The organism is Methylorubrum populi, assembly GCA_036946625.1.
Taxonomy (GTDB): domain Bacteria; phylum Pseudomonadota; class Alphaproteobacteria; order Rhizobiales; family Beijerinckiaceae; genus Methylobacterium; species Methylobacterium populi_C.
Genome location: JAQIIU010000002.1, coordinates 1,344,843 through 1,399,825 on the forward strand (window position 1 = coordinate 1,344,843; position 54,983 = coordinate 1,399,825).

The following is a 54,983-nucleotide window of genomic DNA, read 5'->3' on the forward strand; positions in this document are numbered from 1 at the left end:
ACAGGCCTCAGCAAGAGGATTCGGCCGCATAAATCCTTTCTTGAACGCACCCTCGACGTACGGCATTCTGCCATACTTATCAGAGGATCATGCCGTGGCCGAAAATTCCCTGCGGAGTGCGCGACTCGAAACCCGCATCGCGCCCGAGACCCTGACCCTCGCCAAGCGCGCTGCGGAGATCGAGGGCCGTTCGCTGAGCGACTTCGTGGCTTCCGCCGTCAAGAGCGCAGCGCGGCGTACCATTGAGGAGGCGCACGTCCTGCAACTGACATTCGAGGGACAGCAGCGTTTCGCCGATGCCCTGATCAAGCCGGCAGAGCCGGGCGACGGATTGCTGCGGGCGGTCAGGCGGCATCGCGATCTGATCGGCGAGCCGTGATACCGCCCTATCGGGTGGAACCGCTTGGAACCGGGCACGACCGCCAGACCTTCGCAAGCGGCGTCGAAGCGCTCGACCGCTACATCCGCGATCTGGCGAGCCAGGACATGCGGCGGATGGTCAGCAAGTGCCACGTCGCCTGTCTGGCCGGTTCGATGGAGATTGCCGGCTACTATACCCTTGCGGCGGCCGAAATCCCGGTGAACGCTCTTCCCGAGACGACGGCCCGCAAGCTGCCGCGCTATCCGACGGTCCCCGTGGTGCGGATGGGTCGACTCGCCGTGGATCGCCGTCATCGCGGTGTCGGTCTCGGGGCGGCGCTGATCGTCAACGCCGTGTCCCAGGTGCTGCGCGCCGAGATCGCCGCCTTCGCCCTCGTGGTCGATGCCAAGGATGAGGGGGCCGCCGTCTTCTACGAGGGCCGCGGCTTCAGCAGGATCGCGGATCGCGTTCTGGTGCTGCCCCTGGCAACGGCACGCAAGGCGCTTCCGTCCGGCTGAGGCACCGGCTCTACCCCTCCCAAACCTGCCCCGGCCGCAATGCCAGGAACCGCTCCGGCGGCACTTCGGCCGCGGCGAGCGCCTCGGCCAGCGCCTCGGCGGGGCGCTCGATGCCCTCGTCGGTGAGCTTGAAGGTGCCCCAGTGGTGGCCGAGCGCCTGATCCGCACCGAGCCGTGCCAAGGCCTCCACCGCATCGGCCGGGTTCATGTGCTGCGGCTGCATGAACCAGCGCGGCTCGTAGGCGCCGATCGGCAGGGTGGCCAGCCGCGGCGGGCCGAACCGGGCGCGGATCTCGCGGAAGACCGCGCCGTCGCCGAGGCCCGTGTCGCCGACATGGTAGTGCACGCCGCGCGGCGTGGTGAGCAGGAAGGCGCACCAGAGCGCCATGCGCCGGTCGTTGAGGCCACGGGCGGACCAGTGATTGGCCGGCGTCAGATGCGCGGTGATGCCGGCGCCGAGATCGACCGACTCGCCCCAGTCCCGGCTCTCGACATGCATCGTCTCGTCGTAGCCGCGCAGGATCGCGTCGTTGCCGAGCGGCGCCACGATCAGCGGCTGGTGGTCCTGCCACAGCCGGGCGAGCGCCGGCCCGTCGAGATGGTCGTAGTGGTTGTGGGTGATCAGCACCGCGTCGATCGGCGGAAGGTCGGCGTAGGCGATGCCCGGCGGGTTGACCCGCTTCGGACCGGCGAAGCGGAACGGGCTCGCGCGCTTGGCGAAGACCGGATCGACCAGGATGTTGCGGCCGGCCACCTGGAACAGGTAGCTCGCATGGCCGATCAGGACGACGCGCAGGCCCTCGACCCGCTCCGGCGGCTTGTCCGGCGCGAACGGGCTCGGAAAGCTGGCCGGCCACGCTTCGCGCTTGGCGGTCATCCGCCAGCGGGCAACGTCGGAAAGATCCTTGTCCGGCGGCTGGTTGGGGGCGTGGAAGCGCAGGCCGTCGAAATGGTCGCTCTCGGGCCCGCGGTAATAGGGGTTCCTGCCCCGGCGATGCGCGGCATAGCCGACGCCGCCCAGGGTCATCACCGTGGCCGCGCTGGCGACCGTGAGCAGGCGACGCTTCTTCATACGGCCAAGATGGCCCGCCCGCTCGGCCGTTCAAGCGCGGCGCGCGGCCTCAGGTGAGGGTCGGATCGCCGCCCGCCACCGGAACGAGCGCCGGCGGTGGCGACGATCACGGTGCCGTCGATGCGGCCGTGCCGTGCTCGGCAGGCCATCCCTTCACATCACAAGCTCAGGAGCGCCAGCGCAATTCCTGGCGGGTGAGCGGGTTGGCGAAGGGCCGGCCCGCGCGCGCGGCCTCCAGCGCCTCACGCTTGAGGCGGAAATACCATTGCGAAGGCAGGTCGCCCTGGCCGAGCAGCACCATGGTCGGCTTGCGGTCGAGACCGGTCTGGGCGTGCTGGAGCACCTGCTGGTCCTGGGTCAGGAACTGGCGCATCAGCGGCCGGGCGATCGGCTTCAGCAGGTTGAGCGCCGGCATGCTCCAGTAGAGCGCGTTGGTCAGCATCGTGCGGTCGGCCGCAAGAGGCGTGGCGAAGGTGTAGTTCGCCACCCGCTTCGCGCCGGCCCTGATCCGCTCCAGCCGTACGCCCGGCAGGCGAAACTCGATCTCGACCTCCGGCGCCCCACCGAGCAGACGGTAGACCGGCGAGCTCTTCGTGGTCGCGTGGCTCGTCATGACGAAGCCATGCGGCACCGGCTGGAAGGTCTTCACCTTCTCCCGCAGTTCCTTGGAGGGCCGGAACCACCACGTGTCGTGGACGAAGGCGACGTGGCCGGGATCGACGAGGCTCAGCGTGGTGAGGTCGAACGAGGCCTCGACCTCCAGTTCGAGCACGAGGCTCCCCGCCGGCTCGAAGTCGAGGGCGGGCACCGCCGGCACCGCCTCGGGGCCGGGGGGGCCGAGATGCGGATTGACCCAGAGGAACCCGGCGCTCTCGACGACGGGGAAGCGCTGGATCGTGATGCGCGAGAAGTCCGAGGCGTCGTGCTCGGAGAGCGTCGGCACGTCGCGGCAGCCCCCGTCCGTGCCGAAGCGCCAGCCGTGGAACGGACACGTCAGCGTGTCGCCGTCGAACCGGCCCCTGGAGAGCGCCATGCCGCGATGGGGGCAGCGGTCGCGCAGGGCGAACAGGGCGCCGTCCCTGGCCCGGCCGAGCACCACCTGCTCGCCGTTCAGCGCGACCGCCCGCATCTTCCCTCCCGCGATCGCGGCGGCCGGGCCGACGCAGTACCACGCGTCGGGCAGCGGCTCGCGCATGGCGCGCGGGTCGAGGGCGTCGTCGGCGCTGGGAGCGCGCGGGGCGGCGGCAGAGGACATCTTCTAAACGGCGACCGATGCTGACGGGCGCCTTCTTTAAGCGCCTCGCGCTCCGCCTGCCAGCATTCCCGCCTCCCATCCGTTGTGCACCGCGGCGAGACAACGCAGGCGCCGGGCTTTCCCTCGGCGGAAACCCTCCCTACCTTGGGCTCACCCGCAACGAACGAAAGGAGGTGATCCAGTGTCTCATTGTCACTCTGCACCAAGCCGGCCGACTGGATCGAGCTTCAATCCTTTCAACGGCTTAGTGGCAATGCTCTAAGAACGTTCTAGGAACGTGAGACACCGGCTTGGGGTCTCAAAGTCTCACGCGAGACTTTGGTTTTCCGGGCCGGTGTTTTGCTGTGAAATTGATCCTTGAAGATCGCGTAGTAGCAGGAGGCATTATGGCCCTCGACGCCCTTCAGCAGGCGAAAGCCGAAGTCGCGGCACACAAGTTCATCAATGAGGCCTTATTGGCAATTATATTGAGGCTGCATAGCGGTGAGCCGATTGCTCAGGTGGTGCAAGGTTACGTTGACGAGCGATTGACCGACTCTACGGTTACCGGCCCGGACGCCGTTGAGTTCAAGAGGGCTATTAAGCACGCCGCTATCGACATTATCGCCCGCGGCTCAAACGCTTCTAAGACCTGAGGCAAACGTTCGGTGAGCGGATCGCTTCGAACCAATGGTGGCTTTCCGCAATCACAGCCATCGTCTCACGGATTAAGGCGCAGACCCACTCCTTGCCTTTGGTTGATAGATCGTCCCATTCGGGGGCTGCGAAGATACGTGGGACCGGGCTGCTGTCGTTGATGCTCTCGGCCATGACGTAGAACGCTGCAAGCGGAAGCGCTCTGATCTGTTCGGCCGTCTGGCGCTCGCCGCTCATAGCGCCGCCCCCTAGCTGCTTCAGGTATGTCACCAGCTTGCGGATGGCCGCGCTCGCCTGCTCCGGCGTGTGCGCCTGACGCATTCGCGAGGTCAAGGCAGGTTTCGTCGGACCGACCGGTTCGACAATGGAAGGGCCGCCCCGTCGGGCGGCCCTTCGCATGTCCGGCGACGGTGTATCGATCAGCGCTGCTGCGCCTGGAACAGCGGGGCGGCGAGCGCCTCGCAGCGGGCGCGCCAGAGGTCGCGCTCGGCCCGCAGATCCTCCATCTTGCCGACCTCCTCGGCGATGTGGCCGCGCAGCTCGCGGATCTCCTGCGCCAGGATGATCTGGAGCTCGTCGCGCCGTTCGGCCTCCAGCCGGAGCCGGGCCTTCAGCATCATGTTCTCGGCCATGATCTCGGCGACGTCCTCGTCCGCCGTCTCGGACGGATTCGCGGCCGTGACGAGGCGAGGTGCCCAGCCGGCGCCGCGCGCTTCGGGCCGCACCTCGGCATCGCGCGCGTTCGGAGCGGGTTCCGCCTCCGCCCGTGCGGCGGAAGCTTCGGTCACGGCGGCCCGCATCGCCGCGAGCCAGTCCCGCAGCGGCGCGGTGCCGGCGGGCGCCCAGAGGCCGGGCTCGGGGGACGGGGCCTGTCGCGCGGGTTCCGACATCGGGGGCAGTCCTCGTGCACCTCCAGCGGTGCGTCGGCGGTCATCAGAGCCGATCATGCTTAATGAAGGGTAAAGCTTAACCCCTCGGTGACCGTTCTTTCCGGGGACACGCGGAAGCGGTCCGGGATTGACTCGGGCCGGCACAGAGCCTATCCGCCCGGTTCCATTTCGACGAACGATCGTCACGATGAGCCGCCGACCGGTCCGAGAGACCGGAGGTCAACGTCCGACAGCGCGTCCGCGCCCTCGGGCGCGACCGTCGTTGCCGAACCTTCGCCGAAGCGCAACCCGAGTCCCGCCATGGCGCCCGCGAACGACCCTGCCCTGCGCATCGAGGATGCGGTCAACGATCTCTGCCCCTGGTCGGGCAGGCCGATCGCGGCCGAGGCGCTGACCCTGTACAACGGCGCGACGGTCGGCTTCTGCGATCCCGCGGCCAGAGACAAGTTCGCCCGCGCGGTGGCGGCCTTCGAGGACGCGCTGCGGGCGCGCCGCGTGGCCAATGCCGGCCTCCATCAGTAAGGACCTCTGAACCCGCATGTTCGAAGGCCTTTCCGACCGCCTTTCCGGCATCCTCTCCGGGCTGACGCGCCGCGGCGCGCTCACGGAAGCCGACGTCACCGCCGCCATGCGCGAGGTGCGCCGCGCCCTGCTGGAGGCGGACGTCGCGCTCGAAGTGGTGCGCTCGTTCACCGACAAGGTGCGCGAGAAGGCGGTGGGCGCCGTCGTGCTCAAGTCGGTGACGCCCGGCCAGATGGTCGTGAAGATCGTCAACGACGAGCTGATCGCGATGCTCGGCACCGAGGCGAGCGTCGTCGACCTGAACGCCCCCGCCCCCGTCGCCATCCTGATGGTCGGCCTCCAGGGCTCGGGCAAGACCACCACCACCGCCAAGATCGCCCGGCGCCTGGCGAGCCGCGAGAAGCGCCGGGTGCTGCTGGCCTCCCTCGACACGCGCCGCCCCGCGGCGATGGAGCAGCTCGCGGTTCTGGCGAAGCAAGTCGAGGTCGAGAGCCTGCCGATCGTCGCCGGCCAGTCGGCGGTGCAGATCGCCCGGCGCGCGATGGAGGCCGCCCGGCTCGGCGGCTTCGACGTGGTGATGCTGGACACCGCCGGCCGCACCACGCTCGACGAGGGCCTGATGACCGAGGCCGCCGAGGTGAAGGCGGCGACCGACCCGCACGAAGTGCTGCTGGTGGCCGACGCGCTCACCGGCCAGGACGCGGTCAACACCGCGCGCGCCTTCGACCAGCGGCTCGGCGTCACCGGCATCGTGCTGACCCGCATGGACGGCGATTCCCGCGGCGGCGCGGCGCTGTCGATGCGGGCCGTCACCGGCAAGCCGATCAAGCTCGTCGGCGTCGGCGAGAAGGTCGAGGCCCTCGAAGAGTTCCACCCGCAGCGGGTGGCCAACCGCATCCTCGGCATGGGCGACATCGTCTCGCTCGTGGAGAAGGCGGCCGAGACCATCGACCACGAGCAGGCCCTGCGCACCGCCGAGAAGATGCGGAAGGGCAGGTTCGACCTCGAAGACTTGTCCATGCAGCTCGCCCAGATGGAGAAGATGGGCGGCATCGGCGGCCTGATGGGGATGCTGCCCGGCATGAGGCAGATCAAGAAGCAGGTCGAGGGGGCCAACCTCGACGAGAAGATGTTCAGGCGCCAGCGCGCCATCATCTCCTCGATGACGCCGGGGGAGCGCAAGAACCCCGACCTCCTCAAGAACAGCCGCAAGAAGCGCATCGCGGCCGGGGCCGGCGTGAAGGTCGAGGAGATCAACAAGCTCCTCAAGATGCACCGGACCATGGCCGACATGATGAAGGCGATGGGCTCGGGGAAACGCGGCGGGATCGGCCAGGCGCTCGGCAGCATGTTCGGCCTCGGCGGCGGCATGCCCGGCGGGTTGCCGGGCGGCATGACGCTGCCGCCGGGCATGCCCGAGCCGACGCCGGAGCAGATCGCGCAGATCGAGAAGCAGTTCGGCGGCAAGCTGCCGCCGATGCCGGCGGGCTTGAGCGGCGGGAAGATGCCGAGCCTTCCGGGGCTGGGCGGGCCGAAGCTGCCGGGCCTCGGCGGCTTCCTGCCGGGCAAGAAGAAATGACGATCCTGTCCGCACAAGGGGTCGATCCCGAGCTGGCGGGCCTGCGCGAGAGCATCGACAACTTCGATGCCGCGCTCATCCATCTGCTCGCCGAACGCTTCCGCTGCACCCAGCGGGTCGGCGAGTTGAAGGCCCGCAAGGGCCTGCCTCCCTCCGATCCGGACCGGGAGGCGCGTCAGGTCAAGCGCCTGAGGAATCTCGCGGTCGAGGCCAAGCTCGACCCCGATTTCGCCGAGAAGTTCCTCGCCTTCGTGGTGAGGGAGGTCATTCGGCACCACCGTACGATCGCCGAGAACGTCGATCGCAGCGCCGATCTCAAGCAAGACACCGAAAGGAACGACTGATGTCCCTCAAGATCCGTCTCACCCGCGGCGGCGCGAAGAAGCGCCCCTACTACCGCATCGTCGTCGCCGACGCCCGCGCCCCGCGCGACGGCCGCTTCATCGACAAGGTCGGCGCCTACGACCCGATGAAGGCCAAGGACGATCCGGCCCGCATCGTGCTCGACAACGAGAAGATCCAGTCCTGGCTCGCCAAGGGCGCGCAGCCGACCGACCGTGTCCTGCGCTTCCTCGATGCCGCCGGCCTCGCCAAGCGTCCGGCCCGCAACAACCCGCAGAAGGCCGAGCCCGGCGAGAAGGCCAAGGAGCGCGCCGCCAAGCGCGCCGAGAAGGCTGCCGCCCCGGCCGAGGAGGCCGCGGCGTAAGCCTGCTCAACCCTTCCCCCTCCGCGGGGGGAGGGCGTTTTCGCCGCTCGAGACAGGCATCCTGCATGGCCCGCCGCCCCGGTTCCTCGTCGCGCGGACCCGCGCGGCCCGATCGTCTCGTACCGCAGGCGGTCACCTCGGCCCGCAAGCCGCAGGCGCCGAAATCCCCGATACCCGCCTCCCCCGACCCGAGCCTCGTCCTGCTCGGCGAATTCGGCCGCCCGCACGGGCTGCACGGCGAGGTTCGGCTGAAATCCTATACCGGCGAGCCCCTGGCGATCGCAGGCTACGGTCCCTTGCGCGCCTCCGACGGCCGCACCCTGGAATTCGAGGATGTCCGTCCCGCCCCCGGCGGCGCGCCCGACCTCCTGATCGTGCGGGTGAAGGGTGTGGACGACCGCACCGGCTCCGAGGCGCTCAACCGCGTCACCCTGGCGATCCCCCGCGAGCGCCTCGGCGAGGCGGAGGACGAGGACGAGTTCTTCCTCACGGACCTGATCGGCCTGACCGTCGAGGACGCGCGCGGCACGGTGATCGGCAGCGTCGTCGCGGTGCCGAACTACGGCGGCGGCGACCTGCTCGAAATCCGCCCGGCGGCCGGCGGCCCGACCGCGCTCCTGCCCTTCACCAGGGCCTTCGTGCCGACCCTCGACATCGCCGGCGGAAAGGTGGTCGCCGACCCGCCGCAGGATCTGTTCGCCCCGCCGGGGCCGAAGCCCGCCGACGATCCGGGCTAGCAATTTCAGAGTATCATCCCAGAAAGCAGACTACGTCTTTGAGAAGGAGCAAAGATAATCAAATATACGTCGAGCCTCACTGATTATGTTATTCGAAATAAATTCCAGAACATTGCGCAAAATCACTGTATTATAATCTGAACAGACCATAATTTGATGTCGGCGCAGGAGGTGTCGCAGCAACCATGCGGCAATATTGACTTTGTTTCGGCAGTAGTATCAAATGGGGGTGAGCTGGAGTATTTTATACTGCCATGAACCCACTTCAGATTCTGAAAAATGCCCAAAATGAAGTTCCGTCCTTGCGATTTGCAAGCGGACTTGTCGGTATCGCAGCCGCAGGAACGATCATTGTTTCGTTGATGTCGAAGAATGGAGACCCGTATATACTAGCCGGATCCGTTCTTGTCGGGATGGCTGTGCTATTCATTTTTAGCGTAGCGGTAACCAGCGGCGTTATTGGCGGGGGCTACGCAGCGTCCGCACTCATATGGTCAATAAATTTGTTCTTCATTACATTTTTATTTTTCACAGTATTCGCCTTTTCATCAGGCCTCCCGTGCAACTGGGCAAAATTCATTCGCGTAGACGCCGCCCAGCAATGTAATGGCTACAGAAGATATTCGAGCGGCGATCAAGACCCTGTGCGGAACGAAAGATCTCAAGAGGTTAGCGCATTCACATACGATGCCCAGGTAGGTTCGGGCCAAAGCGCACAAAGATGGCAGCGCCTGAGCGACGATCAATGGATTGAAACATATCCAAGCAGCAATCCACAGAGTCCGAATTATTTTAAGAGGATCAAGAGAATCAGTTATAGCGGCTGCGATGGCGTGGTTCTTTCGAAAATAGGCGACAATGAATTTCAGATTCTTATTCCCGACAAAGATTGTCCCAACAAAGGGATAAAATTTCGGACATCACCAGATCAAAAATGGATTGGCCTACCATCAATGTATAATATAATCTAGAAATTAGACTTAGTATAAATTATGGCAACATCATCTGAATGTATAATACCGTTTCCGCTTGATCGCTTCGGGTTTCGCCTCCCTCCGCCCTCGCGAGCGGCCGCGAAGCGATCCAGGGCGCCACAGGTCCGGAAAGGGCGCGCCCTGGATCGCCACGGCTTCGCCTCGCGATGACGCAGGAGAGGCCGAACTCATCAACCGGATGGCGTATGATATAAATTTTTGCTAGTCTCTACATATTCTTATTACATAAAGTACGTGCATGCGGGCTTGGGCGAACTTGTTCACCGTTTCTCCCGCATCACCTCATCCCGGCAGGGACGGATCGCATCCGGCGCGGGCACTTCGAATACCGCAAGGTAGCCGACCGTCGCCAGTTCGCAGCGCAGGAGCTTCGGCGTCGTGCCGTGGCGCGAGGGCCGGCAGGCACGACAGAAGGAGCGCGGCGGCGAAGCGGGTCATGCCGACGGTCAACGCCTGCAAGCGGCGGAACGTGCCGGCCCATACGGCACCCACTCGATCGCTTCGACGTCTCCTTCGTCCTTGCGAGGCTCGGCGCAAGCCATCCAGGGCGCTGCCGTATCCGGAAAGGTCGCGCCGCCGGATCGCTTCGCTGACGCTCGCGATGACGGCGTGCAGCGAGAACCGAATCACGCGAACCTTCGCGGGCACGCCCCGTTCTATGGAGACAGGTCCGAACCAGGCGCGAAGGCAGCCCCATGCGCAACCCCATCTTCTCCCTCTCCGCCGCCCTGGCACTCTCGCTCCTCACGGCCGGCCTCGCCCGTGCGCAGGGCATGCCCGGCGCGACGGTCGGGCTCCCCATGGGCTCGCCCGATCCGTTCGGCCTCTCGACGGTGAATCGGCCCGCGGGAACCGCCGAGCCCTTCGCCGACCCGAGCATGGACCGGGGCGAGCGCCGCATCGTCCGGCAGCCGCAGCGGCGCCTCAAGGGCCACCGCCACGCCACGCCGAAGCGCCGGGTTCCGACCGCGCGCCGCTGATCGCCGCTTTCGAAAGGCGGCAGCCACCGTTCGGGACGATGCTGCGGCGGGCTGCCCCATCTCCGTTGACCCGCCCGGCCGGCACCGCCATCAAGCGGCATGAGCGAGCCCGTTGCGACCGGTACGGCGGCCCCCTGGCGGGCCACCGTCCTGACCCTCTACCCGGAGATGTTCCCCGGGGCCCTCGGCCACTCCCTGTCGGGCGACGCGCTCGCCCGCGGACGCTGGAGCCTGGAGGCGCGGCAGATCCGGGAGCACGGCTTGGGCCGCCACCGCAACGTCGACGACACGCCCGCCGGCGGCGGGGCCGGCATGGTGCTGCGCTGCGACGTGCTCGGCGCCGCGATCGATGCCGCGGCCCCCCCGGACGACGCCCGCCCCCGTCTCCTCATGTCCCCGCGTGGACAATCGCTGACGCAGACCCGCGTGCGGGCGCTGGCCGAAGGCCCCGGCGCGATCATCGTCTGCGGGCGCTTCGAGGGCGTGGACGAGCGGGTGATCGCGGCCCGCGACCTCGAAGAGGTCTCGATCGGCGACTACGTGCTCTCGGGCGGCGAGATCGCGGCCCTGGTGCTGATCGACGCCTGCGTGCGCCTGCTGCCCGGCGTGATGGGCCAGCACGCCTCCGGGGTCGAGGAGAGCTTCGAGGGCGGCCTGCTCGAATACCCGCACTACACCCGGCCGCGGGAATGGGAGGGGCGGACGATCCCCGACGTGCTGATGGGCGGCAACCACGGCGCCATCGCCCGCTGGCGGGCCGAGCGGAGCCTCGCGCTGACGCGGGCGCGCCGGCCGGACCTGCTGGAGCGCGACGAACCTTAGATGGATCTTCTCCGGGACTGTTCTTGCGAGGACTGATACCAAGCGGCGCTGATCCCGACCGATGGTCGGGATCAGCGCATCCGGCGGATGGCCGCCGCCCCGCAGTCGCGGGGGCAGCCGACGATGAGTGATCCTCATCGCCGGCTGGTATGAAACATCGTTCTGTCACCTGCGGCACACACCGGGGCGAATCCTGAAAAAGCCGCTTGCATCGCGGCCCGCAATCGGTCATTCACCGCGGCGGGACACCTCCCCCCAACGGGAGGCGCTCATCTGGAAGGATGGCTGACATGACGGCTCAAAAGCCCGCCGCGCGCCCGCGCGTGCCCAATTTCTCGTCCGGCCCCACGACCAAGCGTCCCGGCTGGACCCTCGATGCCCTCTCCGGCGCGGCACTCGGCCGCTCGCACCGCTCGGCCGCCGGCAAGGCGAAGCTCGCCGAGGCCATCGAATTGACCCGCAAGGTCCTGCGCGTTCCCGCCGATTACCGCATCGGCATCGTCCCCGGCTCCGATACCGGTGCCGTCGAGATGGCGATGTGGTCGATGCTCGGCCCGAAGGCCGTCGAGGTCATGGCCTGGGATTCCTTCGGCGCCGAGTGGGTCACCGACGCCCTGAAGGAACTCAAGATCGATCCGATCGTCCGCACCACCGAGCACGGCATCCTGCCGGCGCTGGACGCGATCGACACGAAGAACAACGACGTCGTCTTCACCTGGAACGGCACCACCGCCGGCGTGAAGATCCCGCACAGCGGCTGGATCGCCGACGACCGCGAGGGCGTCACGATCTGCGACGCGACCTCGGCCGCCTTCGCGATGCCGCTGCCGTGGGACAAGCTCGATGTCGTCACCTATTCCTGGCAGAAGGTGATGGGCGGCGAGGCCGCGCACGGCATGCTGATCCTCTCGCCGCGCGCGGTCGCACGCATCGAGAGCCACGCGCCGGCCTGGCCGATCCCGAAGGTCTTCCGCATGACCAAGGGCGGCAAGCTGATCGAGGGCATCTTCAAGGGCGAGACCATCAACACGCCCTCGATGCTCGCGGTCGAGGACTACCTCGACACCCTGAAATGGGCCGAGTCGATCGGCGGCCTCGACGCGCTCCACGCGCGGGCGGACGCCAACGCCAAGGTGGTCCACGACTGGGTGGCGCGCACCCCCTGGATCGGCCACCTCGCGGTGGATCCGGCGACCTACTCGAACACGGGCGTCTGCCTCGTGATCACCGACCCGGACGTGCTCGCCAAGGGCGACGCCGTGGTCAAGAAGGTCGCCGCCGGCATCGTCAGCCGCCTGGAGGGTGAAGGCGTGGCCTTCGACTTCGGCGCCTACCGCGACGCACCGGCCGGCCTGCGCATCTGGTGCGGGGCCACCGTCGAGGCCTCCGACCTCGCGGCGCTCACCCCCTGGCTCGACTGGGCCTTCGCCCAGGAAAAGGCGGCGCTCGCCGCCGCGGCGGCCTGAGGGTCCGAGACGTCACGATGGCCGGTCGCGCGACCGGCCATTTGCTCAATCAACGCGCTCCAGCGATCCGCCGGTGATGTCCCGCGCGACGCGGCGACCGGCCATGCCCCGCTCAGGGGCAGCGATCCTGCGCGCCCGCACGATGCGAGGTGCTTTCCATGCCCAAGCCCGCTTTGACCAAGCCCAGGGTCCTCATCTCCGACGCCCTGTCCGACGCCGCCGTCCAGATCTTCCGCGATCGCGGCATCGAGGTCGATTTCCAGCCCAGCCTCGGCAAGGACAAGGAGGCGCTGGCCGCCGTCATCGGCAGCTATGACGGGCTCGCCATCCGCTCCGCCACCAAGGCGACGGCCAAGCTGCTGGCGCAAGCCGCCCGACTCAAGGTGATCGGTCGCGCCGGCATCGGCGTCGACAACGTCGACGTGCCGGCCGCCACCGCCAAGGGCGTGATCGTGATGAACACGCCGTTCGGCAACTCGATCACCACCGCCGAGCACGCCATCGCCCTGATCTTCGCGCTCGCCCGCCAGATCCCCGCGGCGGACGCCTCGACGCAGGCCGGCAAGTGGGAGAAGAACCGCTTCATGGGCGTCGAGCTGACGGCCAAGACGCTCGGCGTGATCGGCTGCGGCAATATCGGCGCCGTGGTCGCCGACCGGGCGATCGGGCTGAAGCTGAAGGTCGTCGCCTACGATCCCTTCCTGACGCCGGAGCGCGCCGTCGAGATCGGCGTCGAGAAGGTCGAGCTCGACGAGTTGCTGGCACGCGCCGACATCATCACCCTGCACGTGCCGCTCACCGACAAGACCCGCAACATCCTGTCGGAGGAAAACCTCGCCAAGACCAAGCGCGGCGTGCGCATCGTCAACTGCGCCCGCGGCGGGCTCGTGGACGAGAGCGCCTTACGCGCCGCCCTCGATTCCGGCCACGTGGCGGGCGCGGCCTTCGACGTGTTCGTGACCGAACCGGCGACCGAGAACCCGCTGTTCGGCCACCCGAACGTCATCTGCACGCCGCATCTCGGCGCCTCGACCTCGGAGGCGCAGGAGAACGTGGCGCTCCAAGTCGCCGAGCAGATGGCCGACTACCTGCGCAGCGGCGCCATCACCAACGCGATCAACTTCCCCTCGATCTCGGCGGAAGAGGCGCCCCGCCTCAAGCCCTTCGTCGCGCTGTGCGAAAAACTCGGCTCGTTCCTGGGCCAGCTCACGGAAGCGCCGATCAAGGGCATCCGCATCACCTACGAGGGCGCGGTGGCCGGGATGAACACCCGGGCGCTGACCTCCGCGGCGGTGACCGGCGTGCTGCGCCCGATCCTGCAGGACGTGAACATGGTCTCGGCCCCGGTCATCGCGCGGGATCGCGGGATCGTCATGGACGAGATCAAGCGCGAGGGCGGGGCGAGCGACTACGAGTCGGTGGTGCGGATCACCGTCGATGCCGAGGACATGCCGCGCGACGCCGCCGGCACCGTGTTCCACGACGGCAAGCCGCGCGTCATCGAGATCCGCGGGATCGACATCGACGCGGCGTTCGCGCCGCACATGCTCTACGTGCGCAACCACGACAAGCCCGGCTTCGTCGGCCGCTTCGGCTCGGTGCTGGGTGAAGCGGGCGTCAACGTCGCGACCTTCGCGCTCGGCCGCGAGACGGAGGGCGGCAACGCCATCGCCTTCGTGGCGGTGGACGGCGAGGTGTCCCCCGAGGTGCTGAGGGCGATCGAGGCGATCCCGCAGGTGAAGCGTGTGCGCCCCGTGCGCTTCTGAGGCCGATCCCGGCCGCCCCGTGGACGGCGACGACGCGGAGGCTTCCGCGCCGTCGCCCCTCCCCTCCGACCGCGAGGATCGCAAGATGGGTTGCAAGGTCACCGTCCGCTGCGCCTGGGACGAGGCTGCCGGCGTCTTCTTCGTCCACGACTCGCCGGTGCCCGGCCTCGCCACCGAGGCACCGACCATGCCGGCCCTGCTGTGCAAGCTGCCGGGCATGATCCGCGACCTGCTCGACTTGGACGACGGCGCCTACATCGACATCTACGTCGAGCGGGTGAAGCGGTAACGCGCCCGTGCCCGGCCTGCGGGGCCGGGATCGCTCACGCCAGGGTGTCGAGCTTCCCGTAATGCTCGGCGAGCAGGTAGTAGAAGGTCAGCCGCGATTTCGAGCGGGTCGCCTTCATGGTCTCGCAGACGCCCTTGATGGCGGCGTCGAGGTCGCCGCCGTTGAGGCCGAGCTTCTTCTCCAGGAAGTTCTTGCGCACGGTTTCCAGCTCCGCCTTGTCGGAGCAGGCGACGTAGCGGGTATCGGACTGCGACAGGACGAGCCGGTAGGTCTTGGCGAGGCCCGCGACGGCAGCCTCGTTGACCGGCTTCTTGGCGTATTTCTTCACATCCTCCAGATGATCGGACATCGCGGCATCCTCCGGCAAGACCGCGCGGCGAGTTCTTCTGCGCGCGGTATCCGGCAGAGTGACCGAATTCCCGCCGCTGTCATGCCTTTCCGGTCGCAATCCATGCTCGCATCCACACTATTCGCGCACCGCCGCGCTCACGATGACCGATTTGTGATGGGCATCGGCCGTCGTCGCCCGGCATTGACAAAACCCCCGCCCGCATCGTGGGCTGGAACCGGCGGGGCCTTCGTGCGACACGGGGCTCCATGAAGATCGACGGACGCCCCTACCGCACCATCTTCCCCGAGGCCGACGGGCGCTCCGTCACGGTCATCGACCAGACACGGCTTCCCTTCGCCTTCGCGCTGAAGCGGCTGGCGAGCCTCGACGATGCGGCGGTGGCGATCCGCACCATGGTGGTGCGCGGCGCGCCGCTGATCGGCGTCACCGCGGCCTACGGCCTCGCGCTGGCGCTGCGCGCGGATGCGAGCGAGGCCGGGATCGAACGGGCCGCGGCGACGCTCGCCGCCACGCGGCCGACCGCGATCAACCTGCGCTGGGCGCTCGACCGGATGGCCGCCGTGCTGCGCCGCGTCCCGGAAGCCGAGCGCGCGGCGCTGGCCTTCGAGGAAGCGGCGCGGATCGCCGACGAGGACGTGGCGAGCTGCCGCGCCATCGGCGAGCACGGGGCGAGGATCCTGTCCGACATCGCCGCGCGGAAGCCGGGTCCCGTCAACGTCCTGACCCACTGCAACGCCGGCTGGCTCGCCACCGTCGACTGGGGCACGGCGCTGGCGCCGATCTACGTGGCCCACGATGCCGGGGTGCCGGTCCACGTCTTCGTGGACGAGACCCGGCCGCGCAACCAGGGCGCGGCGCTCACCGCCTTCGAACTGAACGCCCACGGCGTGCCGCACACGGTGATCGCCGACAACGCGGGCGGTCACCTGATGCAGCACGGCCAGGTCGATCTCTGCATCGTCGGCTCCGACCGCACCACGGCGGCGGGCGACGTGTGCAACAAGATCGGCACCTACCTGAAGGCGCTCGCGGCCTGCGACAACCGCATCCCGTTCTACGCGGCCCTGCCCTTCTCGACCATCGACTGGACGCTGTCGGACGGGGTGCGCGACATCCCGATCGAGGAGCGCGACGCCCGCGAGGTGACGCATCTCACCGGCCGCACCGACGAGGGCGGCTTCGCCACCGTCGCCGTGGTCTCGCCCGGAAGCCCGGTGGCCAACCCCGCCTTCGACGTGACGCCCGCCCGCCTCGTCACCGGCCTGATCACCGAGCGCGGCGTCTGCGCCGCGACCGAGGAGGGATTGGCGGGGCTCTATCCGGAGCGGCGTCGCGCGGCGTAGGCCGCGAGTCGGGTCCAGCGCGTCCTGCGGAGTCGGCTGCCCGGATCGCTTCGCCCGACGGTTCGCAATGGCGGTGCGGTTCCGGCCTCCGTCATCGCGAGGCTCGGCGCAAGCAATCCAGAGCGCGACGAGAGCCGAACGAATCCCCGGCGTCGCACCGAGCCTCTCCCCCCTTCAGGAAACCGCTCAATCCTTCAGCGGGTCGTGGCCCCAGTTCATCAGGGAGAGGCGCCAGGGCGAATCCTTCGTCCTGGCCTTGTCCTCGGGGCCACCCTGCTTGAGGTGGCGGTGCACGTAGCCGACCACCTTCTTCATGTGGGCGTAGTCGTCGTCGCTGAGATCGGCCTTCTTCTTGTGCAGGATCTCGACGATGCGGCGGCCTTGCCTGTGGCCGGTGGCCTCGCCGCCCTCCTTCTTCTGGCCGACCGATCGGCTCTCGTCGGATTCCAGGAATTTTTCGAGGGCCGAGGCGGTCATGTTCACCGCGCCCTCGAAGTCCTTCCAGATCGCCTCGTGATCGTCCTTCCCGGCCATGGCGTCCGTCGTCCTCCCGACATCCTCGGGGACGCAAACCCCGGCCCTCCCCGGCCGTTCCGCTCGGACACCGCCTGCGCGCTTGCGACGCGCGGCGCTCAGGCGCCGCCAGCGGATCACCAGCAGGATCGAGACCGTCAGGAGCCCGGCGCAGAAGCCGGCCCAGATGCCGCGCCCGCCCATTCCCGCGCCCCAGGCGAGCGCCGCCCCGAGCGGCACGCCGATGCCCCAGTAGCCGGTGAGGGCGATCAGCATCGGCACCTTGGTGTCCTGCAGGCCGCGCAGGGCTCCGAGCGCCACCGACTGCACGCCGTCCGAGATCGCGAACAGGGCCGAGAAGATCAGGAAGCCGGCCGCGACCGGAAAGACGTCGGCCGCACCGGGTGCCCCCGCATCGAGGAACAGGCCGATCAGGGGACGCGGCGCGAGCAGTTGAAGCAGCGCGCAGGCCACCATGAAGCCGAAGCCGAGCCAGAGCGCCACGGCGCCCGCGCGGCGCAGGCCGGCCCGGTCGGCGGCCCCGAAGGCGCGCCCGACCCGCACGGTCGCCGCCTGTCCGATGCCGTTGGGCACCATGAAGCAGGTCGCCGCGATCTGGAGCGTGACCGCGTGCGCGGCGAGCGGCACCGTGCCGAAGATGCCCATCGCCACGGTCGCCGCCTCGAACAGGCCGGCCTCGGCGATGCCGGCGACGCCCATCGGCAGGCCGATCCGCATCACGCGCCCCAGCCGCTCGGGGTCCAAGCGCCAGAGGCGGGCGAACATCCAGTGGCGGTGAAGGCCGGGGTCGAGCCGGATCACCGTGAGAAGCGCGGCGAGCGCCAGGAACTCGGTGAGCACGGTGCCGAGCGCCACGCCGACGATGCCGAGGTCGAGCGGCCCGAAGGCGAGGAAGGCGCCGAGCCCGAGATTGAGGGGAAGCGCGGCGAGGCTCACCGCGAGCGGCGGTCCCGGCCGCTGGAGCGCGGCGAGCGCGCCCTTGAGCACCATGAAGGCGAGGGCCGGGAACATCCACCATTGCAGCACCCGCATGTAGGCGCCGGCCTCTTGGGCGACCGCCGGCTCCTGATGCAGCAGCCCGAGCAGACGTTCCGTGAACCACAGGCCCGGCATCAGCGCGAGCGTCACGAGGAAGCCGACCCAGAGCCCGGCCCGCACGGTGCGCCGCACCTCGCCGCTCTCGGCTCCGTCGGCCGCGCGGCCGACGGCCTCGGCGACCAGCGGCGCCACCGAGGAGGTGAGGCCGATGCCGCCGATGAACAGGAGCAGGTAGAGGCTGGTGGCGAGCGCACCGGCCGCGATCGGTTCGGCGCCGAGTTGGCCGAGCAGCACCGCATCGGACGCCACCAGCCCGTGCTGGGCGAGATTGATGAGGACGAGCGGCGCCGACAGCTTCAGCGTCGCCCGCAACTCTTCCCGCCAGGGCGAGGCGGGCGGCCGCTCGAACCCGGTCGCCGCGAGGCTCGGTGAAGGCGTCACGACACCCCTCTCTTCCGCTTACGAGGCCGGGGCCGACGCCCGATCCCCCAGGAAACCGCCGGACTGGCGCCGCCACAGGTCGGCGTAGAGCCCGCCCCGGCGGATCAGTTCGGCGTGGGTGCCCTCCTCCTCGATCCGGCCGCGATCGATCACGATCAGCCGGTCGAGGGCGGCGATGGTCGAGAGCCGGTGGGCGATGGCGAGCACGGTCTTGCCGCCCATCAGCGTGTCGAGCGCCTCCTGGATCGCCGCCTCGACCTGGCTGTCGAGGGCGCTCGTCGCCTCGTCGAGGATCAGGATCGGCGCGTCCTTGAGGATGACGCGGGCGATGGCGATGCGCTGGCGCTGCCCGCCCGAGAGCTTCACCCCGCGCTCGCCGACATGGGCGTCGTAGCCGCGCCGGCCCTTGTGGTCCACGAGGTCGAGGATGAAGTCGTGGGCGTGCGCCGATCGCGCCGCCCGCTCGATCTCCGCGACGCTCGCCTCCGGGCGGCCGTAGGCGATGTTGTCGCGGATCGAGCGGTGCAGCAGCGAGGTGTCCTGGCTGACCATGGCGACGGCGCCGCGCAGGGAATCCTGGCTCACCCCGGCGATGTCCTGGCCGTCGACGAGGATGCGCCCGCCCTCGACGTCGTGCAGGCGCAGGAGCAGCGACGTGATCGTGCTCTTGCCGGCGCCGCTGACGCCGACGAGCCCGACCTTCTCGCCCGGCCGGATGCGGAAGGACAGGTTCTCGATGATGCTGGCATCGCCCCGCCCGTAGTGGAAATCGACGTTCTCGAAGCGGATGTCGCCGCCGGCGACGTGGAGCGTCCTCGCATCGGGCGCGTCGGCGAGGCCGTGCGGGCGGGCGATGGTCTGCATGCTCTCCTGGATCACGCCGACATTCTCGAACACGCCGCGCACGGTCTGCATCACCCAGCCCGACATCGCCATCAGCCGCAGGATCAGCGCGAGCCCGGCCGAGGCCTCGCCGGTCGTCATCCCGCCGCGCTGCCACAGGGCGAAGCAGACGTACGCGGTCGTGAACAGGAGCAGGCTGTTGAGCCCGCCGAGCAGGCTCGTCGTCAGCGTGGTGAGCCGGAACTGATGGAGATAGGCCTTCGTATGCGTGTCGACCGCGTCGCGCACGGCGGCGCGCTCCTCGCGGTCGCGGGCGAACAGCTTCACGGTGAGGATGTTGGTGTAGCTGTCGACCACCCGCCCGATCAGGGTCGAGCGGGTCTCGGCGGTCAGATGCGAGCGCTTGCGGGCGCGCGGCACGAACCACGCCGTCAGCCCGGCATAGGCCGCGACCCAGACCACCACGGGCAAGGCGAGCCACGCGGAGATCGAGGAGAACAGGCCGATCGCGGTGACCGCGTAGATCGCCACGTAGAGCAGCGTGTCGATGAACACGACCGCGAGTTCGCGCACCGCCGGCCCCACCTGCACGGTGCGGTTGGCGAGCCGCCCGGCGAAATCCGCCTGGAAGTACGAGAGCGAGTGGCCGAGCGTGTAGAGATGCGTGCGCCAGCGGATCTGGTTGGTCGATTGCGGCACGACGAGCTGGTTCGAGGCGACCTCGTGCAGCCAGATCGCGAAGGGGCGCACCACGAGGAGGAGCAGCGCCGCGAGCGTCAGCGGCACGGCGTTGTCGGAGACGACGCTCGCCCGGTCGGGCCCGTTCATCAGGTCGATGAACCAGCGCATCAGCAGGTAGAGCGAGGCCTCGATCCCGCCCGCCACCACGGCGATGACGAGCAGGACGAGGAGCGCGAAGCGGATCGGCCGCAGATAGAAGCCCGCGAAACCCAGCACGGTGTTCGGCGGCATGCGCCGGTCGTCGAAGGGGGCGAACGGATCGATGCGGCGCTCGAGCCAATCGAGGAACATTTTTTCCGAGACACCGCGTGAGGGACGAGCGGCTGAGGTAAGCCTTCTTGACGCCGAGCCAACCCCGCGCCCATGCCGCAGGCAAGACTCCGCCCCGCCGCCGAAGCCCCGCCCGCGATGCTGCGCCTCGCCCTCTACCAGCCCGACATTCCGCAGAATGCGGGCACGATGCTGCGCATGGCCGCCTGCCTCGGCGTCGCGGTCGAGATCATCGAGCCGGCGGGCTTCGACGTCTCCGACCGCCACCTGCGCCGCTCGGGCCTCGACTATCTCGACCACGTCGCGATCACCCGGCACCGCTCCTGGGACGCGTTCCAGGCATGGCGGCGCGAGACCGGCACCCGGCTCGTGCTCGCCACCACCGCCGGGTCGGCGCCCTATACGGGGCACGCGTTCCGCGACGGCGACTGCCTGCTGATGGGCCGCGAATCGGCCGGCGTGCCGGAGGCGGTCCACGCGGCGGCCGATTCGCGCGTCGTCGTGCCGATCCGGCCGGGCCTGCGCTCGCTCAACGTCGCGGTCTGCGCCGCGATGATCCTGGGCGAGGCGATCCGGCAGGTCGGGTCATCTTCGGGCGGCGGATCGCGCGACGACAACGGTGCGTGATCGAACCGTCAGCGCGACGGTGACCTCCGTATCGGGGCCATCCGGCCTCGCGTCGGCCGGATCGCTGCCGGACATCCATCATCGCATCCAAGGCGTGCACATCCCTTGAAAACACCGATTTGGTGTTTTAAGCTCGATTCGTGTCCAGATCAGGAACGCTCCCGTCCCGCCTGACCTACCGGCTCCTGCCCGAGCCGGCGGATCTCGCTGCGGTCCACACCCTGCTCGCAGCCTATCGGCGGATGCTCGTCCTCCTCGGGGAGATCCGCCGCGAGCACGGCCTGCGGGCCAACGTCGTCGCCCTGATCGAGCACGGCTACCAGCGCGTGCGCGACGAGACCGGGCTGCCGGCCCGACTCGTCACCCTCGGCATCCGCGATTTCGCGCAGCAGGCGAGCGGCCTCGACCCCGGAACGGTCACGTCGATGCCGCTCGACGACAAGCTGTTCAGCGTGAAGAGCGCCTCGGAGATCGCGCTCTCCACGCTCTGCGGCCGGCGCACCATGCCCTATCGCGTCGAGGGCTATGACGGCCCCTGGCGCGAACTCTCCAGCGCCCGCCTCACGGTCGCGGGCGACGCGCTCACCATCCAGGTGGGCGTCTCCGTCATCGCCCCGAAGGAGGAGACCCGCATGCCCGAGACCATCCTGACCCGCGTCGGCCGGATCATCGGCGGATTGTCCAACGCCGCCCTCGACGCGGTGGAGGACCGCAACGGCCTCGCCGTGGCCGAGCAGGCCCTGCGCGAGATCGATGCGGTGATCCACGAGGCCCGGCTCGATCTCGGCCGGATCAAGGCCGAGGCGCACCGCCTCGGTGTCCGCCGCGGCCAGCTCGACGGCGAATCGACCGCGCTCCCGGAAAAGCTGTCGCTGGCGCTGTCGAGCGGGCGCGAGGATCTGGCGCGGGCCGGCATCGCCCGGCAGCTCGACCTGGAGAGTCAGATCGAAGCGATCGATTCGAGTCTCGCGGACGTGGCCGAGCGCCACGCGGCGGCCTCGAAGGCGTTGCAGGCGGCCCAAGCCGCCCGGCGCGACGCCGAGCACCGCATCGCGCTGCTTCGCAACCCCGCGCCCCAGGCGGCCGACCCGCTCGACGGCTACGGCCGCGAGGAGGCCACGCGCACCCCGCCAGCTCGAACAGTCGCTGCGGGCGATCGACCGGGTCACCGGCACGGCTTCGGCCGCCGCCGACCCCTCGGTCGAGGAACTGGACCGCCTGCACCGCGACGACGCCATCGAGCGGCGGCTCGCCGCGCTGAAGCAGGGCCGACCTTCGTGAGCGCGCTGGTCAGCCCCCTCGCCGGCCCCGCGCTGTTCCCCTTCACCCTGGCGGCGGCGGTGATGGCCGGCCTCGTCGTGGTCGAGGCCCTGTCCCTCTTCGTCGGACAGTCCCTCTCCGGGCTGGTCGATGGCGCCCTCGGCCACGACGCAGGCCAGCCGGGCGGCGGCGGCGACCTCGCGACCGCGGCGGATGCGAACGGGCCGCTCTCCCCCCGCCGCCCTGATGTCGTGGATCAATCTCGGCCGCGTGCCCTTCCTGATCCTGCTGATCCTGGCGCTCGCCGCCTTCGCGCTGGCGGGCTTCGTCCTGCAAGGCCTCGCCTCCGCCCTCCTCGCTCCCCTGCCGGCACCGGTCGCCGTCCCGCTCGCCGGCGCGGCGACGCTGCCGGCGCTCCGGGTCTCGACCAAGGCCATCGCCGGCCTGATCCCGCGCGACGAGAGCTACGTCGTCACCGCCGACGACCTGATCGGGGCGACCGCCGAGGTCACGCTCGGTCCCCTCGACCAGGGACTGCCCGGGCAGGTCCGAGCCCTCGACCGCCACGGCAACGCCCATTTCCTGCGCGCCCGCGCCGCCCCCGGGGCGCCTCCCATGGAATCCGGCACCCGCGTCCTCATCGTCGACCGGGCCGACGCCGTCTACGTCGCGGTGCCCGCCGCGCCGGATCTCTGACTTCCCCCAGCCGAAAGGATCGCTCACGATGGACATGGTCGGTTCCGGTCTCGTCAACCTGCTGGTGATCGCCGGCATCATCGTCGTCGCGCTGCTCGGCATCGGCTTCGTGTTCAGCCGGCTCTACCGGCGCACGACCCGCGACACCGCCTTCGTCCGCACCGGCCTCGGCGGACGCAAGGTCGTGGTCGACGGCGGCGCGGTGCTGCTGCCGGTGTTCCACTCCATCGCCATGGTGAACCTCAACACCCTGCGGCTGGAGGTGAAGCGCTCGGGCAACGAGTCGCTCATCACCAAGGACCGGCTGCGGGCCGACATCACGGTCGAGTTCTACGTCCGGGTCGAGCCCAAGGAGGAGTCGATCGCGCTCGCCGCCCAGACGCTCGGCGACCGCACCAACGACGCCATGCTGCTGCGCGAACTGATCGAGGCGAAGTTCGTCGATGCCCTGCGCGCGGTCGCCGCCGGCATGACCCTGCCCGACCTTCAGGAGAAGCGCGCCGCCTTCGTGAAGGGGGTGCAGGAGGCGGTCTCGGGCGACCTGCGCCACAACGGCCTCGAACTCGAATCCGCCTCGCTGACCCGGCTCGACCAGACCTCGATCGAGCATTTCAACCCGGACAACTCGTTCGACGCGGAAGGGCTGGCCCGGCTGAAGGAGATCACCGAGCAGCGCCGCAAGGAGCGCAACGCCACCGAGCGCGACGCCGAGGTGGCCGTGGCCGAGAAGGACCGCGAGACCGCGCTCAAGCAGCTCGAGATCCAGCGCACCACCCGCGAGGCGGAGCTGGCCCAGGAGCGCGACATCGCCAACAAGACCGCCGAGACCCGCGCCGAGACGGCCCAGGCCGAGCAGCGCGCCCAGCAGAGCGAGGAGACCGCCCGGATCGAGCGCGAGCAGGCGGTGCGCCTGCGCGAGGCGGAAGCGCGCAAGAACTCGGAGGGCGCCCGGATCGAGGCCGACCTCGCCATCGCCCAGCGCAACGCGGAGGCCGAGCGCGAGCGCCAGCTCGTGCTGCAGGACAACGCCATCAGGATCGCCGAGCGCTCGCAGAAGGAATCCGAAGCCCGCGCCGCCGCCAAGGCCGCCGAGGCCCTGGCGGTCGCCGCGGAGGAGCGCGTCGCCACCGCCAAGGCCAAGGAGATCGCCGAGCGCGAGCGCGAGGTCACGGTCATCGCCGCCAAGCGCGAGGCCGAGAAGGATGCCACCGGCATCACGGTCACGGCCGAGGCCGAGCGGCGCGCGGCGGAGGACCGGGCCAACGCGATCACCACCCTCGCCGAGGCCGAGGCGACCGCCGCCGCCTCGAAGGCGGAGGCCATCGCCCAGCTCGGCCGGGCGGAGGCCGAGCGCGAGCGGGTGATGAACGAGGCCCGCAACGCCCTCTCGGCGGAGGCGCGCGCCTACGAGACCGGCCTGAAGCGCCTCGGCATCATCCCGGATGCCCTGCGCGAGAGCATGCGGGCGGTGGAGAAGATCGACTCGATCCGCATCTTCGACGCGGGCGGCATGATGGGAGGCGGCGCGGGCGGCGCTTCCGCAAGCTTCGGCGACAGCCTGTCGGGCCACCTGCTGCGCTACCAGTACAACAGCCCGATCCTCGGGGCGATCCTCGACGAGGCGGGTTTTTCCGACGGAAAGGGCAGCCTCGGCGCGCTGGTCGGCGGTCTGAGGAACGGCACGGCGGCCAAGCCCGTCGCGGACGGGCATGCCGGCGCGGATGCGTGACCGAAAAGAAACGCAGGCTTCGAAATGACCCGAGCGGTGAGAGCCTGTTCGACTGCGATGATCCCATCTCGACCCTCAGGATCAGGGTGGGGATGGGAGTCATGGCTTTCCTCTCGCCTGGCCGCGGCCTGACGAAGACACGTCGGCCGGTCAAACAGGCCCTGAGAGCTATGCCTTTTAAGGTTCGTTTATATTAACTATATCCTTGCAATGAGCGAAGCATTGCAAGGATCCGATCCAGTCTGGTCTGCCGTCATTGAACGGTTCGAGAACTATGCGCCGACGAGCCTGATGGCCCGCACGGCCTTGGAACACGCGCTGCCGGCCGGCTGGATCGACGAGGTGTTCGAGCAGCATCGCCAGCGGCAATACACGCGGGAGTTGCTGTTCTCCACTGTCGTCAGGCTGACGATGCTCGTCGCTCTCGGCCTGCGCTCGTCGTTGCACGCCGCTGCGCGCGAAGCCGAAGACCTGACCGTCTCGCTGCCCGCCCTCTACGACAAGGTCAACCGCACCGAGCCCGACCTGCTGCGCGCCCTCGTGCGCGGCAGCGCGACCCGACTGGCCCCGGTGATGACCGCGGCGGGCACCGGCCATCCGAGCCTGCCGGGCTACGCACTGCGCGTGCTGGACGGCAACCATCTGCCCGGCAGCGACAAGCGCCTGAAGCCTCTGCGCGCGCATCGCGGCGCCGCCCTGCCGGGGCAGACCCTGGTCGTCTACGATCCCGATACCGGCCTGGCCGTCGATCTGGTGGCGGCCGAAGATGCTTATGCCGACGAACGGGCGCTGGCCCGGGCCCTCCTGGACGCTGCCGCGCCCGGTCAGGTCTGGGTCGCCGATCGGCACTTCTGTGTCCGGACCTGGCTGCAGGGTCTGGTTGAGGCAGGCAGCCACTTCGTGGTGCGTCGGCACGGCAACCATCCCCGCCTGGGCGCGCAGGGGGATTGGCAGGCGTGCGGCTCCTGCGAGACCGGCACACTGTGTGAGCAGAGCATTACGCTGGAGGGGAGCGGCGATGCGTGGCGGCGCATCGCGCTGAGCTTGACGGCGCCAACGACGGAGGGAGACCGGACGATCTGGCTGTGGAGCAACCTGCCGGCGAGCGTCAGTGCGGCGCAGATCGCGCAGGTGTATCGGCGACGCTGGCGGATCGAGGGTCTGTTCCTGCAGATGGAACGGGTGCTGCACAGCGAGGCCGGTCGCCTGGGTCGTCCGCGGGCGGCCCTGCTGGGGTTTGCCGCTGCCGTTCTGGCCCACAACGTGCTGAGCCTGCTGAGCGCGTGCATCGAGCAGGTGCACGGGCCCGAGCCGCGGGTCTCGGTGTTCCACCTGAGCCGTCAGATCGGTGCCGGCTACGAGGGGCTGATGGTGGCGCTCGGACACGGCTCTGTGTTGACGGGCCAGGAGGATGCGGCGAGCGTCGCGGCCCGCTTGCTCGCCTTGGCGGAGCGGGTCGACCCAGGGCGGATTGCAACCAGCCCGCGTGGTCCCAAGCGCAAGGTCGACAAGCCCTATGTAGCGGCGGCTACGGCCCGAAAACACGTCGCCACCGCCAGGGTCCTCGAAAAGGCCAAGCTAATGGCTAAGAAAACACCTTAAAAGGCATGGCTCTCACAGCTCGTCATCCAACCCGCAGCACTCGGCCAGGAAGAGCAGCGAACGGACCTCGGCAGGCTTCACGAAGTCGAACGGAATCCGCCGCCCACCGTCTTCGAGGGAGCGGATCTCCTCGTATCCTCGAGACGAGCGCGGCAACAGGTGCTTCGGCAGCGGGGCCGTCTTGCGCGACCAGGACACCTGCGGCCACGAGAGCATCGTCTTTTCAGACAAGCAGGCTCTGACAGGGTTCAGAACGGGATGTCGTCGTCGAGGTCGTAGTTCGGCTTGGCGCCGCCGCCCGAGGAGGGCCGGCGGTCGCCGCCGCCGGAGCGGCTCGAACCGTAATCGTCGCGCCCGCCGCGATCCCCCCCCCGGCTGATCTGGCCGCCGCCCTCGTCGTCACCCGCGAAGTCGCCGCCGCCCCCGCCGCGGCCGTCGAGGATCGTCATCTCGCCGCGGAAGCGCTGGAGCACCACCTCGGTGGTGTACTTCTCGACACCCGACTGGTCGGTCCATTTGCGGGTCTGGAGCTGGCCCTCGACGTAGACCTTGGAGCCCTTGCGCAGATACTGCTCGGCCACGCGGGCGAGGTTGTCGTTGTAGATCACGACCGAGTGCCACTCGGTCTTCTCCTTGCGCTCACCCGACGCCTTGTCCTTCCAGGACTCCGACGTGGCGATGCGCAGGTTCACCACGGGATCACCCGAGGACAGGCGCCGGGTCTCGGGATCGCGCCCGAGATTGCCGACGAGGATCACCTTGTTGACGCTGCCCGCCATCTCATCTCTCCATCCGGTCCGATCTCACAGGGCATTTCTCGTCACGCCCGCGATGGCCGCGACTCTGAGCGTCCTGCCCCGGCGGGGCAAGCGGGTCGCAGGGCTTGTACCCGCTTCCCACCGCGCTGCCGCCGTTCGTCATGTTCTATCTTTGTTCGAAAGATCGGGCAAGCTTTGCGACGCCTGTCCCAGGGCTGCGGATACGGGTTCACGCAAGCAAGCCTTTCGGATGCCGATCCGCCCCCTCGGTCGTCATTCCGGAGCGCTGAACGAGCGAACCCGGTCCCGGCCACCTGCTACGACACCTTGACGACGAGCTTACCGAAATTGGCGCCGCGCAGCATCCCGGCGAAGGCGACCGGCGCGTTCTCCAGGCCCTCGACCACGTCCTCGCGCGCCCGGACCCGGCCGGCCCGGAGCCAGCCGCCGACATCGCGCAGGAAGTCGTCGTGGAGGGCGGAAAAATCCCAGACGATGAAGCCGCGCAGCGTCAGCCGCTTGGTGAGGATGGCGCGCATCAGCACCGGCGAGCGGTCGGGACCGGGAGGCAGTTCGCTCAGGTTGTAGCCCGAGACGAGGCCGCAGACCGGCACCCGGGCGAAGTCGTTGAGCAGCGGCAGCACCGCGTCGAACACCGCCCCGCCGACATTCTCGAAATAGACGTCGATCCCGTCCGGGCAGGCGCGGGCCAGGGCATCGGGAAAGTCGTCGGCGCGGTGATCGACCGCCGCGTCGAAGCCAAGCGTCTCGGTCAGGTAGGCGCACTTCTCCGGGCCGCCGGCGATCCCGACCGCCCGGGCGCCCTTGAGGCGGGCGATCTGGCCGACGAGGGAGCCGACCGGCCCGGCCGCCGCGGCCACCACGACGGTTTCCTTCGGTTGCGGCCGGCCGATTTCGAGGAGACCGGCGTAAGCCGTCATGCCCGGCATGCCGAGGATGCCGAGGAACCGGCTCGGCGGCCCGTCCGCCGGGTCGAGGCGGCGCAGCCCCCGGCCGTCCGACACGGCGAATTCCTGCCAGCCGGACTGGCTCAGGACGAGATCGCCCTCGGCGTAAGACGGATTTTCCGAGGCGACCACCTCGCTCACCGTCTGGCCGACCATGACCTCGCCGATCTCGACGGGCTTGGCGTAGGATTTCGCCGCGCTCATCCGCCCGCGCATGTAGGGATCGAGGGAGAGCCAGCGGGTCCGCAGCAGAACCTCCCCCTCCTTCGGCTCCGGCGTGCGGCCCTCCTCCAGGCGGAAATGCTCAGGGCGTGGCTCGCCGTGCGGGCGCGCGGCCAGCACGATCCGGCGGTTGACGACGGCCATGGAACTCCTCCGGCGTTTCGGCGAACGGAACCGGGCAGATGGGTCGCGCGCTGGTCCCGGCAATACCGAAAACCGACGGTATCTCGGTGGTGGACGCGAAAGCGCGGAGGTTTGCGATGGCGTGGAAGGCACGCGCGGTGACGACGGCGACGCTGGCAACGATGCTTGCGTCGGGCGGCTCCGCGGCGGGAGCGGGCGACGATCCGCTGGCGGCCTATCGCGGGACGGCTCGGGTTCTCGTCCTGGCTGCGGCCGAGGCGGGCGACGCCCGCCTCGCGGCGCAGCGGCAGGCGCTCGCCTCGGCGCGCACGGGCGCCTCCGAGCGCGATCTCGTCACCGTCGAGGCGGTGGGGCGAGGCGAGCGGGCGGTCGCCCTGCGCCGACATCTCGGCCTGCCGAACGATGGCTTCCGGGCGGTGCTGGTTGGCAAGGACGGGGACGCCAAGCTCACCTCGGAGGAGCCGATCCCGCCGCAGCGCCTGTTCTCGACCATCGATGCCATGCCGATGCGGCAGGACGAGGCGAAACGGCGCTGAGGCAAAAAAGAAGGGGTCGCGCGCGGCCCCTTCGTCGTCGTTCGAATTGTCGTCGTGCGTATCCCTGCGATCAGTAGCACTGCTCGACCAGGACACGGCGATAGCCGTAAGGCGTCCAGCGCACGCGCGGAACGGTGTAACAGCCGCCGCCGAAATAGGGATCGTAGCCGACGTTCGAGTAGCCGTAAGGGCCGCCCCAGCCGCCGTAGGGTCCACCCCAACCGCCGTAGCCGCCGTAGAGGCCGCCGGCGGCAAGGCCGAGACCGAGGCCGAGACCCACGCCGCCCAGTCCGATGCCGCGCCGATAGCCCCAGCCGCCGCCGCGCCAACCGCCGTAGCCGCCGCGCCAGCCACCGAACCCGGCACCGCGATACCCGAAGCCTCGGCCGGCGAAACCGCCGCCGAAGCGCGGGCCGCCGAACCCGGCACCACGGAAGCCGCCACCGAAACCGCCGCCGTGGAAGCCGCCGCCACCGCGGAAGCCGCCGAAGCCGGGACGGGCATCGGCCGTCGCCGGGATCATCATCAGCGCGCCGACCATGGCCGCCGAAGCCAGAACAACCCGTTTCATCAGATCGTCTCCGCCCGAGAGAGAATTGCCGCGAGAGAATCGCTCCCCTGCTCGTCTTGAACGCCCGGCGGAAAAAAACGGTCCCTGCGGCTTCTGGTCCCAAAGCCGTGGCGGCGTCCGCCCTGGGATCGCCGGCCGCTTGAATGCTGCCATGCTTTCGCGCGAGGAGGGCGCTCGCGGCCGAGCACGCCCTGGGGAAGAGTGCCCCGATCAGGCCGCCGCCAGCCAGGAACAGCCCGTCCGTGAAGTGCCGCCTCGCCGTTCTCGTCGCCTGCCTCGGCCTCGTCCCGCTGACGGGCCCGGTCGCTCGGGCGCAGCCCTCGGCCGCGAAGGGAGGCCCCTGCCGGTCGGTCGAGTCGGAAGGGCAGCCCTACACGATCTGCACCGTCGACCTGCGGCGCGAGCGGGTGCGGCTGTTCTGGCTCGGGCCGGACGGGCTGCCCTATTCCTCGCTGTCGAACCTCGCCGACCGCCAGGGGCCGCGGCTCAGCTTCGCGATGAATGCCGGCATGTACGACAAGGGACAGGCCCCGGTCGGGCTCTACGTCGAGGAGGGTCGGGAGATGAAGGGCGTCTCCACCGCCAGCGGGCCGGGCAACTTCCACCTCAAGCCCAACGGCGTCTTCTACGTGAAGGGCGACCGCGCGGGCGTGCTCGACACCGCCCGCTACCTGCGCGCCAAGCCGAGCCCGGATTTCGCCACGCAATCGGGCCCGATGCTGGTGATCGAGGGCAGGATCCACCCCAAGATCTCGGCGGACGGACCGAGCCGTAAGATCCGCAACGGCGTCGGCGTGCGCGACGGCGGGCGCACGGCGATCTTCGCCATCTCGGAGCACCCGGTGACCTTCGGCGCCTTCGCCCGCCTGTTCAAGGACGCGCTCGCCTGCAACAACGCGCTGTTCCTCGACGGCAGCGTCTCGAGCCTCTACGCGCCGGGCCTCGGCCGCTCCGACCTCAGCCGTCCGCTCGGGCCGCTGGTGGGGGCGGTGGCCCGGTGACGGAATTTCGACGACGGCGGCACGACGCTTCCATCGACGCTCGGCCGCATCGTGACGGGCATCGCCCCGACCCGACACCCACCGCGCAATCGGCGCTGACGAACTCGTCCATGGCGCAGCGGCGGTACCGGACGAAACCGAGCCTCGCCCTGGCGCGATGGGCGTTCACCGGTGCCGGATCGAGCGTGAGCCGACCCGGCACCGCCGCGCCGCTACTTCGTGACCTTCACCGAGACCGGATCGCTCGACGGAAAGGTCTCTTCGAGCGCCTCGTCGAGGCGCTGGTCCTTCTCCTCCCGGCCGTTCTCGGGATTGGCCTTGTCCCCTTGGCCGTCCTGCTGGAAACCTTTGGACTTGGTCTCGTCGGTCGGTTGCGTCTTGTCGGACATCGGGTCTCGCTCTTCGTGTACGCCGCGATGCGGCTCCGATGCGGACCAACGCGAGCCGGGCCTTCCTGTTTCGTGAAAGGCTACGGTCCGGCCGGCGCAGTGCCGCGCAAGGCCGACCGGCCCGCCGGCCGCGGGACCGACCGCGCCTCGCGCATCACCAAGCCGTAGACCTGCTCCAGACGGTCGAGATGCGCGTCGACGCTCAAGGGGGCCGACCAGTAGCGCTCGTAGGCGCGCTCGGCCATGCGGGCGGCAAGCGCGTCGTCCGACAGGCGGGCGAGGTGGGCGGCGAGCGCGCCCGCATCGCCCGAGCGGAACCAGAACCCGTTCTCGCCGTCCTCGATCGCCTCGCGACCGGCGCAGGCATCCGAGACGATCACCGGGCAGCCGCAGGCGAGCGCCTCGTAGACCGTGAGCGGCTGGCCCTCGTACCAGAGGCTCGGGAACACCAGTGCCCGCGCCCGCCGCATCAGCGCCTGGACCGCGCGGCCGTCCTTCCAGCCGAGCATCGCCGCCTCGGGGTAGGCCGCCCGAAGCTCCGCGGCGCCCGGCCCGTCGCCGACGAAGACCGGGCGGACGCCCGCCCGCCGCGCGGCCTCGGCGAAGATCGGCGCCCCCTTCTCGGTCGAGATGCGGCCGACGAACAGGACATCGCCCCGGCCGTCCCGCTCCAGGGGGCGGCGCTCGACCGAGACGGGATTGTCGATCCGGTGGAACACCGTGCGGGCGGGCAGCAGCGGGGCGATCACCCGCTCCTGCAACGCGCTGATCGTGACGACGTGGCGGAACAGGCCCGGCAGGCCGGCGACGTGCTCCATTCCGAGATGGCGGACCACCCGCACGAGCTTGCGCGGATAGGAGCGGGCGTCGCAGTTCGTGGTCAGGCAGGCCGTCGACATCGGCCTGCGATGGCAGATCCGGTCGGCCGGGTAGTCGTAGAAACCGCCGTTGGGGCAGACGAGGAAGAACTCGTGCATCGTGTAGAGGCACGGCAGGCCCGAGCGCCGGATCGCCGTGCCGACGGACGGCGAGAGCGCCTTGGCGAAGGCGTGGACATGGACCAGCGTGTCGCGCGGATCGCACAGACGCAATTCGGCGGCGAGGCGGGCGGCGGCGGGCGCGTTCCAGACCGCCTGCACCGCGAAGGCGAGCTTGTTCGCGGTCGAGGCGATGTCGTCCTGACCCAGGCAGATCACCCGCGCCCCGCTCTCGGCGAGCCGCGGATCGACGGGACCGACCGCGGCGAACACCGTCACCCGATGGCCGCGCCGCCGCAGGCCGACCGCCGAATCGAGGGCGACCTTGGCTTGGCCGCCGTTGACGTGGGCGTGGTCGAGAACGAGGACGACGTGCACGGCGGCTCCCGGTTCTTCCTGGCAACGGGCTCCGTGCCTGTTTACCGGCCGGCAGTTGATCGCCCGTAAACCTCGGGAGCAGAAGTCGGCCGCGGTCGCGGCCTCTCCTCCTGCTCCCGGGCGAGGCGCCGCCATGCACGTCGTGATCCTCGCCGAGTTCGCCGCCGCGAGCGGGGGCGCCGAGAAGGTCGCGGTGGAATCCGCTCGCGGGCTGGCCGAGGCCGGCGCCGCCGTCACCTACGTCCAGGCCGTGGCCGGCCCCGTCGATCCGCTGCTCGCCCATCCGCGCGTCACCCGCGTCCCCCTCGACCTGCCGGACGTGTGGTCGCTGACGGCGTGGCGCGGGGCGGCGAGCGGGATCTGGAACGGCGAGGCCGCCGCCCGCCTCGGGCGGACGCTCGACGCCCTGCCGACGCGGCCCGATTGCCTCCACCTGCACCAGTGGACCCGCGCCCTCTCGCCCGCCGTGCTGCCGGTGCTTCTGTCGCGCGGCGTGCCGCTGGTGCTGACGCTGCACGACTACGCCCTCGCCTGCCCGAACGGCGTCTACTACCGCTTCGACCGGGCCGAGCCCTGCACGCTGAGGCCCATGTCCGGCGCCTGTCTCGCGGCGGCCTGCGATCCGAAGTGCCGGCTGCACAAGCTGGTGCGGGTCGGGCGGGCGGCGGCGATGCGGGCGGCGGCGGGCCGCGCGCGCCTCGACGTCGTCCATGTCTGCGACGCCAGCCGCGCCCGGATGGAGGGGATGCTCGCCGGAATGCGCCCGCGCCACCACCGCATCGACAATCCCGTGCGGGTCGAGAAGCGGGTGCCGGCCGAGCCGGCCTCGGGCGACGCGGTGGTCTATGTCGGACGCCTCACCGGGGAGAAGGGCGCCGACCTCGTGGCCGAGGCCGCCCGCCGGGCCGGACTGCCCGCCCTGTTCGTCGGCGCCGGTCCGCTGGAGGCGCGCCTGCGGGCGGAGGGGGCGGAGGTGATCGGCTGGCGGAGCCCGGCGGAGGTCGAGACCATCCTGCGGGACCGGGCGCGGGCGGTCTGCGCGCCCTCCCGCTGGTACGAGACCGGGCCGCTCACGGTCTACGAGGCGCTGGCGCAGGGCCTGCCCGTGGTGGCCTCGCGCCGCTCCGGCGCCGCCGAGAAGGTCAGGGACGGCCGGACCGGATTCGTCGTCGAGCCGGAGCCGGAAGCGCTGGCGGGTGCCTTCCGTGCGCTCAGGGACGACGCCGTGACCGCACGCCTCGGCCGGGAAGCCTATGAAACATACTGGCAGGCGCCGCTCACCCTGGCGGCCCATGCCGGGTCTCTGCTCGCGCTCTACCGGAGACTCGGGGACGAATACAGTATGCGGCAGTGCGGTATGAGCCGGGCCACGGCCGCATCCGCAGCGGCACCCTAGGACGTCCGCCGCCCTTGGCAAGAGGCCCTTTCGGTTATTATAGTGCCGAAACCGGCCACGCGGCGATCCCGGGCCCACCCGGGAAACTGGATTGATAACAAAAGCATAAATTAAAAATAACAGAGTCCGGCCCTGAGCGAGGGCCTCACGGAACTGTCCTTGACTTTCATGTTGCACTGCAACATATGAGGTGCGGGCCGGTCAGCCGCAGGGGCGCGACGCAAGCGTCCGCGGCACCGAATTCTCCCGGTCCGACTTGACAGGAGAGCACGATGAGCACCCCGAGCTTCGAGATCCCCACCGAGTTCCGTGATTTCGCCGACAAGAGCGTCGACCAGGCCCGCAACGCCTTCGGCACGTTCCTGAACGGCGCGGTGAAGACCTCCGAGCAGTTCCGCAACTCGGCCTCGACCGTCCAGTCGACCCTGCATGCCGCCGTGCTCAAGAGCCTCGACCACGCCAAGACCAACGCCGACACCACCTTCGACTACGCCCAGCGCGTGGTGCGCGCGAAGGACGTCCGCGAGGCCTTCGAGATCCAGTCCGAGTTCGTGAAGACCCAGTTCGCCACCCTCCAGGCCCAGGCCAAGGAGTACGGCGCCCTCGCTCAGAACGCCGCCCGCTGATCCGGTCCGGCCTCGGGCCGCGGCATCGCTGCCGCCGGTCCGAGCGCGGGAGTGCGGCGTGACCGATCCCGGCCTGCCGGGGGCGACACGCGCCGTGCTCCGACGCCATGCTCTCCCGAAGCGCTCCGGGCCCGGCCCGGAGCGGCCTTGAGGGAGGATCACGAACGAGGAGAAGATCCATGTCGTCGAGCCGCCGCAGGGGACGTGCACCGGGGCCGGCCGCCAGGACGGAATCGCCGGCCGTGGCTGCCCCCGACATCGCCGAAACGGCCGTCACGGAAACATCGGCGGTCGCGCTCTCGGTGGCCGAGGGCACCCCTCTCGAAGCGGACGCCGACGCGACGCGGGAGCCCGTCGCCGGGACCGAGGCGGCGGAGCAGCCGGCCGAACCGGTCGCCGAGACGGCCACTGCGGCGGAGCGCGAAGCCGCGCCGGCCCAGGAGAACATGCAAGAGGACATGCAAGAGGACATTCGGGAGACCGTTCAGGAGGCTGCCCCGCAGCCGGACGAGCCCGAAGCCGTGTGGCCGGAACCCGCTCCTCCGGTCGCCACGGTGCCGGCCGTCGCCGAACCCGCCGGGGCCGAAGCCGCCGACAAGGCCCCGCGCAGCCTCCGCATCGGTGCGAGCTTCGTCTTCGTCCCCACGCTCGCGCCGCTGACCGAGATCAACGCAAGGCTGTTCGCCTTCGCCCGCGGCGAGGGCGAGGCGGCGCTCGCCCATCTCCAGGCGCTGACGCGGGCCAAGTCCCCGGCCGAGGCGATCCGCCTTCAGGTCACGGAGATGCAGCGCGCCGCCGACGCCTCGCTGACCTGCTTCAGCGAGATCGTGCGCAGCGCCAACCGCCTACACGACACCGCCCGCTGGCACTGAGCCCGCGCGGCACCGTGGAGACAGGATCGGGGCGGTCGCCTTTGTACGGGCGGCCGCCCTTTTTTCGGTCCAGCTCGCCACCGTGACCCGGGCACGGGTGCCGGACACGGCCGGCCCTCTCGCCCCCCGCTCCCGCGAGGGCTACATAGCCCCGGACTCCGCTCCAGCGATCCTCCGGGAGACTCCTCGATGCCCCCCTCGCCGCTCCTTTCGGCCGGCCTCGTGTCGGCGCTGCTGCTCGCCGCCGCGCCCGCGGGCGCGCAGATGGCGAACACGCCCGAGAAGCCGGCCTCGGACAAAGCCTCGCCGGACAAGGTGGTGCCGCTGTCGAAGGGCGAGATCCAGCTCTCCTTCGCCCCGGTGGTGAAGCGGGCCGCGCCCTCCGTCGTCAACGTCTACGCCTCCCATGTCGAGAAGCGCTCCGCCCGCTCCAACGCCATGGAGGAGTTCATGCGCCGCTTCTTCGGCGAGGACCGTCCGGGCCGCGGCCCCGGCGGCATGCCGGGCGAGCGGGCCCAGCGCTCCCTGGGCTCGGGCGTGATCGTCGACGCCTCGGGCCTCGTCATCACCAACAACCACGTCATCGAGAACATGAACGAGGTGAAGGTGGCGCTCGCCGACAAGCGCGAGTTCGAGGCGCAGTTCGTCCTGCGCGACCCCCGCACCGACCTCGCCGTGCTCAAGATCAAGAGCCCGGCCGACATCGCGCCGATGCCGATCGGCGATTCCGACCATCTGGAGGTCGGCGATTTCGTGATGGCGATCGGCAACCCGTTCGGCGTCGGGCAGACGGTGACGCAGGGCATCGTCTCGGCGCTCGCCCGCACCCAGGTCGGCTCGTCGGACTACCAGTTCTTCATCCAGACCGACGCGGCGATCAATCCGGGCAATTCCGGCGGCGCCCTGGTGGATCTCAAGGGACACCTCGTCGGCATCAACACCGCGATCTACTCGCAGTCCGGCGGCAGCCACGGCATCGGCTTCGCCATCCCCGCCAGCATGGTCCGCGCCGTGGTCGAGACCGCCAAGAACGGCGGCAGCCTCGTGCGCCGGCCCTGGCTCGGGGCGCGGGTGCAGAGCGTGACGCCGGACATCGCCGAGAGCGTCGGGCTCGACCGGCCGACCGGCGTGCTGGTGGCGAGCATGCAGGCCAAGAGCCCGGCGGAAGAATCCGGGCTCAAGCGCGGCGACGTGATCCTCTCGGTCGACGGTCAGACCGTCGACGACCCGGAGGCCTTCGGCTACCGCTACGCCCTCAAGGGCATCTCCGGCACCGCCAATCTCGGCATCCTGCGCGGCACCAAGCGGCAGACGATCCAGGTCAAGCTCGGGCCGGCGCCGGAAACACGCCCGCGCGACCTGCTCAAGGTCCGCTCCCGCACGCCGTTCGCCGGCGCGACCTTCGTCAACACCTCCCCCGCGGTGAGCGAGGAGCTCCAGGCCGACCTGCCGGAGGACGGCGTGGCGGTGACCGCCGTCGAGGACGGCTCCCTCGCGGGCCGGGCCGGATTCCGGAAAGGGGACGTGATCGTCGCGGTCAACGGCATGCCGATCGCCACGACCAAGGATCTGGAGCGGGTGACCCAGCGCAATCCCGGCCTGTGGGAGGTCGCGATCAACCGCGGCGGCGAGGTGCTGACCTCGGTTTTCGGCGGATAGGCGGCCTCCACCCTACCCCGCCAGCGCGAGGCCGATCGCTTCCGGCCCGCCGACGAAGGCGCGGTTGCGGCCGCGCCGCTTCGCCTCGTAGAGCGCCCGGTCGGCCGCCGCCAGAAGCGCGGCCTTGCGGTTCGCGGTGCGATCGGCCTGCGGGTCCACGCGACACGCAGCGACGCCGACGCTGACCGTCACGACGTCCAGGCCGTCGCGGCGACCCGGATGGGGAATGCCGAGCGAGGCGACGGCTTTGACGAGGTCGTCGGCGAGACGCGTCGCCTCCCCTTGCCCGCCCCCGTTCAGGACCAGGGCGAACTCCTCTCCGCCGTAGCGCGCGCAGATCAGGTCGGTACGCGCGAAGCCCAGCGTCGCCAGGGCATCGGCCACGCGGCGCAGGCAGTCGTCGCCGGCCAGATGGCCGAGGGTGTCGTTGAACCGCTTGAAATGGTCGATGTCGATCATCAGCACCGCGACGGAGCCGTCACTCGACAGCCATTGGTCGAGGCAGAGATCGAGGGCGCGCCGGTTCGGCAGGCCGGTCAGCGCATCGGTGCGGGAGAGATCCTGGAAACGCTGACGCGCCTGCTCGGCCACTTCGCGCAACAGGCGGGCGCGAAGCCCCGTGATGTAGTCGCGGCAACGACGCGCCTCCATCTGGTGGTTGGCGTAGAGACTGAACCCGCACGCCGTCGCGAGCTGGATCAACAGCGCACCGCTCAGCCCCCCGGCGAGCCCCGGTTTGGTGACGACCGCGAGAGCCGCGAAGACGAAGGCCACGCCGGTCAGGACGATGGCATCCACGAAGCGCAGGGCGAGGACGATGTTCCCGAAGATGACGGCGAGCGCCAGTTCCGAGAAACAATAGGTGCCGAACGGTGCCTCCGTGAGCCAGAACAGGACGGCCGGCGGCAGGAACCCGCCGATCATTGCGGCGAGCGCCAGCCGCTCGCGTTGCACCGCCGCGACCCGATCGATCAGCCAGATCAGCAGAAGCGCAAGGGGGGTGAAGAGCACCGTGCGGGTGAGGAACGCCAGATCGAGAACGTCCGGCGTCAGGACGATGCTGGTGAAGTTGTAGATATTGTAGACGATCAGCCCGGCGAAGGCATTGCGGCGCAGGTCGGCCGCCCGCTGCCAGCCGTACTCGCGCTCGTAGTGCTCCGCCACGGACGGGCTGAACCGCAGAAGCCGATCGAGGTCCGTCGCGGTCTCGCTCATCGCCCTCGTCCTGGCCGACTCCATGGCACTCAGGGTCTCTCGCTCGGCGCACCGAACAGAATCCGAGGGGCGAAGGCCGCTGCCGTTGCGCCGCGGCAGATTGAACAACATGAGTTATTTTTTGATGATCGTCGGGGCGACCCGCCGTTCGCGCCGCGTTCGGCTCCCATGCTCCCGCACGCGTACGCCCGGCGCATTCCCAAGCTTTCGGCCAGAGAAGTTAAAGACAGGGTGCCGCCGGGCTACGGAGAGGCGCCGAGTTTGTCGGCGGACTTCATCGTGGGGGAAGCGGCTTTCTCGGCCCGATCGCCCAACCATGATCCCCTCCCGAGGGGATCGCCGCCGGACGGCGATGCGACGTGCGATTTCGCTCATCGGCCCGACGGGCGGCGCGCTAGCCTCGCAAGCGGATGCATGGAGGGGGTCTCGTTTCCGGATGTTTCGTCGGCGGTGCGCCGACGCAATCCGGTAACCGTACGAGGCAATCCGCCGGCAACCCGACATCCCTAGAACGGCCCCACACGAGAGCCGGCAGGGCTCCGATCAATGGGGCGGACGACATGCGGGACCTGATCAAGATCGCGGCGGCCGGGACGGTGATGGCGGCCTACGCCCTTCTCGCCCCGTCGCTCGTCGAGGCGGTGCCGAGCCCGACGGGCTCGGCCAAGACCTTCACCCAGCGCCTGCCGCAGGTCGGCGGCACGGTTCCGGTGAGCGCCCGGATCGATGACGGGACGCCGGTTCCGGGGTGGATCGTGGTGGCCCGTCGGCCGCTTCTGGTCGGCGTCTCGACGGGCGAAGCCTCCCGATGACCGCCGCGGACACACCTCTGCTCGCCGCGGCGTTCCTGCTCGGCCTCGGCGCGGCCGTTCTGCTCAACGTCCTCCTGGCCTGAATCGGGTGCGATCCCGGTGGGCGGCGCGGACGCGCTTCAGGCCGTGACCGCCGCCAGGGCGTGAGGGTTGCCGTGCAGGCCCGCGCAGAGATCGTCGATCTCGGTCACGTCGAGGGCCTCGCCGCTACCGGCGGCGATGATGTCGATCAGGTCGTCCTTGCGCGGGTCGAACGGGTGACCCTGCATCCGGTAGAACTGATAGTAGCGCAACGCCGCCAGGAGCGTGTCGCGCTCGCGGGCGGTGACGGTGAGGTTCTGCGTGGTCATGGGCTTCCCCTTGGCTTGCAACGAACGCTGAGGCGAGACCGCGCGCGACTCACCTAGCTTGACCGTTGTAGCCCCCGGGCGGCAGCCTCGTCCATGACATGTGGGGGGATCGGACCGGACAACCGTCCCGGAGGGATCGGCAGGGCTTCGAACGCGGGTCGACACCGGCCGCCTCGAGGATGCCGATCCGCCCCCCTCCGTCGTCATCCCGGGGCGCCGACGGCTCGCAGGTTTCCGGCGCTCGTCGGAAGAATGAGCCGGCTTCAAGAAAAAACGGCACGCCCTGGGAGGGGCGCGCCGGATGAGGTGACTCGCGGTCTCAGGAACGAGTCGAAACATATTATCCAGTATACCAACCTCTGTCTGCCGCCTCGCGGTGACACCGGCAAGGTTGCTCACAGCTTCGTGAGGTTTGGATGGCGCTCGGCACCGTCCTTCATTTCCTCGCCAGCGCGTCGGCGAAGGCGACGATGCGGTTGCGGGCGTAGGTCGGTACGCCCGCGCTGATCGAAGTGCCGGTGTTGAAGGAGGAATTGCCCATCAGCACCTGCACCGGCAGCAGGTTCCTGAGCACCGGCACCCGGGCATATTCCTGCTTGCGCTCCAGCACGTCCGCCTTGATCGCCAGCGCCATGCAGGTCGTCACCACCGTGCGGTTCGGATCGTTCGGGGCGGGCTGCATCACCGCCAGGAACTTGCCGAAGCGCAGGATCTGGTTGACCCAGAAGATCGTCTGTTCGAGCCCGCCCGCGACCGGCGTCTCGATCTTCGTGAGCGCGGCGAGGCCCGCGGCTTCCGCCGGCGGGAGCACCCGCAATTCGCTCTGGAAGGAGACGAACTCGGCGATCTTTTTCGACGAGCCGAGTTCGAGCTTGTTGGCGAGCTTGACGCCCAGCGGCAGCTTGCCTTCCAGGTCGTAGCGCGACTCGATGCAGGTGCCGCCCGCCCCGCACCAGGGCCGGTCGGGACGCTTCGCGAAGGCGGCGGCCGGGTCCTTGGTCGGCGTCGCGTCCGCCGGGTCGAGCCGCTTGTGGCGGATCACCGGGTCCATCCTGGCCAGGAAGTCGAGGCTCGCGAAGGCCGAGAGGTCGATCTCGGAGGGCGGCTTGGCGACGACGAAACGGCCTTCCGCGACGTAGACCTTCAGGGTCTCGTGGCGCGGCTTGGCGACGCCGTTGATCGTCTGCGTGTAGTCGGGCTCGGTATAACCGGGCCAGGGGCCGAGGGCGGCCGCCTCGGCGGGCCGGGCTTTTCGCCACGCGTCGAAGGCGATCAGCCCGCTTTCCGGATCGGTCGAGGCCGCCTCGCGGTGGTCGCTGAAAAGGACCGTGCCGGGCTTGAGGCTCACGGCGTCCCCGGGCGTCAGCGCCGGCACGTCCTTGACCCGGTCGGAGACCAGGGCCGCCGGTTTCGGGAGATCTTTGGCCCCCTCCTGCGCGCGGGCCGGCGCAGCCAGCGCGAGCGCGACGAGCAGGGTGGCCGGAAGCTGCCTGGGCAAAGCGGACCTCGAAGAGAGCATGGAAGAAGAAGGCCGCGTCAGTAGCGCGGGTCTTCGCCGAACAGGTAGTCGGGATCGCGGCGGCGCTGCCGATAGCGCCTGTCGTCGTCGTCGAAGGGCGAGCCGAACGGCGTCGGGTTGGCCTGCCCGTAGCGGTCGCGGCCGGGCCAGGCTTGCGGTTCCCCGCGCCGGTCGCGGCGCAGGCCCCAAGGATCGACGTTCGAATCCGCATCGGTGTCGGCGCTGCGCCTCCGGGCATGGGGGTCGTAGCCGTCGCGGCGCCCGCCCGGCAGGTTGCCGAAGATGTCGCCGGCCACGTCCGCCCCGTCCTCGGAATTGCCGGTGTCGCCGTCCTCCGCGTCGGGGCGCATGGCGTAGAGGGTGTCGCGGGGCACGAGCGCGTACTGCGTGTCGGCGACGCGGCCGTCCTTGAGACGGAAATGCTCGATGAAGCCGCCGCCCGCGACGCGCTGGCCGCTGCGCGGCTCGATCGGCAGGTCGGCGATCAGCCCCTTCGCCTCCGGCGAGGGCGGCGCGAGCGAGGTGCGCGGCACGCCGTTGGCCCAGGCCGCCTGGAAGATCGCCCGCGCGATCGGCACCGAGACGTGCCCGCCGGTCTGGCCGCGGCCCAGCGTCCGGCGCACGCCGTCGGCATTGTCGTAGCCGACCCAGACCACCACCGTGATCTCGTTCGAGAACCCGGCGAACCACGCGTCGTTCTCGTTCTCCGACGTGCCGGTCTTGCCCGCGACGTAAGCCGAGATGCCGGCGAGCGCCGCGGCGGTGCCGTGCCGGGTCACGCCCTGGAGCATGGTCTTGAGCTGGTAGAAGGCGACCCGGTCGGCCGAGCCGATCCGCACCGGCGCCTTGTCGGCGTGGCTGTAGACCGGCTTGCCGCCGCGCTCGATCGATTCCAGGGCGTAGGCGCTCGGGCGCGCCCCCTCGTTGGCGATGGCGGCGTAGAAGCTCGCCAGGTCGATCATCCGCACCGGCTGGGCGCCGAGCACGAAGGGGTAGTAGCGCTCGCACTCGGCGTAGAGCTGGGCCTCCAGCGCGATGTCGCAGACCCGCTGCAGGCTGTCGGGCGCCTTGCCCGCGATGCCGCCCTGGAGCAGGCGGGCGGTGACGAGGTTCTTCGAGAATTCGAGGCCGCGCCGGATCGTCGTCGCGCCGGAACCGCCGCCGTCGTAGTTCTTCGGCGACCACGAATCGCCGATCCCGCCGATCGGCGGCAGGGTCACGGGCGCGTCCATCACCAGGGTGTTGGGCTGCATGCCCGCATTGAGCGCGGCGAGATAGGTCAGCGGCTTCAGGGTCGAGCCCGGCTGGCGCACGGTCTGCGTCACCCGGTTGAGCTGGCTCAGCGGGTAGGAGAAGCCCCCGCTCATCGCCAGGATCTTGCCCGTGCGGTTCTCCAGCACGATGGCGGCGCCCTGGACGGTGGGGCGCACGCGCAGGTCGGCGCGGGGGCTGCCCTTGCCCTCGCGCAGGCGCACCCGCACGGCGTCGTAGAGCTGGAGTTTTCCCCGCGCCGGGCCGGGTTCGAGGCTCGCGACCCGCCCGTCCGGCAGGCCGACCCGCGTGCCGTTCCTGCCGGCTTGGAGCACCACGGCGAGCGGCCAGCGCACGTCGTAGAGCTGGGGCCGGGCGGAGAGGAGCGCGCGCTGCCAGGCCGGCGGCACGGCAGGCTTGGCGGGCGTCCTGGCCGCCGCCTTCCCGGCGCCCTTCTTCGTCTCGGACGCGGGCGCCGGTTCCGCGGCCGGCTCCGGCGCGGGCGCGGCGGCCTCGATGCGCTTGATCGCTTCGGAAAGATTCAGCTCCGGCCCCTCGTAGCGGGCGCGGCCGGTGCCGCGCTCGTAGGTCGAGAGCCCCTCCTGAAGCGCGCCTTCGAGCGTGCTCTGCAGGCCGGCATTGACCGTGGCGCGCACGGTGTAGCTCGCGTCGGTGAGCGAGTTGAGCCCGGCGAAGGTGCGGGCCTCGCGCGCCAGATGATCGACGAGGTAGAAGCCGGAATCCTGGCGCGCCGCGTCCGGCGGCCTGATGCCGAGATCGGAGGCGAGCGCCGCGCTCATCTGCGCCTCGGTGATCGTGCCCTCTTCCTTCATGCGGCTGAGCACGTAGGCGCGCCGCTCCTTCGCCCGCTCGGGATACTTGTCGGGGCTGTAGTAGTTCGGCCCCTTCGGCAGGCCGGCGAGCAGGGCGGCCTCGGGCAGGGTGAGCGCACCCACCGACTTGCCGAACCAGGAGCGCGCGGCCATCTCGATGCCGTAGGCGCCGCGGCCGAGATAGATCCCGTTGAGGTAAAGCCCGAGGATCTGCGGCTTGGTCTGGAGGCGCTCCAGGCGCGAGGCGACGATCATCTCGCGGATCTTGCGCTCGTAGGTGACGTCGTCGCCGACCGAGAGGTTCTTGACCACCTGCTGGGTGATGGTCGAGCCGCCGGCCGGGCGCCCCGGCGAGGCGAGGTTGCCGACGAAGGCGCGGATCACGCCGCGCTCGTCGATGCCGTGGTGGCTGTAGAAGCGCTTGTCCTCGGCCGCGACGAAAGCTTGTCGGACGAGGTCGGGCACCGCCTCGATCGGCACGACGAGGCGGCGGCCGTGGGTCTCGAAGGTCTCGGAATAGGGCTTGCCGGCCGCGTCCAGGATCACGCTGGCGCTGGGAAGCTTGATGTCGCGCAAGGCTTCGGCCGAGGGCAGGTCCCTCACGGCGTTGTTGTAGAAGGCGATCACCGCCCCCGCGTCGAAGGGGGAATCGGCCGGGCTCTCGCCCTTGCAGAACTGCTTGTAGCTCGTGTTCAGCTCATTCAGATCGAGCCCGTGCAGGATCTTGGGCGCGTTGTCGCCGGCCACCGCGCTCGGATCCTCCATGGCGGTGGAGATCAGCTCGTCGAGGTTGATGTCCTCGATGTCGAAGGATTTGCGCATGTGGGCGCAGCCGTCGCGCAGGATCGCCACGACTTGCCCGCCGTCCGTGGCGGCATCGAACCGGGTCCGCACGGCGTCGGGCCGCGTCGTGACCTGGGAGAGGGTCAGCGCGGTCGCGAACAGCTTGATCAGGATGGCATTCATCGCGTGCTGGGATACCCCGGGGCGGGACGCGTCGGGAGGAATTCTTGAACAGCGTGTCGGCGCCGATAAGGCGGCGCACAACGCGGCTGATTTATGGACGCGCGGCCGCGCACGCCACGGGCCCGCGCGGGGCCGGGATGCGCCGCGGGCGGATTCGGGGCCGACACGACGAGAAGGGGCGACCGCCTCGCGCGATCGCCCCCGAAACCCGCCCGCGATGAGGGATGGCGCGCCGCCGGATCAGCGCAGGAGCTGGAGGATGCCCTGCTGCGCCTGGTTGGCGAGCGAGAGCGCCGAGATGCCGAGCGACTGGCGCGTCGACAGCGCCTGGGAGTTCGCCGCCTCCTCGTTGAGGTCGGCGTTGGTCAGGTTCGCCGCGCCGGTATCGAGGATGTTGACGAGCCGCTTGGTGAAGTCCTGCCGGTTCTGCACCACGGAGAGGTTCGAGCCGAAGGTCGAACTCGCCGTGCGCAGGGTGTCCGAGGCCGAGCTGAGGCCGGTCAGGGTGCTCTTGATGTCGGTGTCGAGCAGGAAGCTGCCCTGACCGTTCACCGTGTTGCCCGAGTTGCCGGTGATCGAGGCGAGGTTGAGGCCGGCGGAGGTCAGATCCTGGCCCTGCACGTCGATGTTGGCGGTGTCGCGCTCGTTGAAGGCGATGTGCAGCTTGTTCGAGGGGTCGCCGCTGCTGATCAGGTTGGTGCCGTTGAAGCTCGAATCCTTGGCGAGCTGCGTGATCTGCGTCAGCAGGCTGTTGTACTGATCCGCCAGCTTGGAACGGGTGTCCACGCCCGAGATCGTCAGGTTGGCGCTGGTCGAGGCCACCGTGTTGCCGGTGCCGTACTTGTTGGCCGTGGGGCTGCCCGAGCCGACGGCAAAGCCCAGCGCCGTCTGGTCGCCCGTCGTCGCGAACTCGACCGCAGCGCTGGCGTTCAGCACGATCTTCGTGCCGGTCGTGTCCTTGGAGAACATGGTCGAGCCGGCCGCACTGTTGAGCGCGGTGATCGCCGCGTCGATCGTGGAGTTGGAGGCGATCGTCGCCGCCTTGGTCGCACCGTTGACGTAGAAGTTGACGGTGGTCGAGGTGGTCGTGTTGGCGGCGAAGTTGGAGCCGGCGGTGCCGGTGGTGGTGATCTGGGTCGACAGCGCCTGGTTGGCGGTGGACTTGGCCGAATCGATCAGCTTCTGGATCGAGGTGATGCCCTGGTTGGCCGCCTGGATCGTCTGCACGCCGTTCGAGATCGAATCGAGCAGCGAACCGAGGTCGCCCGAACGGCTGGAGAAGGACTGCGCGGTGAAGAAGTTGACGGGGTTGTCGAGGGCGGAGGAGACCTTGAGGCCCGTTGCCAAGCGGTTCTGGGTGGTGGCCGTCAGCGCGGCGGTGTCCTGCAGCGAGAGCAGGTTCTGGCGGGTGGCGGCGGAAAGCGTGACGCTGGAAGACATGGGTAACAACCCCGTTCAGATCGATATCGACCCGGCATTAGGGTTAATTCACCACGATCTCGGTTGCCGTTGCGTTAACGATACCCTTTGAGCCTGAGATTTCTCGATCCGGAACGCGAAAACGGCCGGAGCGCGGGCCCCGGCCGTTTTCCGACGATGCGGTTGCCTTGCGCGTCAGCGCAGGAGCTGGAGAATGCTCTGCTGGGCGGTGTTGGCGAGCGAGAGCGCCGAGATGCCGAGCGACTGGCGCGTCGACAGCGCCTGGGAGTTGGCGGCCTCCAGGTTGAGGTCGGCGTTGGTCAGGTTCGCCGCACCGGTATCGAGCACGTTGATCAGGTTCTTCGAGAAGCTCTGCCGGTTCTGCACCACGGAGAGGTTCGAGCCGAAGGTCGAACTCGCCGCGCGCAGGGTGTCGGAGGCCGAGCTGAGGCTGGTCAGGGTGCCCTTGATGTCGGTGTCGAGCAGGAAGCTGCCCTGGCCGTTCACCGTGTTGCCCGAGTTGCCGGTGATCGAGGTCAGGTTGAGCCCGTCCGCGGTCAGATCCTGGCCCTGCACGTCGAGGTTCGAGCTGTCCTTCTCGTTGAAGCTGATATGCAGCTTGTTCGAGGCGTCGCCGTTGCTGATCAGGTTGGTGCCGTTGAAGCTCGAATCCTTGGCGAGCTGCGTGATCTGCGTCAGCAGGCTGTTGTACTGATCCGCCAGCTTGGAACGGGTGTCCACGCCCGAGATCGTCAGGTTGGCGCTGGTCGAGGCCACCGTGTTGCCGGTGCCGTACTTGTTGGCCGTGGGGCTGCCCGAGCCGACGGCAAAGCCCAGCGCCGTCTGGTCGCCCGTCGTCGCGAACTCGACCGCAGCGCTGGCGTTCAGCACGATCTTCGTGCCGGTCGTGTCCTTGGAGAACATGGTCGAGCCGGCCGCACTGTTGAGCGCGGTGACCGCCGCGTCGACCGTGGAGTTGGAGGCGATCGTCGCCGCCTTGGTCGCACCGTTGACGTAGAAGTTGACGGTGGTCGAGGTGGTCGTGTTGGCGGCGAAGTTGGAGCCGGCGGTGCCGGTGGTGGTGATCTGGGTCGACAGCGCCTGGTTGGCGGTGGACTTGGCCGAGTCGATCAGCTTCTGGATCGAGGTGATGCCCTGGTTGGCCGCCTGGATCGCCTGCACGCCGTTCGAGATACCGTCGAGCAGGCCGCCGAGATCCGACGAGCGGTTGGACAGGCCCTGGGCGGTGAAGAAGTTGACGGGGTTGTCGAGGGCGGAGGAGACCTTGAGGCCGGTGGCGAGGCGGTTCTGCGTCGTGGAGGTCAGCGCGGCGGTGTCCTGCAGCGAGAGCAGGTTCTGGCGGGTGGCGGCCGAAAGCGTGATGCCGGAAGACATGGGGCGATCCTTGTGGGTCTTGATGCCGCCCTTTTGGCGACACTCGAACCCTCCACCCCGGGCCTTGCCGAGACCTTAATCGAACCGGAGAATTTTCCGTCTATCTTCCTTTATGGGCAAGGATAGCGACAGACCCTGCCGTCATGGTTAAGAGAACCTCGCGGCCTCTGCTGAATTTCGTCGCTTCAAGGAACGGGTAACCATGGCCCTGCGCATCGAACTCAAGCCCCAGGAGCGGCTGATCATCAACGGGGCGCTGATCCGCAACGGCGACCGACGCTCGGTCTTCGTGATCGAGAACCAGTGCAAGTTCCTGCGCGAGAGCGAGATCATCACCGAGAGCGAAGCGGACACCGCCGCCAAGCGGCTCTGCGTCACGCTGCAATTCATCTATCTCACCGACAACCCGCCGGAGGCGGAGGATCTGTTCGTGCGCCAAGCCACCGAGATCCTGAAGGCCTCGCCGAGCATGGGGCCCTACATCCTCGCGATCCAGGACGAGTTGTCGGCGCAGCAGTATCATCGTGCGATCAAGCGCGGGCGCGAGCTGATCGCCTATGAGCGTGATCTCCTCGACCGTCTCGACGAGGGCACGGCCCAGGAATGACCCTTCCGCAGGGCCATCGCTCGAAGCCGCGCAAGTGGCTTCGCGGCGCGAAGAGCGCCGCGCGGAGCGGGCTTTTCAGGACGGATGTCCTGAAAAACATCGAGCGGAGCGAAAGCCTCAAGCCCGCGGAGGCGGGCGCCGGCGACTGAGGCTGGCAAGAAACCAGGGCCATCGCTTCAAGCGATGGCCCTGGACCATTCCGCGGGACAGGCGTGCAAGCGCTGCGGTAGAGTTCCTGCTTGCCGGCCGCCCGACCTGAACAGGGAGTCGAACCGACCATGAAGCGTCTCACCGCCGGCCTGACGGCCGGCTTGCTCCTCCTGCCGCACGCGGCGCTCGCCCATCCCGGCCACGGCGAGGCCGGCGGGCTGGCGCAGGGCTTCCTGCATCCGGTCGGCGGCGCCGATCACGTGCTCGCGATGGTCGCGGTGGGACTGCTGGCGGCGCTCTACGGCGGCCGGGCGCTCCTCGCGCTGCCGCTCGCCTTCCTGGCGATGATGGCGCTGGGCGCCGGGCTCGGGATGGCGGGCGTCGCGCTGCCCTATGCCGAGGTCGGCATCGGCCTGTCGGTGGTGGCCTTCGGCCTCGCCCTGGCATTGCGCGTCGCGGCCCCGCTCGCGGCGCTGACGGCGCTCGTCGGCGGCTTCGCGGTGTTCCACGGCCTCGCCCACGGCGCCGAGATGCCGGAGAACGCCTCCGGCCTCGCCTACGGCTTCGGCTTCCTCGCCGCCACCGCGGCTCTGCATCTCGCCGGCATCGGCCTGGGCCGTGTCGCCGTCAGCCCACGGATGTCCTCTCGGATCGTCCCGCGGGTCCTGGGCGGCGCGCTCACCGTGGCGGGCCTCGCCCTCCTCGTCCAGGGCGCCTGAAGCCGGGACGAGCCCAGCCTCGGGGAGCGGCGTCAGACGATGCCGCTCTTCTCGTAGGGCCAGGGCTTGCCGAGATGGGCGGCGACCCGGGCGGGATCGGTGCCGACCGCCTCCACCGCCGCCTGGACCTGCTCCACCGGAACCTCGAACCGGCGGGCCCAGAAGGCGCGGTCGTGCGGCTTGTCGAGAACCACCGTGGCGGGATCGCCGCTCACCGTGCTCCCCCCGTCGGACGTGTCCTGCACCATGTCCGGCCGCTCCCTGTCGCGCCCGCCCCGGCGGCGGGCCGCGTGAGAAACCGGCGGGCGGGGTGTGAAGGTTCCGGATCGGGATCGGTCAGGCCTCTCGCGCGGCCACCGGCACCGCCCGCGGACGCGCCGCGCGGGCGGGCGGCGCGGCGATGTGGAAGGCGGCCGGGCGCCGGAACAGGAAGTCCAGGCGGGTGCCGCGCACCAGCCGCTCGAAGGCGAGCGGCACCGTCACCGCCGCCGCGGTCACGATCAGGCTCGCGAGCCCGACATCGAGGGCGTGGTCGGGCACGGCGAGATTGAACTTGAGGATCAGCGTGCGGGTGAGCGCCATCGGCAGGAAGAAGCCGAGATAGATCACGATCGACCGCTCGCCGCAGGCGCGCAGGGCCGCGGTGACGGGCCCGCCCGCGCGGGTCATCAGGTTGGCGAAGGCGATGATGGCCAGCGCCCCGACCGTGCCGAGCCCGAGGCTGACCACCGGCAGGCGCGCCAGCGTCGGCACGGCCTCGATCCCCGTCGGCGTGAAGACGAGGACCGCCTCCAGCCCCGCCCATAGCGCGAGTCCGGCGAGCGCCGGAAGCACGGCCCCGCGCACCCGGTCGGCGAAACGGAAGATCCATTCGGCGAAGAGGGTCCCGCCCAGGAAGTAGACGTAGCGCTCGCAGAACTCGTCGAGGAGTTCGGGCAGGCCGCTGGTCGGCAGGATCTGCAGCACGGCGGCGACCGCGAGCAGCGCGAGCGGCGGCACCCGGCGGTGGAGCAGCTTCGTCACCACCGAGAACACCGCGAGCAGGTAGACGAACCACAGCGTCGAGTAGGGCACCACCAGCGCTTCCGCGAGGTGCAGGCCGAAGGCGGCGAGCTTCGCTTGCGTCCCCTCCGCCCCGGCGACGATCGCTCCGGCCTTGAACAGCGACTGGATCACGACCCACAGGCCGTAGAAGTAGGCGAAGTGGACCACGCGCCGGTCCGCGAACAGGCGCCAGTCGCGGTCGATCACCCGGCCGAGGAACAGGCCCGAGAGCAGGAAGAAGTCAGGAATCCGGAACGGCTTGGCGAATTCCACGACCCCGTGCAGGAAGCCCTCGCCGCCCAGAGCCTCGCCGGTGCCGAGCGTCGAGTGCATCATCACGACGAGGACGATGCACAGGCCCTTGGCGACATCGACCCAGGCGAGCCGGGCGGCCTCGTCGGGAAGCGGACGGATCGGCTGGGTGGCCGCGGTGGATGCTGCGCCCATGGGGTCGGGCCTCGTGCGGACGGGATCGAGCCCCGAGCATGGCCGCCCAAGCGTTAAGCGCCCCCCAGCGCCGCCCAAGCGATCTGGCCGCGCGGTTAACGCTTCCGCCAGGACGGATGGAGGATTGTCCGGGGATGCGGAAGCCGGCCCGCTCGAACGCTCACGCATCCTTCGATGGCTGCCGACCTGTCCGAGACAGAGGATACGCCCGGTTCGCCCCGATCGGTCCGCGCCTTCGAAGGGCCGTTGCCGGCCCTGCTCGGAAATCGCCCCTGAAAAATCGCTGATCCCATCCCGCGAGCGCAGGCGATGCTTCCGGCCGGGAAACCGGTCGAACGGATGCCGGCGGCCGGCGAAGGAGTTCGAATTCCTCCGCTCCCGATCTTCGTGGCACCACGCGAAGCCGGCACCTTTCGGGACGATGCTCTAACGCCACGAGCGCCCGCCGCTGCGCCGCGCGCGGGTCATGCGGGCGGGGGCGTGGAAATCGTCGGGCTTGCCCCGCACCCATTCGCGGAAGCGGGCGATCTCGGGATCCGCGCGCAGGGATTCGACCTCGGCGAGCCTGCGGGCGATCTCGGCCTCGCTATAGCGGGCGTGGATCGCCGAGTGGCAGATCTGGTGGAGCCGCACGGTCGCGCCGTGGGCGCCGCCCTTCAGCTTCGGCGTCAGGTGGTGGAGGCTCTGACGGGCATGGGCCGGGATCGGCCGCTCGCAGAGCGGGCAGACCGGCGCGCCCGCGGGCCTCGGCCCCTGCATGTCCGGATCCGCGTCGCGCCAGCGCCGGGAGCGCCGCCCCACCACGTTGCCCCTCCCCTACAACTCGCCCGGCCCCGCCGGGCGCGGGGGAAACGGTCGGGAGGCCGCGCGGCTCCGCGAAGGCGCCGCGCAGCGATCCCGCCGGCGCGCCTTGCCGCCCGAGACGGCCCGCGCTACGCCGGAGCGGACGCAGCCACGGACAGGCGGCATGAAGCGAACCTCCCTCGACCCGAAACTCTCCGTGGCCGGCCAGCCGAGCCTCGACGCGATCGCGGCCCTGGGCGCGGAGGGGGTCGCCCTCCTCATCAACAACCGGCCCGACGGCGAGGAGCCCGGCCAGCCCGGCGCGGTGGCCGAGCGCGCGGCGGCGGAGGCCGCGGGCCTGCGCTACCTCGACCTGCCGGTGACCGGCCCGACCCTCACTCGCGAGGCGGTGGAGCGCTTCCACGCCGCGGTCGAGGCGGCGCCGGGCCCCGTCGTCGCCCATTGCCGTAGCGGCACGCGCTCGCTCACGCTCTGGACGATCGGCGAGGTGCTCGCCGGCCGTCTGCGCCGGGACGAGGTGGCGGCCTACGGCGCCCGCCACGGCTACGATCTTTCGGGCGCCGAGCGCTGGCTCGACGCCAATGCGGGCTGATCGGGATCCCGCCCGGCGAAGGGCGCCGCGAGACAGGTCTTGAGGACACCGCAGGGGCCGCCCGCCCGCGCCCTTCAGTATCTTTTTCCGAGAACCGGAAGCCCCCTTTCGGGGCGCGTTCTACTGCCCCGGACACGGTGAGGATCAGCGGTCCGTTGCGGGTGGCCGCGACGGTGTGCTCGTACTGGACCGTGAGGGCGCTCGGTTGGCTGTAGAGGGTCCAGGGGTCGTCGCCGCCCAGCGACAGGAAGGGCTCGACGGTCAACACCAGACCGTCGACCATGATCCGGCGCTCGGAGGCTTCGGGCCAAGTCGCGATCTCGGTCGGCTCCTCGTGCAGCGACAGGCCGACGCCGTGGCTGGCGAGATTGCGCACCAGCGTGTGGCGCCCACGGCCCGGCCGATGCCCGCGACCGGCCTGCCGGCGCCGATCTGGCGCAAGCCCGTCCACATCGCCCGGCGCCCGTCCTTGCAGAGCAGAGCCGCTCGACCCGGGGCGGCACCGCGAAGGACGCTCCGGTGTCGGCGAAATAGCCGTCCTTCTCCGCGGAGACATCGATGTTGACGAGGTCGCCCGGTCCGATCCGGCGGTCACCCGGGATGCCGTGCGCGATTTCCTCGTTGACGCTGATGCAGGTCGCCCCGGGAAAGGCATAGACCGTCTTCCGGAGCCGAACGCGCTCCGGCCGCTTCCATGAAGGCCCGCCCGATCCGATCGAGTTCGCGCGCGGTCGTGCCGGGCTCGATGGCCCTGCCCATCACCTCCAGCGTGTCGGCGACGATGCGCCCGATCCGCGTCAGCCCCGCCAACTCGTCGTCGTTCGACACCGTCATGTCGGGTCCTCGCGCAGGTCGGCCCCCGCCCGATCGGAGACGGTTCCGACCCCACGCTTCTGCCATCTTTCGCGGAACCCGGCGAGGCCGTCGGCGCGACGGCGTCTCAATGCGCCGCCGGCGCGGCGCCGCCGAGCCGCACGTTCTTCAGGATCAGCGCCAGCGGCACGAGGCAGGCGGTCAGCACGGCGAGCACCCAGAACACGTCGATATAGGCCCAGTAGGCGACCTGGGTGGCGAGTTGCTGTCCGATCCAGGCGATGGCCTGACCCTGCGCGTCGGGGCCGGCGAACCCGTGCTGCTGGAAGTAGCGCGTCGCCTGCGACAGGGTCTGCTGATAGGCCGGGCTCGACGGATCGAGCGTATCGACCAGCCGGCTCTGGTGGAACTGGCTGCGATAGGCCAGCACGTTCTGCGCGAGCGACACGCCCATCGAGCCGCCGACGTTGCGCGCCACGTTGATCAGGGCCGAGGCCTGATCGGTCTTGTCCTTCGCCAGGCCCTCGTAGGAGGCCGAGGTCACGGACAGGAAGATCATCGGCAGGCCGATGCCGATATAGATCCGCGACCACGCGAAGAACGAGAAGGTCGTGTCGCCGTAGATTCGGGTCAGGTCGTAGAGGCCGAGCGAGACGATGAGCCCGCCGGTGGCGATCAGCCATTTCGGCTGGATGAAGGAGGAGACGCGGCCGATCACGAGCATCGAGATCACGGTCATGATGCCCCCCGGCCCGAGCACCAATCCCGACAGGGTGGCGGTATAGCCGTAATATTCCTGGGTGATCTGCGGAATGAACTGCGTGCTGGAGATCAGCACCGCGCCGGTGAACAGCATCACCAGGAAGCAGGCGCTGAACTGCCGGCGTTTGAGAAGCCGCAGATCGATGACCGGGTTCTTCGCGCTCAGCAGCCACGGAATCATGGCGAGGAACGAGATCGCCGTGAGCGCGCCGAAGACGTTCATCAGCGTCGAGGTGCCGAACCAGTCCTTGCGCTGGCCCTCGTCGAGGACGACTTCGAGCGAGCCGAGGAAGGTCGCGACCAGCAGGAAGCCGACGAGATCGAAGCGCACGCCCTTCCGGCGCAGCGCCCGCCGCTCGCGCTTGGCCGCCTCGCTGTCCTCGATCAGGAAGTACATCAGCACCAGGGCGATGACGCCGATCGGGCCGTTGATCAGGAAGCACCAGTGCCAGGAGGCGTTGTCGGAGAGCCAGCCGCCGAGCGTCGGACCGATCACCGGTGCGACCACGATGGCGATGCCGTAGAGCGCGAAGGCCTGCCCCCGCTTCTCCGGCGGGAAGGAATCGGCCAGGATCGACTGTGCGAGCGGCGCCATGCCGCCGCCGCCCAGCCCCTGGAGCACGCGGAAGAGCAGCAGCGATTCGAGGCTCCAGGCGAAGCCGCACAGCACCGAGGAGAGCGTGAACAGCGCCACCGACCACAGGAAGAAGGCCTTGCGGCCGTAGCGCTTGGCCAGGAAGCTCGACGCGATCAGCGTGATCGCGTTGGCGACGAGGTAGCTCGTCACCACCCAGGCGGACTCGTCCGGCCCCACGGCGAGCGCCCCCGAGATGTAGCGCAGGGCGACGTTCGCGATCGTGGTGTCGAGCACTTCCATGAAGGTGGCGAGCGCCACCACGAGGGCGATCGCCCAGGGGCTGTGCCCCCCGGGCGCCTTCGAGGGCGCCTTCGAGGGCGACTTGGCGTCCGCACTCACCGCACGTGCGCCCTCGGCACGACCGACATGCCGGGACCGATCGCGATGTCGCTCGGCCACGCGTCGACCACGATCTTCACGGGAATGCGCTGGGTCACCTTCACGTAGTTGCCGGTGGCGTTCTGCGCCGGCAGCAGGCTGAAGGCGGTGCCCGAACCCGGCTGCACCGAGGCGATCCGGCCGGTGATCCTGCGGTCCGGGTAGGCGTCGATCTCGATGTCGACGGGCTGGCCCGGCCGCATGTCGGTGATCTGCGTCTCCTTGAAGTTGGCCGTGACCCAGATGTCGTCGGGCACGAACATCGACAGGCTCTGACCGGCCTGGGCGTACTCGCCGACGCCGCCGGTGAGGCGCACCACGCGGCCCGCCTGCGCCGCCGCCACGGTCGTGTAGCCGAGGTTGAGCTGCGCTTGGTCGCGCTGCGCCTCGGCCTGGGCGAGCTGCGCCTCGGCACTGGCGCGCTGGGCCTGGAGCGAGCCGATCTGCTTCTGGGCTGCGACCACGTTCGCGTTGGCACTCGTCAGCGCCGCCTGCCGCTGCTGCAGGGTCGAGGTCGAGGATTGCGATTGCTGGATCGTGCCGGCGCCGCGCTCGGCGAGCGTCTTGTAGCGGTCGGCGTCTTCCTGAGCGAATCGCAGCGCCGCCTGCGCGGTCTCGACCTGGGCCTTCGCGACATCGACCTGGGCCTTCTGCACCGCGATCTGCGCATCGACGTTCTCGATCGAGGCCTGCGCCGCCTGCACCTGCGCCGTGGCCTGTTCGAGCGCGACCCGGTAATCGCGCGGATCGATCTGGAACAGGGTGTCGCCCGCCTCGACGTGCTGGTTGTCGGTCACCGGAACGGCGACGACGTAGCCGCCGACCTTGGGCGCGATGATGAAGCTGCGCGCATCGACGAAGGCGTCGTCGGTGGTCTCGTAGGGATGCAGTTCGACCAGCCAGTAGACATAGGCCGCCACGCCCAGGGCCAGCACGGCCAGGCCGCCGAGCACGAACCACCAGGGGTGACGCCGCAGCGCGTTCGGTCGCGTCTCGCCGTCCTCGCCGCCGCCGTCCTGCGTGCCCGAGTCCGGAGCCGCCCCGTCGGCCTCACGCCAGGCCTCATCGGGTTTGCGCGCCTCGGGCTTCAGATCGAGGCTATCGCGCCCGTTCTCCGCCGCGGACCGGCGCGCGGATGCGTCGGCCGGCTTGGCCCGCCGCTGATCGTCAAGCATCGGACATGATTGCCGAAAGAAGGTCGGCCCTGCGGAACCGGCCTTGGAGTGAGCCCGCCTCGATTGCCCAAGACACGAAAGGCCTCCGAAGTTCCATGTCGCCCGCCTCGGTTGCATTTCCGGAAGGCCGGCCGCCGAACGGACGGAACGCGAGCATCCATGCCGCGTTGCGGGATGGATGCGGGGCGCGCCCGCCAGCGGGCCGATCCGGCCGGCCCGCCCTTGCCGGAGGAGTGCGACATGGCTGGATCGTCCGACGCGTCCGGGGAAGCGGGCAGGCAGGCGCGTCCGTCCGGCGTCCCGCTCACCGGGCCAGCACGTCTCGACGCGATGAGCACGGTGCTCGCCCGCAACTGGTGGCTCGTGGCCCTGCGCGGCGTCCTCGCCATCCTGTTCGGCCTCGTCGCCTTCGTCATGCCCGCCGCCTTCGTGCTCTCGCTGGTGCTGTTCTTCTCGGCCTACATGCTGGTCGACGGAATCTTCGCCATCGTCGCCGCGATACGGGCGGCGCAGCGCCACGACCGCTGG

General features: G+C 69.7%; 55 protein-coding genes and 3 pseudogenes (2 of these 58 cut by a window edge). 32 read left to right on the forward strand and 26 right to left on the reverse strand.

Annotated elements, in window-relative coordinates:
• The 3 genes from PGN25_08295 to PGN25_08305 form a co-directional block, all read left to right on the forward strand.
• On the forward strand, positions 1 to 32 hold the end of the coding sequence (locus PGN25_08295) for a DMT family transporter (GenBank protein ID MEH3117588.1). It extends 859 nt beyond the left edge of the window; the window shows 32 of its 891 coding nt (coding positions 860-891); its start codon lies off the left edge, out of view; it ends in the stop codon at positions 30 to 32.
• 62 nt (positions 33 to 94) lie between these two features.
• Positions 95 to 379, forward strand: coding sequence for a DUF1778 domain-containing protein (locus tag PGN25_08300; GenBank protein ID MEH3117589.1), 285 nt, complete (start codon positions 95 to 97; stop codon positions 377 to 379).
• Positions 380 to 393: 14 nt separating this feature from the next.
• The gene (locus PGN25_08305; GenBank protein ID MEH3117590.1) at positions 394 to 879 is read left to right on the forward strand and encodes a GNAT family N-acetyltransferase; all 486 of its coding nucleotides are present in this window, start codon (positions 394 to 396) and stop codon (positions 877 to 879) included.
• 10 nt (positions 880 to 889) lie between these two features.
• Here the strand turns inward: PGN25_08305 and PGN25_08310 are convergent, their stop codons facing one another.
• Together PGN25_08310 and PGN25_08315 are read right to left on the reverse strand one after the other, a co-directional pair.
• Positions 890 to 1,951 (reverse strand): MBL fold metallo-hydrolase, encoded by a 1,062-nt coding sequence (locus PGN25_08310; GenBank protein ID MEH3117591.1) that lies wholly within the window; start codon positions 1,949 to 1,951, stop codon positions 890 to 892.
• Positions 1,952 to 2,117: 166 nt separating this feature from the next.
• Positions 2,118 to 3,206: an aromatic ring-hydroxylating dioxygenase subunit alpha gene (locus PGN25_08315; GenBank protein MEH3117592.1), complete on the reverse strand. Its 1,089-nt coding sequence runs from the start codon at positions 3,204 to 3,206 to the stop codon at positions 2,118 to 2,120.
• A gap of 386 nt (positions 3,207 to 3,592) precedes the next feature.
• Between PGN25_08315 and PGN25_08320 the strand changes: the two genes are divergently transcribed.
• A complete protein-coding gene (locus tag PGN25_08320; GenBank protein MEH3117593.1) occupies positions 3,593 to 3,841 on the forward strand; it encodes a hypothetical protein in 249 nt (82 codons plus the stop codon).
• On the opposite strand, the gene PGN25_08325 is transcribed toward PGN25_08320, so the two are convergent.
• Positions 3,831 to 4,163 carry a hypothetical protein gene (locus PGN25_08325; protein ID MEH3117594.1) on the reverse strand — a complete coding sequence of 111 codons (333 nt, stop codon included), beginning with the start codon at positions 4,161 to 4,163 and terminating at the stop codon, positions 3,831 to 3,833. The genes PGN25_08320 and PGN25_08325 overlap by 11 nt on opposite strands.
• 98 nt (positions 4,164 to 4,261) lie before the next feature.
• A complete protein-coding gene (locus PGN25_08330) occupies positions 4,262 to 4,732 on the reverse strand; it encodes a hypothetical protein (GenBank protein ID MEH3117595.1) in 471 nt (156 codons plus the stop codon).
• Positions 4,733 to 5,032: 300 nt separating this feature from the next.
• Between PGN25_08330 and PGN25_08335 the strand changes: the two genes are divergently transcribed.
• The 6 genes from PGN25_08335 to PGN25_08360 all read left to right on the forward strand — a co-directional run bounded on the left by PGN25_08335 (position 5,033) and on the right by PGN25_08360 (position 9,247).
• On the forward strand, positions 5,033 to 5,254 hold the full coding sequence (locus tag PGN25_08335; protein MEH3117596.1) for a glutathione S-transferase: 222 nt from the start codon (positions 5,033 to 5,035) through the stop codon (positions 5,252 to 5,254).
• Positions 5,255 to 5,270: 16 nt separating this feature from the next.
• On the forward strand, positions 5,271 to 6,833 hold the full coding sequence (gene ffh / locus PGN25_08340; protein ID MEH3117597.1) for a signal recognition particle protein: 1,563 nt from the start codon (positions 5,271 to 5,273) through the stop codon (positions 6,831 to 6,833).
• Complete coding sequence (locus PGN25_08345) at positions 6,830 to 7,177, forward strand: chorismate mutase (protein ID MEH3117598.1); 348 nt, start codon at positions 6,830 to 6,832, stop codon at positions 7,175 to 7,177. The genes ffh and PGN25_08345 overlap by 4 nt, the downstream gene beginning before the upstream one ends.
• Positions 7,177 to 7,539 carry a 30S ribosomal protein S16 gene (gene rpsP / locus PGN25_08350; GenBank protein MEH3117599.1) on the forward strand — a complete coding sequence of 121 codons (363 nt, stop codon included), beginning with the start codon at positions 7,177 to 7,179 and terminating at the stop codon, positions 7,537 to 7,539. The genes PGN25_08345 and rpsP overlap by 1 nt, the downstream gene beginning before the upstream one ends.
• A gap of 65 nt (positions 7,540 to 7,604) precedes the next feature.
• Positions 7,605 to 8,276 (forward strand): ribosome maturation factor RimM, encoded by a 672-nt coding sequence (gene rimM, locus PGN25_08355; GenBank protein ID MEH3117600.1) that lies wholly within the window; start codon positions 7,605 to 7,607, stop codon positions 8,274 to 8,276.
• A 254-nt stretch (positions 8,277 to 8,530) separates the two neighbouring features.
• Positions 8,531 to 9,247, forward strand: a complete 717-nt coding sequence (locus PGN25_08360; protein ID MEH3117601.1) for a hypothetical protein — start codon at positions 8,531 to 8,533, stop codon at positions 9,245 to 9,247.
• Positions 9,248 to 9,531: 284 nt separating this feature from the next.
• On the opposite strand, the pseudogene PGN25_08365 reads toward PGN25_08360, so the two are convergent.
• Positions 9,532 to 9,666 (reverse strand): annotated as a pseudogene (locus PGN25_08365) (SAM-dependent methyltransferase).
• Positions 9,667 to 9,966: 300 nt separating this feature from the next.
• Between PGN25_08365 and PGN25_08370 the strand changes: the two are divergent.
• The 5 genes from PGN25_08370 to PGN25_08390 all read left to right on the forward strand — a co-directional run bounded on the left by PGN25_08370 (position 9,967) and on the right by PGN25_08390 (position 14,594).
• On the forward strand, positions 9,967 to 10,251 hold the full coding sequence (locus tag PGN25_08370; protein ID MEH3117602.1) for a hypothetical protein: 285 nt from the start codon (positions 9,967 to 9,969) through the stop codon (positions 10,249 to 10,251).
• A 99-nt stretch (positions 10,252 to 10,350) separates the two neighbouring features.
• The gene (gene trmD, locus PGN25_08375; GenBank protein ID MEH3117603.1) at positions 10,351 to 11,073 is read left to right on the forward strand and encodes a tRNA (guanosine(37)-N1)-methyltransferase TrmD; all 723 of its coding nucleotides are present in this window, start codon (positions 10,351 to 10,353) and stop codon (positions 11,071 to 11,073) included.
• A 290-nt stretch (positions 11,074 to 11,363) separates the two neighbouring features.
• Complete coding sequence (locus tag PGN25_08380) at positions 11,364 to 12,539, forward strand: phosphoserine transaminase (GenBank protein MEH3117604.1); 1,176 nt, start codon at positions 11,364 to 11,366, stop codon at positions 12,537 to 12,539.
• A 158-nt stretch (positions 12,540 to 12,697) separates the two neighbouring features.
• A complete protein-coding gene (gene serA, locus PGN25_08385) occupies positions 12,698 to 14,305 on the forward strand; it encodes a phosphoglycerate dehydrogenase (GenBank protein ID MEH3117605.1) in 1,608 nt (535 codons plus the stop codon).
• Between the two features lie 85 nt (positions 14,306 to 14,390).
• Positions 14,391 to 14,594 carry a DUF1902 domain-containing protein gene (locus PGN25_08390; protein MEH3117606.1) on the forward strand — a complete coding sequence of 68 codons (204 nt, stop codon included), beginning with the start codon at positions 14,391 to 14,393 and terminating at the stop codon, positions 14,592 to 14,594.
• A 34-nt stretch (positions 14,595 to 14,628) separates the two neighbouring features.
• On the opposite strand, the gene PGN25_08395 is transcribed toward PGN25_08390, so the two are convergent.
• Positions 14,629 to 14,943 (reverse strand): DUF2853 family protein, encoded by a 315-nt coding sequence (locus tag PGN25_08395; GenBank protein ID MEH3117607.1) that lies wholly within the window; start codon positions 14,941 to 14,943, stop codon positions 14,629 to 14,631.
• 248 nt (positions 14,944 to 15,191) lie between these two features.
• On the opposite strand from PGN25_08395, the gene mtnA reads away from it, so the two are divergent.
• Positions 15,192 to 16,289, forward strand: a complete 1,098-nt coding sequence (gene mtnA, locus PGN25_08400) for an S-methyl-5-thioribose-1-phosphate isomerase (GenBank protein MEH3117608.1) — start codon at positions 15,192 to 15,194, stop codon at positions 16,287 to 16,289.
• Positions 16,290 to 16,475: 186 nt separating this feature from the next.
• Here the strand turns inward: mtnA and PGN25_08405 are convergent, their stop codons facing one another.
• Positions 16,476 to 18,302, reverse strand: a complete 1,827-nt coding sequence (locus PGN25_08405; GenBank protein MEH3117609.1) for an MATE family efflux transporter — start codon at positions 18,300 to 18,302, stop codon at positions 16,476 to 16,478.
• Positions 18,303 to 18,320: 18 nt separating this feature from the next.
• A complete protein-coding gene (locus PGN25_08410; protein MEH3117610.1) occupies positions 18,321 to 20,177 on the reverse strand; it encodes an ABC transporter ATP-binding protein in 1,857 nt (618 codons plus the stop codon).
• Positions 20,178 to 20,294: 117 nt separating this feature from the next.
• Between PGN25_08410 and PGN25_08415 the strand changes: the two genes are divergently transcribed.
• From PGN25_08415 to PGN25_08435, 5 genes and pseudogenes are all read left to right on the forward strand, one after another.
• Entirely contained in the window at positions 20,295 to 20,783 is a 489-nt protein-coding gene (locus PGN25_08415; GenBank protein MEH3117611.1) for a tRNA (cytidine(34)-2'-O)-methyltransferase, read from the forward strand.
• A gap of 632 nt (positions 20,784 to 21,415) precedes the next feature.
• Positions 21,416 to 21,775 (forward strand): annotated as a pseudogene (locus PGN25_08420) (PspA/IM30 family protein).
• A 514-nt stretch (positions 21,776 to 22,289) separates the two neighbouring features.
• On the forward strand, positions 22,290 to 22,739 hold the full coding sequence (locus tag PGN25_08425) for a DUF1449 family protein (protein ID MEH3117612.1): 450 nt from the start codon (positions 22,290 to 22,292) through the stop codon (positions 22,737 to 22,739).
• A gap of 28 nt (positions 22,740 to 22,767) precedes the next feature.
• On the forward strand, positions 22,768 to 24,468 hold the full coding sequence (locus tag PGN25_08430) for an SPFH domain-containing protein (protein MEH3117613.1): 1,701 nt from the start codon (positions 22,768 to 22,770) through the stop codon (positions 24,466 to 24,468).
• A gap of 291 nt (positions 24,469 to 24,759) precedes the next feature.
• The gene (locus PGN25_08435) at positions 24,760 to 26,070 is read left to right on the forward strand and encodes an IS4 family transposase (GenBank protein ID MEH3117614.1); all 1,311 of its coding nucleotides are present in this window, start codon (positions 24,760 to 24,762) and stop codon (positions 26,068 to 26,070) included.
• Positions 26,071 to 26,082: 12 nt separating this feature from the next.
• On the opposite strand, the gene PGN25_08440 is transcribed toward PGN25_08435, so the two are convergent.
• From PGN25_08440 to PGN25_08450, 3 genes are all read right to left on the reverse strand, one after another.
• Entirely contained in the window at positions 26,083 to 26,301 is a 219-nt protein-coding gene (locus PGN25_08440; protein MEH3117615.1) for a hypothetical protein, read from the reverse strand.
• A gap of 17 nt (positions 26,302 to 26,318) precedes the next feature.
• Positions 26,319 to 26,849 (reverse strand): single-stranded DNA-binding protein, encoded by a 531-nt coding sequence (ssb, locus tag PGN25_08445; GenBank protein ID MEH3117616.1) that lies wholly within the window; start codon positions 26,847 to 26,849, stop codon positions 26,319 to 26,321.
• A 296-nt stretch (positions 26,850 to 27,145) separates the two neighbouring features.
• Positions 27,146 to 28,162, reverse strand: a complete 1,017-nt coding sequence (locus PGN25_08450; protein ID MEH3117617.1) for an NADP-dependent oxidoreductase — start codon at positions 28,160 to 28,162, stop codon at positions 27,146 to 27,148.
• Between the two features lie 116 nt (positions 28,163 to 28,278).
• Between PGN25_08450 and PGN25_08455 the strand changes: the two genes are divergently transcribed.
• On the forward strand, positions 28,279 to 28,698 hold the full coding sequence (locus tag PGN25_08455; GenBank protein MEH3117618.1) for a DUF4174 domain-containing protein: 420 nt from the start codon (positions 28,279 to 28,281) through the stop codon (positions 28,696 to 28,698).
• A gap of 70 nt (positions 28,699 to 28,768) precedes the next feature.
• Here the strand turns inward: PGN25_08455 and PGN25_08460 are convergent, their stop codons facing one another.
• Positions 28,769 to 29,269 (reverse strand): hypothetical protein, encoded by a 501-nt coding sequence (locus PGN25_08460; protein MEH3117619.1) that lies wholly within the window; start codon positions 29,267 to 29,269, stop codon positions 28,769 to 28,771.
• Positions 29,270 to 29,559: 290 nt separating this feature from the next.
• Here PGN25_08460 and PGN25_08465 point away from each other — a divergent pair, with 290 nt between their 5' ends.
• Positions 29,560 to 30,270, forward strand: a complete 711-nt coding sequence (locus PGN25_08465; GenBank protein MEH3117620.1) for a phosphodiester glycosidase family protein — start codon at positions 29,560 to 29,562, stop codon at positions 30,268 to 30,270.
• A gap of 212 nt (positions 30,271 to 30,482) precedes the next feature.
• Here PGN25_08465 and PGN25_08470 read toward each other — a convergent pair whose 3' ends face one another.
• Positions 30,483 to 30,659: a hypothetical protein gene (locus tag PGN25_08470; protein MEH3117621.1), complete on the reverse strand. Its 177-nt coding sequence runs from the start codon at positions 30,657 to 30,659 to the stop codon at positions 30,483 to 30,485.
• A gap of 80 nt (positions 30,660 to 30,739) precedes the next feature.
• Positions 30,740 to 32,014 carry a glycosyltransferase family 4 protein gene (locus tag PGN25_08475; protein MEH3117622.1) on the reverse strand — a complete coding sequence of 425 codons (1,275 nt, stop codon included), beginning with the start codon at positions 32,012 to 32,014 and terminating at the stop codon, positions 30,740 to 30,742.
• 133 nt (positions 32,015 to 32,147) lie between these two features.
• Between PGN25_08475 and PGN25_08480 the strand changes: the two genes are divergently transcribed.
• The 4 genes from PGN25_08480 (at position 32,148) to PGN25_08495 (ending at position 36,567) form a co-directional block, all read left to right on the forward strand.
• Positions 32,148 to 33,410, forward strand: coding sequence for a glycosyltransferase (locus PGN25_08480; protein MEH3117623.1), 1,263 nt, complete (start codon positions 32,148 to 32,150; stop codon positions 33,408 to 33,410).
• A 272-nt stretch (positions 33,411 to 33,682) separates the two neighbouring features.
• Positions 33,683 to 34,036, forward strand: coding sequence for a phasin (locus PGN25_08485; protein ID MEH3117624.1), 354 nt, complete (start codon positions 33,683 to 33,685; stop codon positions 34,034 to 34,036).
• Positions 34,037 to 34,278: 242 nt separating this feature from the next.
• Positions 34,279 to 34,908 (forward strand): phasin family protein, encoded by a 630-nt coding sequence (locus tag PGN25_08490; protein MEH3117625.1) that lies wholly within the window; start codon positions 34,279 to 34,281, stop codon positions 34,906 to 34,908.
• A 189-nt stretch (positions 34,909 to 35,097) separates the two neighbouring features.
• On the forward strand, positions 35,098 to 36,567 hold the full coding sequence (locus PGN25_08495; GenBank protein MEH3117626.1) for a DegQ family serine endoprotease: 1,470 nt from the start codon (positions 35,098 to 35,100) through the stop codon (positions 36,565 to 36,567).
• A gap of 12 nt (positions 36,568 to 36,579) precedes the next feature.
• On the opposite strand, the gene PGN25_08500 is transcribed toward PGN25_08495, so the two are convergent.
• The gene (locus tag PGN25_08500; protein MEH3117627.1) at positions 36,580 to 37,782 is read right to left on the reverse strand and encodes a GGDEF domain-containing protein; all 1,203 of its coding nucleotides are present in this window, start codon (positions 37,780 to 37,782) and stop codon (positions 36,580 to 36,582) included.
• Positions 37,783 to 38,342: 560 nt separating this feature from the next.
• Here PGN25_08500 and PGN25_08505 point away from each other — a divergent pair.
• Complete coding sequence (locus PGN25_08505; GenBank protein ID MEH3117628.1) at positions 38,343 to 38,594, forward strand: hypothetical protein; 252 nt, start codon at positions 38,343 to 38,345, stop codon at positions 38,592 to 38,594.
• A gap of 119 nt (positions 38,595 to 38,713) precedes the next feature.
• On the opposite strand, the gene PGN25_08510 is transcribed toward PGN25_08505, so the two are convergent.
• From PGN25_08510 to PGN25_08530, 5 genes are all read right to left on the reverse strand, one after another.
• The gene (locus PGN25_08510; protein ID MEH3117629.1) at positions 38,714 to 38,944 is read right to left on the reverse strand and encodes a hypothetical protein; all 231 of its coding nucleotides are present in this window, start codon (positions 38,942 to 38,944) and stop codon (positions 38,714 to 38,716) included.
• A 436-nt stretch (positions 38,945 to 39,380) separates the two neighbouring features.
• Positions 39,381 to 40,442, reverse strand: a complete 1,062-nt coding sequence (locus tag PGN25_08515; GenBank protein ID MEH3117630.1) for a hypothetical protein — start codon at positions 40,440 to 40,442, stop codon at positions 39,381 to 39,383.
• A 38-nt stretch (positions 40,443 to 40,480) separates the two neighbouring features.
• Positions 40,481 to 43,513 carry a transglycosylase domain-containing protein gene (locus tag PGN25_08520; protein MEH3117631.1) on the reverse strand — a complete coding sequence of 1,011 codons (3,033 nt, stop codon included), beginning with the start codon at positions 43,511 to 43,513 and terminating at the stop codon, positions 40,481 to 40,483.
• 240 nt (positions 43,514 to 43,753) lie between these two features.
• Positions 43,754 to 44,953: a flagellin gene (locus PGN25_08525; protein MEH3117632.1), complete on the reverse strand. Its 1,200-nt coding sequence runs from the start codon at positions 44,951 to 44,953 to the stop codon at positions 43,754 to 43,756.
• A 174-nt stretch (positions 44,954 to 45,127) separates the two neighbouring features.
• Positions 45,128 to 46,327 (reverse strand): flagellin, encoded by a 1,200-nt coding sequence (locus PGN25_08530; GenBank protein MEH3117633.1) that lies wholly within the window; start codon positions 46,325 to 46,327, stop codon positions 45,128 to 45,130.
• A 202-nt stretch (positions 46,328 to 46,529) separates the two neighbouring features.
• Here PGN25_08530 and PGN25_08535 point away from each other — a divergent pair, with 202 nt between their 5' ends.
• Both PGN25_08535 and PGN25_08540 read left to right on the forward strand, forming a co-directional pair.
• On the forward strand, positions 46,530 to 46,934 hold the full coding sequence (locus PGN25_08535) for a flagellar biosynthesis repressor FlbT (GenBank protein ID MEH3117634.1): 405 nt from the start codon (positions 46,530 to 46,532) through the stop codon (positions 46,932 to 46,934).
• Between the two features lie 278 nt (positions 46,935 to 47,212).
• Entirely contained in the window at positions 47,213 to 47,803 is a 591-nt protein-coding gene (locus tag PGN25_08540; GenBank protein MEH3117635.1) for a HupE/UreJ family protein, read from the forward strand.
• A 32-nt stretch (positions 47,804 to 47,835) separates the two neighbouring features.
• On the opposite strand, the gene PGN25_08545 is transcribed toward PGN25_08540, so the two are convergent.
• The 3 genes from PGN25_08545 to PGN25_08555 all read right to left on the reverse strand — a co-directional run bounded on the left by PGN25_08545 (position 47,836) and on the right by PGN25_08555 (position 50,098).
• Positions 47,836 to 48,051: a DUF3606 domain-containing protein gene (locus PGN25_08545; GenBank protein ID MEH3117636.1), complete on the reverse strand. Its 216-nt coding sequence runs from the start codon at positions 48,049 to 48,051 to the stop codon at positions 47,836 to 47,838.
• Between the two features lie 88 nt (positions 48,052 to 48,139).
• Positions 48,140 to 49,294, reverse strand: a complete 1,155-nt coding sequence (locus tag PGN25_08550; protein MEH3117637.1) for an acyltransferase family protein — start codon at positions 49,292 to 49,294, stop codon at positions 48,140 to 48,142.
• A 426-nt stretch (positions 49,295 to 49,720) separates the two neighbouring features.
• Positions 49,721 to 50,098, reverse strand: a complete 378-nt coding sequence (locus PGN25_08555; GenBank protein ID MEH3117638.1) for a restriction endonuclease — start codon at positions 50,096 to 50,098, stop codon at positions 49,721 to 49,723.
• A gap of 163 nt (positions 50,099 to 50,261) precedes the next feature.
• Between PGN25_08555 and PGN25_08560 the strand changes: the two genes are divergently transcribed.
• The gene (locus PGN25_08560; protein MEH3117639.1) at positions 50,262 to 50,690 is read left to right on the forward strand and encodes a TIGR01244 family sulfur transferase; all 429 of its coding nucleotides are present in this window, start codon (positions 50,262 to 50,264) and stop codon (positions 50,688 to 50,690) included.
• 127 nt (positions 50,691 to 50,817) lie between these two features.
• Here PGN25_08560 and map read toward each other — a convergent pair.
• From map to PGN25_08575, 3 genes and pseudogenes are all read right to left on the reverse strand, one after another.
• A pseudogene (gene map, locus PGN25_08565) lies at positions 50,818 to 51,524 on the reverse strand (type I methionyl aminopeptidase).
• A gap of 106 nt (positions 51,525 to 51,630) precedes the next feature.
• The gene (locus PGN25_08570; protein MEH3117640.1) at positions 51,631 to 53,241 is read right to left on the reverse strand and encodes a DHA2 family efflux MFS transporter permease subunit; all 1,611 of its coding nucleotides are present in this window, start codon (positions 53,239 to 53,241) and stop codon (positions 51,631 to 51,633) included.
• A complete protein-coding gene (locus PGN25_08575) occupies positions 53,238 to 54,455 on the reverse strand; it encodes an HlyD family secretion protein (protein ID MEH3117641.1) in 1,218 nt (405 codons plus the stop codon). Before PGN25_08575 ends, PGN25_08570 begins: the two co-directional genes overlap by 4 nt.
• Positions 54,456 to 54,695: 240 nt before the next feature.
• Between PGN25_08575 and PGN25_08580 the strand changes: the two genes are divergently transcribed.
• On the forward strand, positions 54,696 to 54,983 hold the start of the coding sequence (locus PGN25_08580) for an HdeD family acid-resistance protein (GenBank protein MEH3117642.1). The gene runs 351 nt beyond the window's last position; only the first 288 of its 639 coding nucleotides appear in the window; its start codon is at positions 54,696 to 54,698; the stop codon falls past the right edge of the window.

Bases quoted from the DNA above. Each gene is read 5' to 3' on its own strand.
- PGN25_08310 (MEH3117591.1), bottom strand. From the start codon at position 1,951: ATGAAGAAGCGTCGCCTGCTCACGGTCGCCAGCGCGGCCACGGTGATG.
- PGN25_08315 (MEH3117592.1), bottom strand. From the start codon at position 3,206: ATGTCCTCTGCCGCCGCCCCGCGCGCTCCCAGCGCCGACGACGCCCTC.
- PGN25_08320 (MEH3117593.1), top strand. From the start codon at position 3,593: ATGGCCCTCGACGCCCTTCAGCAGGCGAAAGCCGAAGTCGCGGCACAC.
- PGN25_08325 (MEH3117594.1), bottom strand. From the start codon at position 4,163: ATGCGTCAGGCGCACACGCCGGAGCAGGCGAGCGCGGCCATCCGCAAG.
- PGN25_08330 (MEH3117595.1), bottom strand. From the start codon at position 4,732: ATGTCGGAACCCGCGCGACAGGCCCCGTCCCCCGAGCCCGGCCTCTGG.
- PGN25_08335 (MEH3117596.1), top strand. From the start codon at position 5,033: ATGGCGCCCGCGAACGACCCTGCCCTGCGCATCGAGGATGCGGTCAAC.
- ffh (MEH3117597.1), top strand. From the start codon at position 5,271: ATGTTCGAAGGCCTTTCCGACCGCCTTTCCGGCATCCTCTCCGGGCTG.
- PGN25_08345 (MEH3117598.1), top strand. From the start codon at position 6,830: ATGACGATCCTGTCCGCACAAGGGGTCGATCCCGAGCTGGCGGGCCTG.
- rpsP (MEH3117599.1), top strand. From the start codon at position 7,177: ATGTCCCTCAAGATCCGTCTCACCCGCGGCGGCGCGAAGAAGCGCCCC.
- rimM (MEH3117600.1), top strand. From the start codon at position 7,605: ATGGCCCGCCGCCCCGGTTCCTCGTCGCGCGGACCCGCGCGGCCCGAT.
- PGN25_08360 (MEH3117601.1), top strand. From the start codon at position 8,531: ATGAACCCACTTCAGATTCTGAAAAATGCCCAAAATGAAGTTCCGTCC.
- PGN25_08370 (MEH3117602.1), top strand. From the start codon at position 9,967: ATGCGCAACCCCATCTTCTCCCTCTCCGCCGCCCTGGCACTCTCGCTC.
- trmD (MEH3117603.1), top strand. From the start codon at position 10,351: ATGAGCGAGCCCGTTGCGACCGGTACGGCGGCCCCCTGGCGGGCCACC.
- PGN25_08380 (MEH3117604.1), top strand. From the start codon at position 11,364: ATGACGGCTCAAAAGCCCGCCGCGCGCCCGCGCGTGCCCAATTTCTCG.
- serA (MEH3117605.1), top strand. From the start codon at position 12,698: ATGCCCAAGCCCGCTTTGACCAAGCCCAGGGTCCTCATCTCCGACGCC.
- PGN25_08390 (MEH3117606.1), top strand. From the start codon at position 14,391: ATGGGTTGCAAGGTCACCGTCCGCTGCGCCTGGGACGAGGCTGCCGGC.
- PGN25_08395 (MEH3117607.1), bottom strand. From the start codon at position 14,943: ATGTCCGATCATCTGGAGGATGTGAAGAAATACGCCAAGAAGCCGGTC.
- mtnA (MEH3117608.1), top strand. From the start codon at position 15,192: ATGAAGATCGACGGACGCCCCTACCGCACCATCTTCCCCGAGGCCGAC.
- PGN25_08410 (MEH3117610.1), bottom strand. From the start codon at position 20,177: ATGTTCCTCGATTGGCTCGAGCGCCGCATCGATCCGTTCGCCCCCTTC.
- PGN25_08415 (MEH3117611.1), top strand. From the start codon at position 20,295: ATGCTGCGCCTCGCCCTCTACCAGCCCGACATTCCGCAGAATGCGGGC.
- PGN25_08425 (MEH3117612.1), top strand. From the start codon at position 22,290: ATGTCGTGGATCAATCTCGGCCGCGTGCCCTTCCTGATCCTGCTGATC.
- PGN25_08430 (MEH3117613.1), top strand. From the start codon at position 22,768: ATGGACATGGTCGGTTCCGGTCTCGTCAACCTGCTGGTGATCGCCGGC.
- PGN25_08435 (MEH3117614.1), top strand. From the start codon at position 24,760: ATGGCCCGCACGGCCTTGGAACACGCGCTGCCGGCCGGCTGGATCGAC.
- ssb (MEH3117616.1), bottom strand. From the start codon at position 26,849: ATGGCGGGCAGCGTCAACAAGGTGATCCTCGTCGGCAATCTCGGGCGC.
- PGN25_08450 (MEH3117617.1), bottom strand. From the start codon at position 28,162: ATGGCCGTCGTCAACCGCCGGATCGTGCTGGCCGCGCGCCCGCACGGC.
- PGN25_08455 (MEH3117618.1), top strand. From the start codon at position 28,279: ATGGCGTGGAAGGCACGCGCGGTGACGACGGCGACGCTGGCAACGATG.
- PGN25_08460 (MEH3117619.1), bottom strand. From the start codon at position 29,269: ATGAAACGGGTTGTTCTGGCTTCGGCGGCCATGGTCGGCGCGCTGATG.
- PGN25_08470 (MEH3117621.1), bottom strand. From the start codon at position 30,659: ATGTCCGACAAGACGCAACCGACCGACGAGACCAAGTCCAAAGGTTTC.
- PGN25_08480 (MEH3117623.1), top strand. From the start codon at position 32,148: ATGCACGTCGTGATCCTCGCCGAGTTCGCCGCCGCGAGCGGGGGCGCC.
- PGN25_08485 (MEH3117624.1), top strand. From the start codon at position 33,683: ATGAGCACCCCGAGCTTCGAGATCCCCACCGAGTTCCGTGATTTCGCC.
- PGN25_08495 (MEH3117626.1), top strand. From the start codon at position 35,098: ATGCCCCCCTCGCCGCTCCTTTCGGCCGGCCTCGTGTCGGCGCTGCTG.
- PGN25_08500 (MEH3117627.1), bottom strand. From the start codon at position 37,782: ATGAGCGAGACCGCGACGGACCTCGATCGGCTTCTGCGGTTCAGCCCG.
- PGN25_08505 (MEH3117628.1), top strand. From the start codon at position 38,343: ATGCGGGACCTGATCAAGATCGCGGCGGCCGGGACGGTGATGGCGGCC.
- PGN25_08510 (MEH3117629.1), bottom strand. From the start codon at position 38,944: ATGACCACGCAGAACCTCACCGTCACCGCCCGCGAGCGCGACACGCTC.
- PGN25_08520 (MEH3117631.1), bottom strand. From the start codon at position 43,513: ATGAATGCCATCCTGATCAAGCTGTTCGCGACCGCGCTGACCCTCTCC.
- PGN25_08525 (MEH3117632.1), bottom strand. From the start codon at position 44,953: ATGTCTTCCAGCGTCACGCTTTCCGCCGCCACCCGCCAGAACCTGCTC.
- PGN25_08530 (MEH3117633.1), bottom strand. From the start codon at position 46,327: ATGTCTTCCGGCATCACGCTTTCGGCCGCCACCCGCCAGAACCTGCTC.
- PGN25_08535 (MEH3117634.1), top strand. From the start codon at position 46,530: ATGGCCCTGCGCATCGAACTCAAGCCCCAGGAGCGGCTGATCATCAAC.
- PGN25_08540 (MEH3117635.1), top strand. From the start codon at position 47,213: ATGAAGCGTCTCACCGCCGGCCTGACGGCCGGCTTGCTCCTCCTGCCG.
- PGN25_08545 (MEH3117636.1), bottom strand. From the start codon at position 48,051: ATGGTGCAGGACACGTCCGACGGGGGGAGCACGGTGAGCGGCGATCCC.
- PGN25_08550 (MEH3117637.1), bottom strand. From the start codon at position 49,294: ATGGGCGCAGCATCCACCGCGGCCACCCAGCCGATCCGTCCGCTTCCC.
- PGN25_08560 (MEH3117639.1), top strand. From the start codon at position 50,262: ATGAAGCGAACCTCCCTCGACCCGAAACTCTCCGTGGCCGGCCAGCCG.
- PGN25_08575 (MEH3117641.1), bottom strand. From the start codon at position 54,455: ATGCTTGACGATCAGCGGCGGGCCAAGCCGGCCGACGCATCCGCGCGC.